At 65.8% G+C, this 55306-nt stretch carries 54 protein-coding genes (2 of these 54 running past the window's edge); 18 read left to right on the plus strand and 36 right to left on the minus strand.

Annotation, left to right across the window (positions count from 1 at the left end):
• The 3 genes from RM190_RS06030 to RM190_RS06040 form a co-directional block, all read left to right on the plus strand.
• A protein-coding gene (locus tag RM190_RS06030) for a sensor histidine kinase (RefSeq protein WP_311758515.1) crosses the window boundary here: on the plus strand, positions 1-620 show its 3' portion. It extends 1084 nt beyond the left edge of the window; only the last 620 of its 1704 coding nucleotides appear in the window; its start codon lies beyond the left edge, outside the window; the stop codon is at positions 618-620.
• Entirely contained in the window at positions 617-1975 is a 1359-nt protein-coding gene (locus RM190_RS06035; protein ID WP_311758516.1) for a sigma-54-dependent transcriptional regulator, read from the plus strand. Before RM190_RS06030 ends, RM190_RS06035 begins: the two co-directional genes overlap by 4 nt.
• 92 nt (positions 1976-2067) lie before the next feature.
• Positions 2068-4377, plus strand: coding sequence for a Tex family protein (locus tag RM190_RS06040; RefSeq protein WP_311758517.1), 2310 nt, complete (start codon positions 2068-2070; stop codon positions 4375-4377).
• Here the strand turns inward: RM190_RS06040 and pdxY are convergent.
• The 15 genes from pdxY to RM190_RS06115 form a co-directional block, all read right to left on the minus strand.
• Positions 4374-5210, minus strand: coding sequence for a pyridoxal kinase (pdxY, locus tag RM190_RS06045; protein WP_311758518.1), 837 nt, complete (start codon positions 5208-5210; stop codon positions 4374-4376). The genes RM190_RS06040 and pdxY overlap by 4 nt on opposite strands.
• Positions 5207-5896: an MOSC domain-containing protein gene (locus tag RM190_RS06050; protein ID WP_311758519.1), complete on the minus strand. Its 690-nt coding sequence runs from the start codon at positions 5894-5896 to the stop codon at positions 5207-5209. The genes pdxY and RM190_RS06050 overlap by 4 nt, the downstream gene beginning before the upstream one ends.
• A gap of 111 nt (positions 5897-6007) precedes the next feature.
• The gene (nrdF, locus tag RM190_RS06055) at positions 6008-6982 is read right to left on the minus strand and encodes a class 1b ribonucleoside-diphosphate reductase subunit beta (protein WP_311758520.1); all 975 of its coding nucleotides are present in this window, start codon (positions 6980-6982) and stop codon (positions 6008-6010) included.
• Between the two features lie 73 nt (positions 6983-7055).
• Positions 7056-9182, minus strand: a complete 2127-nt coding sequence (gene nrdE / locus RM190_RS06060; protein WP_311758521.1) for a class 1b ribonucleoside-diphosphate reductase subunit alpha — start codon at positions 9180-9182, stop codon at positions 7056-7058.
• Positions 9164-9580, minus strand: coding sequence for a class Ib ribonucleoside-diphosphate reductase assembly flavoprotein NrdI (gene nrdI, locus RM190_RS06065; protein ID WP_311758522.1), 417 nt, complete (start codon positions 9578-9580; stop codon positions 9164-9166). Before nrdI ends, nrdE begins: the two co-directional genes overlap by 19 nt.
• Before the next feature lie 9 nt (positions 9581-9589).
• Entirely contained in the window at positions 9590-9811 is a 222-nt protein-coding gene (nrdH, locus tag RM190_RS06070) for a glutaredoxin-like protein NrdH (protein WP_311758523.1), read from the minus strand.
• A gap of 378 nt (positions 9812-10189) precedes the next feature.
• Complete coding sequence (otnC, locus tag RM190_RS06075; protein ID WP_311758524.1) at positions 10190-10828, minus strand: 3-oxo-tetronate 4-phosphate decarboxylase; 639 nt, start codon at positions 10826-10828, stop codon at positions 10190-10192.
• A complete protein-coding gene (gene otnK / locus RM190_RS06080) occupies positions 10821-12086 on the minus strand; it encodes a 3-oxo-tetronate kinase (protein WP_311758525.1) in 1266 nt (421 codons plus the stop codon). Before otnK ends, otnC begins: the two co-directional genes overlap by 8 nt.
• A 54-nt stretch (positions 12087-12140) precedes the next feature.
• Positions 12141-13271: a M20/M25/M40 family metallo-hydrolase gene (locus RM190_RS06085; RefSeq protein ID WP_311758526.1), complete on the minus strand. Its 1131-nt coding sequence runs from the start codon at positions 13269-13271 to the stop codon at positions 12141-12143.
• Positions 13268-14443: a M20 aminoacylase family protein gene (locus tag RM190_RS06090; protein ID WP_311758527.1), complete on the minus strand. Its 1176-nt coding sequence runs from the start codon at positions 14441-14443 to the stop codon at positions 13268-13270. Before RM190_RS06090 ends, RM190_RS06085 begins: the two co-directional genes overlap by 4 nt.
• Positions 14427-16100 (minus strand): ABC transporter ATP-binding protein, encoded by a 1674-nt coding sequence (locus RM190_RS06095; protein WP_311758528.1) that lies wholly within the window; start codon positions 16098-16100, stop codon positions 14427-14429. Before RM190_RS06095 ends, RM190_RS06090 begins: the two co-directional genes overlap by 17 nt.
• 3 nt (positions 16101-16103) lie before the next feature.
• Complete coding sequence (locus RM190_RS06100; RefSeq protein WP_311758529.1) at positions 16104-16979, minus strand: ABC transporter permease; 876 nt, start codon at positions 16977-16979, stop codon at positions 16104-16106.
• Positions 16979-17920 carry an ABC transporter permease gene (locus RM190_RS06105; RefSeq protein WP_311758530.1) on the minus strand — a complete coding sequence of 314 codons (942 nt, stop codon included), beginning with the start codon at positions 17918-17920 and terminating at the stop codon, positions 16979-16981. The genes RM190_RS06100 and RM190_RS06105 overlap by 1 nt, the downstream gene beginning before the upstream one ends.
• A 66-nt stretch (positions 17921-17986) precedes the next feature.
• Complete coding sequence (locus tag RM190_RS06110; RefSeq protein WP_311758531.1) at positions 17987-19552, minus strand: ABC transporter substrate-binding protein; 1566 nt, start codon at positions 19550-19552, stop codon at positions 17987-17989.
• Between the two features lie 67 nt (positions 19553-19619).
• On the minus strand, positions 19620-21149 hold the full coding sequence (locus RM190_RS06115) for a M81 family metallopeptidase (RefSeq protein WP_311758532.1): 1530 nt from the start codon (positions 21147-21149) through the stop codon (positions 19620-19622).
• A 132-nt stretch (positions 21150-21281) separates the two neighbouring features.
• Here RM190_RS06115 and RM190_RS06120 point away from each other — a divergent pair, with 132 nt between their 5' ends.
• Together RM190_RS06120 and RM190_RS06125 are read left to right on the plus strand one after the other, a co-directional pair.
• A complete protein-coding gene (locus RM190_RS06120; RefSeq protein WP_311758533.1) occupies positions 21282-22019 on the plus strand; it encodes an IclR family transcriptional regulator in 738 nt (245 codons plus the stop codon).
• Between the two features lie 93 nt (positions 22020-22112).
• Positions 22113-22541: a VOC family protein gene (locus RM190_RS06125; protein WP_311758534.1), complete on the plus strand. Its 429-nt coding sequence runs from the start codon at positions 22113-22115 to the stop codon at positions 22539-22541.
• Between the two features lie 24 nt (positions 22542-22565).
• On the opposite strand, the gene RM190_RS06130 is transcribed toward RM190_RS06125, so the two are convergent.
• Positions 22566-23078, minus strand: a complete 513-nt coding sequence (locus RM190_RS06130; RefSeq protein ID WP_311758535.1) for a MarR family winged helix-turn-helix transcriptional regulator — start codon at positions 23076-23078, stop codon at positions 22566-22568.
• 98 nt (positions 23079-23176) lie between these two features.
• Positions 23177-23425: an FAD assembly factor SdhE gene (locus RM190_RS06135; protein ID WP_311758755.1), complete on the minus strand. Its 249-nt coding sequence runs from the start codon at positions 23423-23425 to the stop codon at positions 23177-23179.
• A 108-nt stretch (positions 23426-23533) separates the two neighbouring features.
• Between RM190_RS06135 and RM190_RS06140 the strand changes: the two genes are divergently transcribed.
• Complete coding sequence (locus tag RM190_RS06140) at positions 23534-24736, plus strand: pyridoxal phosphate-dependent aminotransferase (RefSeq protein WP_311758536.1); 1203 nt, start codon at positions 23534-23536, stop codon at positions 24734-24736.
• A 4-nt stretch (positions 24737-24740) separates the two neighbouring features.
• Here the strand turns inward: RM190_RS06140 and RM190_RS06145 are convergent, their stop codons facing one another.
• On the minus strand, positions 24741-24998 hold the full coding sequence (locus RM190_RS06145) for a hypothetical protein (RefSeq protein ID WP_311758537.1): 258 nt from the start codon (positions 24996-24998) through the stop codon (positions 24741-24743).
• 102 nt (positions 24999-25100) lie between these two features.
• Here RM190_RS06145 and RM190_RS06150 point away from each other — a divergent pair, with 102 nt between their 5' ends.
• Complete coding sequence (locus tag RM190_RS06150) at positions 25101-25985, plus strand: LysR substrate-binding domain-containing protein (RefSeq protein WP_311758538.1); 885 nt, start codon at positions 25101-25103, stop codon at positions 25983-25985.
• A 37-nt stretch (positions 25986-26022) separates the two neighbouring features.
• On the opposite strand, the gene aspA is transcribed toward RM190_RS06150, so the two are convergent.
• Both aspA and RM190_RS06160 read right to left on the minus strand, forming a co-directional pair.
• Positions 26023-27429 (minus strand): aspartate ammonia-lyase, encoded by a 1407-nt coding sequence (gene aspA / locus RM190_RS06155; protein ID WP_311758539.1) that lies wholly within the window; start codon positions 27427-27429, stop codon positions 26023-26025.
• 169 nt (positions 27430-27598) lie between these two features.
• The gene (locus RM190_RS06160; RefSeq protein ID WP_311758540.1) at positions 27599-28495 is read right to left on the minus strand and encodes a LysR family transcriptional regulator; all 897 of its coding nucleotides are present in this window, start codon (positions 28493-28495) and stop codon (positions 27599-27601) included.
• Positions 28496-28613: 118 nt separating this feature from the next.
• On the opposite strand from RM190_RS06160, the gene RM190_RS06165 reads away from it, so the two are divergent.
• A complete protein-coding gene (locus RM190_RS06165) occupies positions 28614-29843 on the plus strand; it encodes a GTP-binding protein (RefSeq protein WP_311758541.1) in 1230 nt (409 codons plus the stop codon).
• Positions 29840-30136, plus strand: a complete 297-nt coding sequence (locus RM190_RS06170; protein WP_311758542.1) for a DUF6525 family protein — start codon at positions 29840-29842, stop codon at positions 30134-30136. Before RM190_RS06165 ends, RM190_RS06170 begins: the two co-directional genes overlap by 4 nt.
• On the opposite strand, the gene RM190_RS06175 is transcribed toward RM190_RS06170, so the two are convergent.
• The 6 genes from RM190_RS06175 to RM190_RS06200 all read right to left on the minus strand — a co-directional run bounded on the left by RM190_RS06175 (position 30130) and on the right by RM190_RS06200 (position 33312).
• Positions 30130-30918: a DUF1217 domain-containing protein gene (locus RM190_RS06175; protein ID WP_311758543.1), complete on the minus strand. Its 789-nt coding sequence runs from the start codon at positions 30916-30918 to the stop codon at positions 30130-30132. The two genes, RM190_RS06170 and RM190_RS06175, sit on opposite strands and share 7 nt — an antisense overlap.
• Positions 30915-31319, minus strand: a complete 405-nt coding sequence (gene flbT / locus RM190_RS06180) for a flagellar biosynthesis repressor FlbT (protein WP_311758544.1) — start codon at positions 31317-31319, stop codon at positions 30915-30917. Before flbT ends, RM190_RS06175 begins: the two co-directional genes overlap by 4 nt.
• Positions 31316-31669, minus strand: a complete 354-nt coding sequence (locus RM190_RS06185; protein ID WP_311758545.1) for a flagellar biosynthesis regulator FlaF — start codon at positions 31667-31669, stop codon at positions 31316-31318. The genes flbT and RM190_RS06185 overlap by 4 nt, the downstream gene beginning before the upstream one ends.
• Before the next feature lie 81 nt (positions 31670-31750).
• Entirely contained in the window at positions 31751-32590 is an 840-nt protein-coding gene (locus RM190_RS06190; protein WP_311758546.1) for a flagellin N-terminal helical domain-containing protein, read from the minus strand.
• Between the two features lie 165 nt (positions 32591-32755).
• Positions 32756-33067, minus strand: coding sequence for a hypothetical protein (locus tag RM190_RS06195; RefSeq protein WP_311758547.1), 312 nt, complete (start codon positions 33065-33067; stop codon positions 32756-32758).
• On the minus strand, positions 33064-33312 hold the full coding sequence (locus RM190_RS06200; RefSeq protein WP_311758548.1) for a hypothetical protein: 249 nt from the start codon (positions 33310-33312) through the stop codon (positions 33064-33066). The genes RM190_RS06195 and RM190_RS06200 overlap by 4 nt, the downstream gene beginning before the upstream one ends.
• Before the next feature lie 100 nt (positions 33313-33412).
• On the opposite strand from RM190_RS06200, the gene RM190_RS06205 reads away from it, so the two are divergent.
• Entirely contained in the window at positions 33413-34852 is a 1440-nt protein-coding gene (locus tag RM190_RS06205; protein ID WP_311758549.1) for a flagellar hook-length control protein FliK, read from the plus strand.
• A gap of 11 nt (positions 34853-34863) precedes the next feature.
• Entirely contained in the window at positions 34864-35523 is a 660-nt protein-coding gene (locus RM190_RS06210) for a flagellar hook capping FlgD N-terminal domain-containing protein (protein ID WP_311758550.1), read from the plus strand.
• Positions 35524-35537: 14 nt separating this feature from the next.
• Here RM190_RS06210 and RM190_RS06215 read toward each other — a convergent pair whose 3' ends face one another.
• Positions 35538-36512 carry a glutathione S-transferase family protein gene (locus RM190_RS06215; protein ID WP_311758551.1) on the minus strand — a complete coding sequence of 325 codons (975 nt, stop codon included), beginning with the start codon at positions 36510-36512 and terminating at the stop codon, positions 35538-35540.
• 149 nt (positions 36513-36661) lie between these two features.
• Between RM190_RS06215 and RM190_RS06220 the strand changes: the two genes are divergently transcribed.
• Positions 36662-37600, plus strand: a complete 939-nt coding sequence (locus RM190_RS06220) for an XdhC family protein (protein WP_311758552.1) — start codon at positions 36662-36664, stop codon at positions 37598-37600.
• Positions 37601-37621: 21 nt separating this feature from the next.
• Here RM190_RS06220 and RM190_RS06225 read toward each other — a convergent pair whose 3' ends face one another.
• The 3 genes from RM190_RS06225 to RM190_RS06235 form a co-directional block, all read right to left on the minus strand.
• Positions 37622-38500 carry an MBL fold metallo-hydrolase gene (locus tag RM190_RS06225; RefSeq protein ID WP_311758553.1) on the minus strand — a complete coding sequence of 293 codons (879 nt, stop codon included), beginning with the start codon at positions 38498-38500 and terminating at the stop codon, positions 37622-37624.
• 119 nt (positions 38501-38619) lie between these two features.
• Complete coding sequence (locus RM190_RS06230; protein WP_311758554.1) at positions 38620-42054, minus strand: pyruvate carboxylase; 3435 nt, start codon at positions 42052-42054, stop codon at positions 38620-38622.
• An 89-nt stretch (positions 42055-42143) separates the two neighbouring features.
• Positions 42144-42593 carry a nucleoside deaminase gene (locus tag RM190_RS06235; RefSeq protein ID WP_311758555.1) on the minus strand — a complete coding sequence of 150 codons (450 nt, stop codon included), beginning with the start codon at positions 42591-42593 and terminating at the stop codon, positions 42144-42146.
• A gap of 108 nt (positions 42594-42701) precedes the next feature.
• Here RM190_RS06235 and RM190_RS06240 point away from each other — a divergent pair, with 108 nt between their 5' ends.
• Complete coding sequence (locus RM190_RS06240; protein ID WP_311758556.1) at positions 42702-44543, plus strand: pseudouridine synthase; 1842 nt, start codon at positions 42702-42704, stop codon at positions 44541-44543.
• A 61-nt stretch (positions 44544-44604) separates the two neighbouring features.
• Here RM190_RS06240 and hemP read toward each other — a convergent pair whose 3' ends face one another.
• On the minus strand, positions 44605-44781 hold the full coding sequence (gene hemP, locus RM190_RS06245; RefSeq protein ID WP_311758557.1) for a hemin uptake protein HemP: 177 nt from the start codon (positions 44779-44781) through the stop codon (positions 44605-44607).
• A 192-nt stretch (positions 44782-44973) separates the two neighbouring features.
• A complete protein-coding gene (locus RM190_RS06250) occupies positions 44974-45960 on the minus strand; it encodes a zinc ABC transporter substrate-binding protein (RefSeq protein ID WP_311758558.1) in 987 nt (328 codons plus the stop codon).
• A 76-nt stretch (positions 45961-46036) separates the two neighbouring features.
• On the opposite strand from RM190_RS06250, the gene RM190_RS06255 reads away from it, so the two are divergent.
• From RM190_RS06255 to RM190_RS06270, 4 genes are all read left to right on the plus strand, one after another.
• Positions 46037-46537, plus strand: a complete 501-nt coding sequence (locus tag RM190_RS06255) for a Fur family transcriptional regulator (protein ID WP_311758559.1) — start codon at positions 46037-46039, stop codon at positions 46535-46537.
• Positions 46534-47331, plus strand: a complete 798-nt coding sequence (locus RM190_RS06260) for a metal ABC transporter ATP-binding protein (RefSeq protein WP_311758560.1) — start codon at positions 46534-46536, stop codon at positions 47329-47331. The genes RM190_RS06255 and RM190_RS06260 overlap by 4 nt, the downstream gene beginning before the upstream one ends.
• A gap of 3 nt (positions 47332-47334) precedes the next feature.
• Entirely contained in the window at positions 47335-48117 is a 783-nt protein-coding gene (locus tag RM190_RS06265) for an iron chelate uptake ABC transporter family permease subunit (protein WP_311758561.1), read from the plus strand.
• A gap of 213 nt (positions 48118-48330) precedes the next feature.
• A complete protein-coding gene (locus tag RM190_RS06270) occupies positions 48331-48561 on the plus strand; it encodes a hypothetical protein (protein WP_311758562.1) in 231 nt (76 codons plus the stop codon).
• An 862-nt stretch (positions 48562-49423) separates the two neighbouring features.
• On the opposite strand, the gene RM190_RS06275 is transcribed toward RM190_RS06270, so the two are convergent.
• From RM190_RS06275 to RM190_RS06290, 4 genes are all read right to left on the minus strand, one after another.
• The gene (locus RM190_RS06275; protein WP_311758563.1) at positions 49424-50077 is read right to left on the minus strand and encodes a YjbF family lipoprotein; all 654 of its coding nucleotides are present in this window, start codon (positions 50075-50077) and stop codon (positions 49424-49426) included.
• Positions 50074-52281 carry a YjbH domain-containing protein gene (locus RM190_RS06280; RefSeq protein ID WP_311758564.1) on the minus strand — a complete coding sequence of 736 codons (2208 nt, stop codon included), beginning with the start codon at positions 52279-52281 and terminating at the stop codon, positions 50074-50076. The genes RM190_RS06275 and RM190_RS06280 overlap by 4 nt, the downstream gene beginning before the upstream one ends.
• An 84-nt stretch (positions 52282-52365) precedes the next feature.
• On the minus strand, positions 52366-53220 hold the full coding sequence (locus RM190_RS06285; RefSeq protein ID WP_311758565.1) for a hypothetical protein: 855 nt from the start codon (positions 53218-53220) through the stop codon (positions 52366-52368).
• Positions 53221-53354: 134 nt separating this feature from the next.
• Positions 53355-54737 carry an L-serine ammonia-lyase gene (locus RM190_RS06290; protein WP_311758566.1) on the minus strand — a complete coding sequence of 461 codons (1383 nt, stop codon included), beginning with the start codon at positions 54735-54737 and terminating at the stop codon, positions 53355-53357.
• 231 nt (positions 54738-54968) lie between these two features.
• Here RM190_RS06290 and dusB point away from each other — a divergent pair, with 231 nt between their 5' ends.
• Positions 54969-55306, plus strand: partial view of a tRNA dihydrouridine synthase DusB gene (dusB, locus tag RM190_RS06295; RefSeq protein ID WP_311758567.1) — the 5' portion only. 688 nt of this gene lie beyond the right edge of the window; 338 of the gene's 1026 nt are visible here — the first part of the coding sequence; it begins with the start codon at positions 54969-54971; its stop codon lies off the right edge, out of view.

The following is a 55306-nucleotide window of genomic DNA, read 5'->3' on the forward strand; positions in this document are numbered from 1 at the left end:
ACCAGCCGCTGGCCACCATCCGCCTGCTGGCCGAGAACGGGGCGGCGATGCTGCCCGAGGGGCAGGCCCCCGAGGTCGCGGGAAACCTTGCCGGCATCCAGCGCATGGCGCTGCGGATCGGACGCATCACCGAGCAGTTGCGCGGCTTTGCCCGCAAGGCCAGCGGCACCGTCGGTCCCGTCTCGCTGCGCGAGGCGCTGGAGGTCGCGGTGCTGATGACCGGCGCATCACATGCGGGGCGCGGCATCCCGGTGGACATGCCCGCCGTCGATCCCGGCCTGCTGGTCATGGCCGAGACGGTCCGGCTGGAGCAAATTCTGGTCAATCTGCTTCAGAACGCGCAAGAGGCATTGGCTGGCACGCAGGATCCCCGCATCCGGATCGGGGTCGAGGCGGCCGAAACCGTTCGTGTCACCGTCCGCGACAACGGTCCGGGCCTGACGCCCGAAACCGCGGCCCGCCTGTTCACGCCCTTTGCGACCAGCAAGCCGAACGGTCTGGGGCTGGGGCTGGTCATCTCGCAAGAGATCGCGCGGGATTTCGGCGGCGACCTGCGCGCGCTTCCCCCCGAACCGGGGCAGGGAGCGTGCTTCATTCTTGAACTTCAGGGGGCCATATGACCCAGACGATCCGGACGGTCCGGCTGGTCGACGACGACCCGGACCTGCTGATGGCGCTGTCCCAATCACTGAAGCTGGCTGGCTTCGCGGTCGAGCCGTTCGGCTCGGGGGCCGAGGCACTTATCGGGCTGGGACCAGATTACCCCGGCATCGTGCTCAGCGATGTCAGGATGCCGGGCATGGACGGGATGGACCTGTTCGGGCGGCTGAACGCGCTGGACCCCGACCTGCCGGTGATCCTGCTGACCGGCCATGCCGACGTGCCGATGGCGGTCGCCGCGTTGAAGCGCGGGGCCTATGACTTCCTGTCGAAGCCGGTGGGCACGGACCAGCTGGCCGCGGCGCTGAACCGCGCCTGCCAGTCCCGTGCGCTGGTGATCGAGAACCGTGCGCTGCGCCGCCAGCAACAGGAGGCGCTGGCCCAGGATACCCGGCTGATCGGCCACAGCGCGATCATGCAGAACCTGCGTGACAGCATCGAGAGGTTGGCGGCCGCGGGCGGTGACCTGCTGCTGGTCGGTCCCGGCGGCTCGGGCAAGGAAAGCGTCGCGCATGCCCTGCACCGGCAGGGGCCGCGCCGCGCCCGCGCCTTCGTGCATGTCGCCTGCGCCGCGCTGGACGAAACCCGGTTCGAGGCCGAGTTTCTGGGCCTCGAACCCTCGGGTCGGCAGGCGCGCAGCGCCGGGCGGCTGGAAAAGGCGCATCGCGGTACGCTTTACCTGGACGAGATCGACCTGCTGTCGCCCGGTCTTCAGGCGCGCCTGATGGGGCTGATCGAGGCGGGGGAGTTCTGGCCCGCGGGTGCGGCCGCGCCCCGGCCGCTGGACCTGTGCATCATCGCCTCGACCCGCCGCGATCTTCAGCCGCTGGTGCGCGAGGGGTTGTTCCGGGGCGATCTTTACTATCGCCTTGCAGGGGTGGTGCTGACCCTGCCGCCGCTGCGCGACCGGCGCGAGGATATCCCCGAACTCTTCCGCCATTTCCTGCTGGAGGCCTGCACGCGGCTGGACATCGCGCCGCCGGTCATTCCCGCAGCCGTCTCGGCCCGGCTGGCCGCACATGACTGGCCCGGCAACCTGCGCGAATTGCGCCGCTTTGCCGAAGCTCACGCGCTGGGGATGACCGCGATTGACCGGGTGGCCGAGCCTGCGCCGGAGGACGGGAGACGGGGCCTGTCCGAAATGGTGGCCGAATATGAGGCCGACCTGATCCGCGAAGCCCTGCGGCTTGAGCAGGGCAATGCCAGCCGGGCGCTGGCCCGGCTGCGGCTGCCGCGCAAGACCTTTTACGACAAGCTGACGCGCCACGGCATCCGGCCCGCCGATTTCCGCGCCGGTGCCCCGGCCGAGGATTAGGCGGCGGCCTTTCGCCTTTGCCCCATGCGGATGGCTTGGCCCGGGGCGTCCGACGCGGTATGACACCCCCTGATCCAAGGGGAGCCGAGCGAATGGACGCGACCGACCGTATTGCGCGCAGGATTGCCAGTGAAATCAATGCCTCGGCCCAGCAGGTCACGGCAGCGGCGGGGCTGCTTGACGGCGGCGCGACCGTGCCCTTCGTCGCGCGCTATCGCAAGGAGGTGACGGGCGGGCTGGACGACACGCAATTGCGCACCCTGTCCGAGCGCCTGGCCTATTTGCGCGAGCTTGAGGCGCGCCGGAAGGCGATCCTGGAATCGATCGAGGCGCAGGGCAAGATGACGCCCGATCTGGCCCGTGCCGTTTCCGGGGCGGAAACCAAGGCCACGCTTGAGGATATCTATCTGCCCTTCAAGCCCAAGCGCCGCACCAAGGCGATGATCGCGCGCGAAAACGGACTGGAGCCGCTGCTGCGTGCGATCCAGGACAATCGCGGCGCCAACCCCGAGGCGCTGGCGGCCGGCTATCTGACCGAGAACGTGGCCGACCTGAAAGCGGCGCTGGACGGTGCGCGCGACATTCTTGTCGAGGAACTGTCCGAGAATGCCGATCTGCTGGGCCGCCTGCGCCAGTTCATGCAGGCCGATGGCCGGATCAGCGCCCGCGTCGTCGCGGGCAAGGAACAGGACGGCGCGAAGTTCAGCGATTATTTCGATCATGCGGAAAAGTGGTCCGCGATCCCCGGCCACCGCGCGCTTGCGATCCTGCGCGCCGCCAAGGAAGAAGTCCTGACCATCGAGATCGCGCCCGAGGACGAGACCGGCACCGCGCGCGCCGAAGGCATCGTTGCCGCCGCCCTTGGCCGGTTGGGCGACGGGCCGGGCGACCAGTGGCTTCGCAAGGTCGCGGGCTGGACCTGGCGGGTCAGACTGTCGAATACGATGTATGTCGACCTGCTGACGGAATTGCGCACCCGTGCCCATGCCGAGGCCATCCGCGTCTTTGCCCGCAACCTAAAGGACTTGCTGCTGGCCTCGCCCGCGGGGCCGCGTCCCACCATCGGGCTGGATCCGGGCATCCGCACCGGGGTGAAGCTTGCCGCGGTCGATGCGACCGGGAAAGTCGTGGAAACCGCTACGCTTTACCCTTTCCAGCCCAAGAACGACCTGCGCGGGGCCGAGGCCGCGCTGGCCGCGGCCATCGTGCGGCACAAGATCGAACTGATCGCCATCGGCAACGGAACTGCCAGCCGCGAAACCGAACGCATGGTGGTCGACGTGCTGAAGCGCCTTCCCGCGGGGGTGAAGGCCCCGGTCAAGGTCATCGTCAGCGAGGCGGGGGCCTCGGTCTATTCGGCGTCGGAACTGGCGGCGAAGGAGTTTCCCGACCTTGACGTGTCGCTGCGGGGCGCCGTCTCGATCGCGCGCCGCCTGCAGGATCCGCTGGCCGAACTGGTCAAGGTGCCGCCGGAATCGATCGGCGTCGGCCAGTATCAGCACGACGTGGACCAGCGCCAATTGACGAAGACGTTGGAGGCTGTGGTCGAGGACGCGGTGAACGCCGTCGGCGTCGACCTGAACACGGCGTCCGCTCCGCTGCTGGCGCATGTCGCCGGGCTGGGTCCGTCGCTGGCCCAGAACATCGTCGCCCACCGCGATGCCGAAGGGGCCTTTGCCTCGCGCGCGGCGCTGAAGAAGGTGACGGGCCTTGGTCCCCGCGCGTTCGAACAATGCGCGGGCTTCCTGCGCATCCGCGACGGGAAGGAGCCGCTTGACGCCTCGTCGGTCCACCCCGAGGCTTACGGTGTCGCGCGCCGGATCGTCGCCGCCTGCGGACGTGACATTCGCCAGATCATGGGTGACGGGACCGCACTGAAGGGCGTCCGGGCGGAACAGTTCGTCGACGACAGCTTTGGCCTTCCCACCATCCGCGACATCCTGTCCGAGCTGGAAAAGCCCGGCCGCGACCCACGTCCCAGCTTTGTCACGGCAAGCTTTGCCGAGGGGGTCGAGGACATCAAGGACCTGACGCCCGGCATGGTGCTGGAAGGCACCGTGACCAACGTCGCGGCCTTCGGCGCTTTCGTCGATATCGGCGTGCATCAGGACGGGCTTGTCCATATCAGCCAGTTGGCCGACCGTTTCGTGAAGGACCCGAACGAGGTGGTGAAGGTCGGCGACGTGGTGAAGGTTCGCGTGACCGAGGTGGACGTGCCCCGCAAGCGCATCGGCCTGACCATGCGCAAGGATGGCGGTGCCAGCGCCCGCGACGCTCAGGCGGAACGCGGCCCGAAATCGCCGCAACAGCCCGTACGCGGCCCGAAATCGGCCCGGCCCGCCGCGCCCGAAACGCCGGGCGCATTGGGGGCGGCCCTGATGAATGCGCTGCGGAAACCCTAGAGCGTCAGCAGCGCGGCGCGGAAGTCGGGGTCCGAAAGCACCACCTCTTGCGCGCCAAGCGCGGCCGCCCGCGCCAGCGCGCGCGATGTCTGGACTTGTGCGAACTCGACCGCATCGGTCAGCGCGCGCCCGCACGCCAGCGCCGCGATAATCAGCCCCGCGAACAGGTCGCCCGTGCCCGCCATTGCCACCGGCAGGCGCGGCACCGGATGGCGGCTGATCCCCGACGGTCCCAGGATGACGCTTTCCAGCATCCCACCGGCGGTCTCGGTCAGGTGGCAACCGGTGGCGATCAGATGCGCGCCCGGTGCCATGCCCAGCGCCGCTGCTGCGCGGGGCAGATCGGCAAGTGCGGTGATCGACTGCCCGGTCAGATAGGCGATCTCGAACGGGTTGGGCGAGGCGATGTCGGCCAGGGGCAGCAACTCGTCGCGCAGGATGGTGGCGATCGTTTCGGGCACATACAGACCCGGCGCATCATCCCCCATCACCGGATCGCAAAAATAGATCAGATCCGGGTTTTCCTGCTTGGCCCGCTGAACGAAGCCCGCAACCTGCCGTGCCACCTCGACCGACCCGATATAGCCGGTGACGACATGGGACGCGCGCGCTGGAAGACCGCGTTCCCAGACACCTTGCAGAAGATCGGCGAAGAAATCGGCGGGCATCGCCCGGCCGCGCAGGGTGGGATAATCCGGCGTATTCGAAAAGACGACAGTGGGGACCTGCGCAACCTCCAGCCCGGCGGCCTGCATCGGAAAGACGGCGGCCGAATTCCCGACATGGCCCATGACCACCTGACTCTGGATCGAGATGACAAGAGGTGGTCTCATGCGCGACCCTCCAGGCTGCCGTTCAGGCGGGGGGTCCAATCCTCGACCCGCCCGCTTTCCAGACGGTTGCGCGCGTAAAGCCGCCATTTCTCGGCCAGCACCTCCAGCGCCGCGATGTTCTTCAACTCTTCGGCGTTCAAGCGGTCGACATAGAAGGCATGCCAGATGCGGTGCAGGGTCCAGTCGGGCGCCGCTCGGTCGACAAGGACGATTGTGTCGCCCGGCGCAACCGTTCCGGGTTCCAGAACGCGGTAATACCAGCCGGTGCGCCCGGTCTCCTGCACGCGGCGCGCCATGTTGGGGATGGCGAAGCGGTGGGTCAGCTTCCAGCAGGGCTGCCGCCCCTGGCTGACCTGAACCAGCGCGCTGCCCATGCGGAAGATGTCGCCGACCGCGACGGACGCTTCGGTCAGGTTGAGGGTCGAGATGTTCTCGCCGAAGGCCCCCGGCGCGTCCAGCAGCGGCAGCAGGCCCAGATCGGTCTGCCACGCTTCGTAATGGTCGCGCGGGTAATGATGCACCGCCTTTTCCGGCCCGCCATGCACCCGCAGGTCCGCCTGCTCATCGTCTGCGAATCCGGTAGGTCCCAGCAGGCACGGCCCGCTTACCGGGCGCTTGTCGATGGCGCTGGTCCGCTGGCCGCCAAGGGGCGCGACCCGCCCGGTCAGAAGGGTGATGCTGGTCATGACTGGCTCCGGATTCTGGCGGCAAAGACTAGCCGTTCCGCGACGGCCCACAAGCCGCGAAAGAAAGACGCCCGCCGTTCCGGGCGGGCGTCGGGGGATGCAGCCTCAGGCTCAGAAGTCCCAGTCTTCGTCCTCGGTCGCGACGGCCTTGCCGATCACATAGGACGAGCCCGAGCCGCTGAAGAAGTCGTGGTTCTCGCTGTCCGGCGACAGCGCCGCCATGATCGCGGGATTGACCTCGCAGGCGGCCGGCGGGAACAGGGCCTCATAGCCGAGGTTCTGCAGCGCCTTGTTCGCGTTGTAATGCAGGAAGGCCTTTACATCCTCGGTCAGCCCGATTCCGTCATAAAGCTCGGCGGTGTATTTCTGCTCGATGTCGTAAAGATCGAACATCAGCGAAAAGGCGAAATCCTTCAGCTCCTGCTGTTTCTCGGCCGAAAGCTTCTCGGCCGCGCGCTGGAACTTGTAGCCGATGTAATAGCCATGCACCGCTTCGTCACGAATGATCAGGCGGATCAGGTCGGCGGTATTGGTCAGCTTCGCGCGGCTCGACCAGTACATTGGCAGGTAGAAGCCGGAATAGAACAGGAAGCTTTCCAGAAAGACGCTGGCGATCTTGCGCTTCAGCGGGTCCGATCCGGCCTTGTACTCCTCAAGGATCAGCCGCGCCTTGGCTTGCAGATGCGGGTTCTCCTCGGACCAGCGGAATGCCTCGTCGACCTCCTTGGTCAGGCACAGCGTCGAGAAGATCGACGAATAGCTGCGCGCATGGACCGCCTCCATGAACGAGATGTTCGAGAGCACCGCCTCTTCATGCGGGGTCTGCGCATCGGGCATCATCGAGGGTGCGCCCACGGTGTTCTGCACGGTGTCCAGCAGCGTGAGCCCGGTAAAGACGCGGATCGTCAGTTCACGCTCGGCCGGGCGCAGCGTCGCCCAGCTTTGCACGTCATTCGACAGCGGCACCTTCTCGGGCAGCCAGAAGTTCACGGTCAGGCGGTTCCAGACCTCAAGGTCTTTTTCATCCTCAAGACGGTTCCAGTTGATGGCGCGCAGCGGCGTCCGCGTGGCTACATGGTCTTTCATCGAAAGCCCCTTCATCGTTTTCCAAATACCCTACGGGGGTCCGGGGGTGTAAAACCTCCGGCAGCGGCGCGGATCAGAGCGTGCAGGAGACGCAGCCCTGGACCTCGGTTCCTTCCAGCGCGGTCTGGCGCAGCCGGATGTAATAGATCGTCTTGATGCCTTTCTTCCAGGCGTAGATCTGGGCGCGGTTGATGTCGCGCGTCGTGGCCTCGGCCGGGAAGAACAGCGTCAGGCTCAGGCCCTGGTCGACATGCTCGGTCGCCGCCGCATAGGTGTCGATGATCGCATCCGGCCCGATCTCATAGGCGTCGCGGTAGTATTCGATGTTCTCGTTCGACATGAAGGCGGCGGGGTAATAGACGCGACCGATCTTGCCTTCCTTGCGGATCTCGATCTTGGCGACGATCGGGTGGATCGAGCTGGTCGAGTTGTTGATATAGCTGATCGAACCGGTCGGCGGCACCGCCTGAAGGTTGCGGTTGTAAAGCCCGGTCGCCATCACTTCGGCTTTCAGCGCGGCCCAATCCTCGCGGGTCGGCAGGGTCATGCCTTCGAAGACGCGGGCGACATCGGCCATGGTCGGCAGCCAGTCACGTTCGGTATATTTGTCGAAGAAGCTGCCATCGGCGTATTTCGACTTCTCGAAATCCTTGAAGGTCGCGCCTTTCTCGCGCGCCAGCAGGTTCGACGCCCGGATCGCGTGATAGGCGACGGCGGCGAAATAGACCGAGGTGAACTCGACCCCCTCGGGCGAACCGTAATGGATGCGCTCGCGGGCCAGGAAGCCGTGCAGGTTCATCTGGCCAAGACCGACGGCATGGGCCTCGTCATTGCCGCGCCGGATCGAGGGCACCGAGTCGATCGAGGACATTTCCGAAACCGCGGTCAGCGATCGGATCGCGGCCTCGACGGTCGCGCCGAAGTCCGGGCCGTCCATGGTCGCCGCGATGTTCAGCGAGCCGAGGTTGCACGAGATGTCTGTCCCCATGCGGGAATAGCTGAGATCCTCGTTGAACTCGCTGGCCTCGTTCACCTGCAGGATCTCGCTGCACAGGTTCGACATGGTGATGCGGCCGTGGACCGGGTTCGCCTTGTTCACCGTGTCCTCGAACATGATGTAGGGATAGCCCGATTCAAACTGGATCTCGGCCAGCGTCTGGAAGAACGCGCGGGCGTTGATCTTTTTCTTCTTGATGCGCTTGTCATCGACCATCTCGGCGTATTTCTCGGTGACCGAGATCTCCGAGAAGGGCACGCCATAGACTTTTTCCACGTCATGCGGCGAGAACAGGTACATGTCCTCGTTCTTCTTCGCGAGCTCGAAGGTCACGTCGGGAATGACGACGCCCAAGGACAGCGTCTTGATGCGGATCTTTTCGTCCGCATTCTCGCGCTTGGTATCCAGGAAGCGCAGGATGTCGGGATGGTGTGCGTTCAGATAGACCGCGCCCGCGCCCTGTCGCGCGCCAAGCTGGTTGGCGTAGCTGAAGGAATCTTCCAGCAGCTTCATCACTGGGATCACGCCCGAGGACTGGTTCTCGATCCCCTTGATCGGCGCACCCGCCTCGCGCAGGTTCGTCAGCATCAGGGCGACGCCGCCGCCGCGCTTCGACAGTTGCAGGGCCGAGTTGATCGAGCGCCCGATCGATTCCATGTTGTCTTCAAGGCGCAGCAGGAAGCACGAGATCAGCTCGCCCCGCGACTTCTTGCCCGCGTTCAGGAAGGTCGGCGTCGCGGGCTGGAAGCGGCCGGACAGCATCTCCTCCATGAAGCGCATGGCCAGCGCCTCGTCGCCGCGCGCCAGCGCCAGCGAGACCATCACGACGCGGTCCTCGTAACGCTCAAGATAGCGCTGACCGTCGCGGGTCTTCAGCGTATAGCTGGTGTAATACTTGAACGCGCCCAGGAAGGTGGGGAAGCGGAACTTGCGCTTGTAGGCGGCATCCCAGATCGCGCGCTGGAAGTTCTTGGAATACTGGTCCAGCACCTCGGGTTCGTAATAACCCTCTTCGACCAGGTAATCGAGCTTCTCGTCCAGCGAATGGAAGAAGACGGTGTTCTGGTTCACATGCTGCAGGAAATACTGATGCGCCGCCTTGCGGTCGGCGTCAAAGCGGATGCGACCCTCACTGTCGTAAAGGTTCAGCATCGCGTTCAGCGCGTGATAGTCCAGCTCGGCCTTTACGCCATCGTCAAGCATTCTGTCCCCCAGAATTTGTTGAGCCCCGCATCGACGCGGGCAATATCTTCGTCATTTCCCGCAAGCTCGAAACGATAGAGCACGGGCACCTTGCACTTGTCCGCGATCACCCGCCCTGCCAAGGCAAAGGTCGCGCCGAAATTCCGGTTTCCGGCGGCGATGACGCCGCGCAGCAGGGACCGGCGGCCCGCATCGTTCAGGAAGTGGATCACCTGCTTGGGCACTGCGCCCCGGCCTTCACCATCGGCATAGGTCGGGCAGATCAGCACGAAGGGCAGGTCGGGCGCGGGCATCGCGTCCTTGGGCGAGATCGGGATGCGGCCGGCTGGCAGGCCAAGCCGCGTCACGAAGCGCGCCGTGTTCCCCGAAGCCGAGGAGAAATAGACAAGCCCGCCCATCGGTCCGGATCAGGAAAGACGGCCGATCATGTCCGGGCGGAAGCCCGCCCAGTGCTCTTCGCCGGCGATCACGACCGGAGCCTGGCGATAGCCGAGCGAGGTGACCAGCTGCATGGCCGCGTCATCCTCGGTCAGGTCCACGATATCGTAGGCCAGCCCCCGCGCATCGAGCGCGCGCGTCGTCGCGGTGCATTGCACGCAGGCGGGCTTGGAATAGACAGTGATGCTCATTGCCTGTGGTCCTTTTCTCATACTCTTTTGTCTCGGTCCGCGCGCAGCGGCGACAGCCAGTCATCCCGCGTAAAATTCACGCAGGAACCTGCAAATCACCAACCACCTACAGTTGCATTTCGAGCCGGTAAGCCGACCGGAAACTGATCCGGTTCGACTCGTGCCGCAAGCGCGTTCACCCAGTATATAGAGACACGCTTTGCTTCGCTACCCATATGTTGTGGTCCAAACAAAGAACGCCGGGTTTCGCGAGTCGCGTGGCAAAGATGCAATTGTCAACCGTCAGGTTGCGGGGTTGGTCCTGTTTCTGATGGTGGTTGTATTGCCCCAAGGGGCGCGGGGGGCCGCTTCTAGCCCCGCCGATTTCGGGCGTCCACCTTAAAAATCGCGGGGGAAGCGACGCTCCAGATCCGCGACCTGTTCGGGGGTCAGCGGGCGAGTCCGCATTCCCCGCAACGCCAGGAACAGCTTTGCTGTCTCTTCAAGCTCTTCGGTCGCATAGACGGCGTCCTCAAGCGATTTTCCCGCCACCACCGGCCCGTGGTTCGCCAGCAACACGGCGTGATGATCCGAGGCCATTTCCTCGACCGCGCGTGCAAGATCCAGATCTCCGGGCGCGAAATAGGGGATCAGCGGCAGGCGGCCGACTCGCATCACGTAATAGGCGGTCAGGGGCGGCAGCACGTCGCGGTGGTCGATGTCATGCATGCAGCTGACCGCGACGGAATGGGTCGAATGCAGGTGCACGATCGCCCCTGCGCGCGGGCGGCGGCCATACATCGCCATGTGCAGGAAGCTTTCCTTGGTCGGCTTGTCGCCCGACAGCAGATTTCCCGCCAGATCCAGCCGCGAGATCCGCGCCGGGTCGATGGCCCCCATGCTGGAACCGGTCGGCGTCATCAGCCAACCATCTTCAAGTCTGACCGAGATATTGCCCGAGGAACCGAAGGTAAGGCCCCGGTCGAACAGGGATTTCGCAAGCCGCGCGATGTCTTCGCGCTGTTTCGATTCAGTCATCCAGCATCTCCAGCGCCTGGGTGAACATCTCGGGGCCGCCGAAATTACCGGATTTCAGGCACAGCGCCAGTTCGCGGTCCCCGACCGTCGCGCCGCACCACGGCACGCCTGCCGCAACCTCGGGGCCGATCTCAAGCGCGGTGACGCCCAAGGCCGAGATGACCGCGCCCGAGGTTTCGCCCCCCGCCACCAGGAACCGTGCGAATCCGCGTTCCAGCAGACCGCGCGCGATGGTGGACAGCGTGCGCTCCATCATCTCGCCCGCTTCCATCGTGCCATGTCGGCGCTGGTTTTCCGCCACCTCGGCGGGGTCGGAAGAGCCATAGATCAACATCGGCCCGGTCTGCGCGACCGCCCATTCCAGCGCCTCGGCGGCGATATCCTCGCCCGCCGCGATGCGGTCCAGGTTCAGCTTCAGCGTCGGCCAAAGCGGTGTCACATAGGCGATCTGCGCGCGCGTCGCGGTAGAGCAACTGCCCGCCAGCACGACCGCGCGACCTTGCGAGCGGGGCAGGCGCGGGGGCAGCGCCGCGCCCAGATCGCCGCTGTCGCGCAGGTTGGCGGGCAGGCCCATCGCGACGGCCGAACCGCCGGTGACCAGCGCCATGCCGTCCAGCGCGCGTCCAAGGGCGATCATGTCCTCATCCTCGACCGCGTCCGGCACGGCATAGCGGAAACCTTCGCCGCGCAGGTGGTCAAATGCGGCGCGGATCGCCGGCGCGCCCTGCCGCACTGTTTGCAGCGGCACCAGCCCGGTCCGGCCCTGGGCCTGCGCGTCCATCAGTCGGATCAGGCTGGAATCGCGCATCGGCGTCAGTGGATGGTCCTTCATCGGGCTTTCCGCCAGGGGCAGGTCGCCCACGAACAGGTTGCCCTTGTAGATGGTGCGCCCATTCCGCGGGAAGGCCGGCGAGACGACGGTGAAATCCTGCCCCATCGCCGCCAGCAGCGCGTCCGTCACCGGGCCGATATTGCCCGCCGCCGTCGAATCGAAGGTCGAGCAGTATTTGAACACCACCTGCCGCACGCCCTGCGCGTTCAGCCAGTCCAGCGCGGCCAGCGATTGCGCAATCGCCTGATCCGCCGGAATCGTGCGCGATTTCAGTGCGATGACGACGGCATCGGCATCCCTGGGCGTCTGGCCCGCTTCCGGGATGCCGATCACTTGGACGACGCGCAGCCCGGCCTTGACCCAGGTGCTGCACAGGTCCGTCGCCCCGGTGAAATCGTCGGCGATGGCGCCAAGGATGATGCCCATCAGTAGTTCCCCCCATTCAGTCGGCCGGCATAAAAGCCGGGCCGGCGGGCGGGGTCAACGGATGTTCATCAGAAGTCCCGCCGCCAGCTTCGCGCGCTCGGCCAGGCTTGCGACCTCGATATGCTCGCCCAGCGTATGCAGGCCCTTGCCGCGCACGCCAATGGAATCCAGCGTGGGCACGCCCATCGCGCCGGTGAAGTTCCCGTCCGATCCGCCGCCGGCAGAGCCGCAGTTCAGCTTGAAGCCGATATCGGCGGCGATGGTGCGGGCGATCTCGTAAAGCGCCATGGTGCCGGGCTGGGGTTCCCAGACGGGGCGTGTCACCCCGCGCGTGACCTTGAAGGCGACGCCGTTCTCTTCGCCTTCCAGCGCCATCATCGCGGCGACGCCGTGGTCAAGATCCTGCTGCCGCTTGGCCATGCTGAGCGCCTCGGCCCGGCATTCCGAGCTGACGCAGTTCACCCATTGCCCGGCATGGATCACGCCGACCGAGAAGGTGCAATCCTCGGTCGTCATCGCCTCGACCTCCAGGATCTTGCGCGCCATAGCGGCGATGGCCGAACGACCCTCGCGAAGCGCCCAGCCGGCATGGCTGGGACGACCCTCGGTCAGCAGGTTGAAGCGGGCGATGGCATAGCGTCCGATCACCGCGCCGCCATCGGGCGAGGCGGGTTCGGGCAGCAGCACGGCGCGCTGGCCGCGGGCGGCATCCTCGATCAAGCCGCGGGTCGCGGGGGTGCCGACCTCTTCGTCCGGGGTGAACAGGAAGGTGACGGGCAGGGGCGTCGTCCAGCCCGCACGGGTGATCTGGCGCATGGCTTCGAAGAAGACATAGTTGCCGCCCTTCATGTCCATGATGCCGGGGCCGAAACAAAGCCCGTCCTCGCGCCGGAAGGGCAGCTTTTCCAGCGTGCCGATGGGATGGACCGTGTCCATGTGCCCGGACACGAGGATGCCGGGCTTGCCCTGGTCGGGATGGGGAAAGCTGACGCGGATCGAATCGCCAAAGCCCATGCGGCCGGGGATCGTCTCGACCGTGGCACCGATGGCGGACAGATCGCGCGCCGCCAGCGCCATCATCCGGCTGACGGCCGCGCCGTCCCAGGTCGGGCTTTCGCATTCGATCCAGGGACGCAGGCCGGTCAGCATCTCCTCGGCATCGAAGGGCAGGTTCAGCGGATTCATGCGGCATTCTCCAGCGGCAGGCGGCGTTCGACGATACGGGCATAGATCGAGGCGCCGACCGGCAGGATCGCGGGGTCCAGCACGAAGCCCGGATTGTGCAGCGGCACGGTCCCCGCATGTCCCAGATTGCCATAGGCACCGGGCACGACCTGCAGCATGTCGGCGAAATCCTCGGAGCCGGTCGCGGGCTCGGCATCGTCGGTGACGTTGCCAGCCCCGAGAACATCGACCGCGGCGGCCATCCATTCGTCCGACAGCAGGGCGTCGTTCAGCAGGACGTCGAAGATCTCGCGGAACTGCAGCTCGATCCTGACGCCATGGGCCAGCGCGAAACCCGTGCAGATCTCGCGCATGCGGCTTTGCATCAGGTCGCGGATCTCGGGCTTGAAGAAGCGGATGGTGCCGGCCAGCGCAGCAGTTTCGGGCACGACGTTATAGGCGCTGCCGGCATGGATCTGCGTCACCGACAAAACGCCGCTTTGCAGGGGCGGCATGTTCCGGCCAAGGATCGTCTGGAACTGGCCGACCAGCGTCGAGGCGACGACCAGCGCATCGCGCGACTGATGGGGCATCGCGGCATGGCTGCCCTTGCCGGTGACGGTCACGTCAAAGAAGGACGCCCCCGCCATGGCCGGACCCTTGGTGATCGTGGCGCGGCGCGGGCGGCCGTTCGGTTGGTTGTGCATCCCATAGACCTCGTCCACGGGGAATCGCTGGAACAATCCTTCGGCGATCATGCCGCGCGCACCGCCCAGACCTTCCTCGGCCGGCTGGAAGATGAACACCGCGCTGCCGTCGAAATTGCGGCTGGCGGCCAGATATTTCGCCGCGCCGAGCAGCATTGTCGTGTGGCCGTCATGGCCGCAGGCATGCATCCGCCCCGCATTCTGCGAGGCATAGTCGAGGGCGGCGACCTCGTTGATCGGCAGCGCGTCCATGTCGGCGCGCAGGCCGATCCGGCGGTTGCCGTCGCCACGCCCCTTCAGAATGCCGACCACGCCAGTCTTTGCGACGCCCTCATGCACCTCGTCGAAACCCCATTCGCGCAGTCTTGCGGCGACAACGCCCGAGGTGCGGACCTCCTCGAAACCCAGCTCGGGATGGGCGTGCAGATCGCGGAAGATGGCTTCAAGCGCGGGCGCGTCGGCCTCGATCTCAGGCAGGGTTGGCATCACGGACCTCATTCATGGCTTTGAAATTCTGGAAATCCCAATCGCGGCCGGGGGCGGCCTCGATCAGGGCGCGGGTATAGGCATGGGCGGGCGCGCCAAGCACCTCGGCCGCCGGACCCTGTTCGACCACCGCGCCGCGCTGCATGACGATCACCTCGTCGCAGATCTGGGCGGCCACGCGCAAGTCATGGGTGATGAAGACGATCGCGATGCCCAGATCCCGCTGAAGCTGGTCCAGCAGGTCCAGCACCTGCGCCTGGACCGAGACATCCAGCGCCGACACCGCCTCGTCCGCAACCAGCACGTCGGGGCGCATCATCACCGCCCGCGCGATGGCGATGCGCTGGCGCTGCCCGCCCGAGAACTGGTGGGGATATCGGGTCAGCGCATCCTTGGGCAGCCCGACCACTCCCATCAGCCGCGCCGCTTCGGCCAGGGCCTCGGCGCGCGGGGTGCCATAGTTCAGCGGCCCCTCGATCAGACTTTGTGCGATGGTCCAGCGCGGGTTCAGCGAGCGCATGGGATCCTGAAACACGACCTGAAGCTTCTTGCGATGCGGCCACAGACGGCCGCGCGACAGGCTGGCGATGTCCTGCCCGTCAAGCTCGATCCGGCCGGAACTGGGATCGATCAGCCGCATGATGCAGCGCGCGACGGTGGACTTGCCCGAGCCGGATTCGCCAACGATGCCCAGCGTCCGGCCACGCGCCAGCGCAAAGCTGACATCCTTAGCGGCATGGGCCTGGGGCAGCTTCTTCAGGAACCCACGGCTGCCATAGATCTTGTTCAGCCGGTCGACCTTCAGCACGATCTCCTGTTCCGACGGGCGCGAGGGGCGCGGCGTCAGGCCGGGGACCGAGGCCAGCAGCTTGCGCGTATATTCGGCGCGCGGGTTGCGCAGCACGGCTTCGACCGGGCCGTTCTCGACGATCTCGCCATGCTTCATGACATAGACCGTATCTGCGATTTCGGCGACGACGCCCATGTCATGGGTGATGAACAGGACGGCTGTGCCGTGGCTGGACTGAAGCTCGTCGATCAGCGACAGGATCTGCTTTTGCGTGGTCACGTCCAGCGCGGTCGTGGGTTCGTCCGCGATCAGCAGGACCGGCTCAAGAACCAGTGCCATAGCGATCATGATGCGCTGGCGCTGGCCGCCGGAAAGCTGATGCGGATAGCTTTGGAAGATGCGCGGGACGTCGGGCAGGTGAACCTGCTCCATGATCGCGATGGCGCGGGCGCGGCGTTCGGCGGCGGAAAGGCCGGTATGCAGCTCCATCACCTCCATGATCTGGTCGCCGACGCGCAGCACCGGGTTCAGCGCGGTCATCGGCTCTTGAAAAATCATGGCGATGCGGGCGGCGCGCAGTTCGCGCATCTGCGCCTGGGTCAGCGGCAGCAGGTTCTGGCCCTGCAGGTTGATCCGGCCCTGCGCGACCTTCAGCGATTGGGGCAGAAGCCCCATGATCGCCAGCGAGGTGACGGATTTGCCGGAACCCGATTCCCCGACCAGGCAGACCGTCTCTCCCTGCCGGATGGTGACGTCGATGCCCTTCAGCACCTGAGGGCGGCCCGGGGTCTCGGGCAGGTCGACGACCAGGTTCTCGGCCGAAAGCGCGACCTGCGCGGTGTCGAAATTGCGTGACTTGAACAGCATGGCTTACCCCGCGCGTTTCTTCAGCCGCGGGTCCAGCATGTCCCGCGCGGCGTCGCCCAGAAGGTTGATCGACAGGATGCACAGCGACAGCATCAGGCCGGGATACAGGATCAGTTCGGGCTTGATGCGGAAGAACATCCGCCCCTCGGCCATGATGTTGCCCCAGGTCGGGGTCTCGGTGCTGACGCCGGCGCCCAGGAAGGACAGGATCGCCTCGGTCAGGATGGCCGAGGCCAGGACATAGGTGCCCTGCACGATCAGCGGCGCCAGCGTGTTCGGAACCAGATGGCGGATCAGGATCTTGGGCATGGACGAGCCAAGGGCAATGGCGGCCTCGACATAGGGTTCCTCGCGCGCGGACAGGACCACCGCGCGGACCAGCCGCACGACGCGCGGGATCTCGGGGATGGTGATCGCGGCGATGACCGACCCGACCGAGGGGCCGTTCAGCGCGACAAGCGCAATGGCCAGCAGGATCGACGGGATCGCCATCAGCCCGTCCATCATCCGCATGATGATGGCATCCGCTGTGCGGAAGAAGCCCGCGACCATGCCGATGACCAGCCCGACCACCACCGAGACGACGGCCGTGGCGATCCCGATCAGCAGCGACAGCCGCGCGCCGATCAGGACCCGGGACAGGATGTCGCGGCCGAAATTGTCGGTGCCAAGGGGATGCCCCTCGATCGGACCTTTCAGGCGCATCAGCGGGTCCATCTTCAGTGGGTCATGGGGCGCAAGCCAGGGCGCGAAAAGCGTGACCAGGACGATAAGCAGCAGGACCACCAGCGCGATCCGCGGACCCAGCCCGAATTGCGGCAGGCGGATCATCCGCAGGATCGGCTGCATGGCCGAAACGGGGCGGGGCGTCTGGGACATCAGTAGCGGATCCTCGGGTCGAAGAAGCTGTAGCTGAGATCGATGACCAGGTTGACGAGGACGTAAAGAAAGCTCGTCAGCAGGATCATCGCCTGAATGACCGGATAGTCGCGCGCCAGGATGGCATCGACGGTCAGGCGGCCGATGCCGGGGATGTTGAAGACCGTCTCGGTCACGACGACACCCCCGATCAGCAGCGCGAATCCGGTGCCGATCACCGTCAGGATCGGAACGGCGGCATTGCGCAGGGCGTGTCGGAACAGGACCGTCCGCTCGGGCGCGCCCTTGGCGCGGGCGGTGCGGATGTAATCCTCGCCCAGCACCTCAAGCATGTTGGCGCGGGTCATGCGCGCGATCAGCGCGACATAGATCGTGGTCAGGGTCAGCGCGGGCAGGATGGCGTTCTTCAGGAAGGGCAGCGGCCCGGCCGAGATCGGCGTGAAGCCCTGAACCGGGAACCAGCCCAGCTTCAGCGAAAAGACCAGGATCAGCAGATAGCCGATGACAAAGACCGGGACCGAAAAGCCAAGGACCGAGAAGGTCATCACCGCGTAATCGGCGGCGCTGCGGTGGCGCCAGGCGGCCAGAACGCCCATCGGCACCGCCAGCGCGACGGACAGCAGGATGGTCAGCAGCGCGATGGACAGCGTCGGCCCCATCCGTGCCGCGATCATTCCCGAAACCGGCGTGTGCGAAATCAGCGAGGTGCCCAGATCGCCGCGTGCAAGCTGGCCAAGCCAGGTCACGAACTGGATGTGGATCGGCTGGTTCAGGCCCATCGCCTCGCGGATGGCCTGAAGCTGGGCGGGGGTCGCCATGTCGCCGGCGATGATCGCGGCCGGGTCGCCTGGCGTAAGGCGCAGCAGCAGAAAGACGAAGACCGCGACAAGCAGCATGACCGGGATCACGGCAAGGATGCGGCGCAGCAGGTATCCTATCATCGGAATGTCCCTGTTCGGACCAGATGGAAAGGGGGCGGGCATGCCGCCCCCCAAGGGAACCGGGCCTTACTCGGCCTTCTTCAGGTTCCAGAAGACCGGCACGGGCGAAGGCAGCATCTCGGTGATCGTCGTCCGCCGCGCCTGGGGCAGGGTGTATTGCCCCAGCGGCACCTCCAGCACGGTCTGGATCGCGTGGGCCTGGATCTTTTCACCCACGGCCTTCTGCGCTTCCGGGTCGGCGGCGGCGATGTAATCGGCCTTCAGCTGCTCGATCGTGTCATCGGTGGGCCAGCCGAACCAGGCGCTGTCGCCGCGCCCGATCAGCATCGGGTTCGAGATCGGGTTCGAGATCTCGGGCACCATCCAGTTGGTGATGAACATGTTCCAGCCGCCCTCGGCCGGGGCCGACTGGCTGGCGCGGCGCGTCACCAGCGTCTGCCAGTCCATCGGCTGCATGTCGACGGTAAAGCCCGCGTCGCGCAGCATCTGCGAGATGACGACCGGCTGCGTCGCCAACGCCACCATGTCGGTGGGCGCCATCAGCACGACAGGCGTGCCGTCATAGCCCGACTCCTTCAGCAGCGCCTTGGCCTCGTCCATGCTGGCGCCCTTGGTCAGCGTCTCGGCCCCGGTTTCCGAGCCAAGGGGGGTGCCGCAGCCCAGCAGCGCGCCGCAGATCTGGTAATAGGTCGGATTGCCGATCATCGCGGCCAGCACCGATTCCTGCGAGATCGCCTTCAGCGCCGCCTGCCGGATCTTTTCGTTGTCGAAGGGAGGGTGCAGGAAGTTCATCCGCGCCATGGTCTGCATACCCGTTGGCTCGCGCACCTCGACGGCGATGTTGGGATCGCCTTCAAGCAGCGGGATCAGGTCGACCTGCATCTGCTCGATATAGTCGATCTCGCCCCCCGACAGCGCGTTCACGGCCGTCTGGATGTCGGGCATGTTCACCCATTTCACCTTGTCGACATTCACGACCTTGCCGCCGGCCATCCAGCTGGCCGGCTCGCTGCGCGGAACGTAATCGGTGTTCTTGGCATAGGTGACGCTGATCCCCGGCTGGAATTCGGCATCGACGAACTTGAACGGCCCCGAGCCGGTATAGTCGGTGATCGCCTGGTCGGGCGGGGTCGCCGCCACGCGGGCCGGCATGATGAAGGGCGGCAGTGCGGATTGCTTGGACAGCACGTCCAGCATCGGCACGAAGGGTTCCTTCAGAACCCAAGTGACGGTCTTGTCATCCGTCGCCTCAAGCTTTTCGGTCCGGTCCATGATGATCTGGCCGCCCGCGTCCTTCTTGGCCCAGCGTTCCAGCGAGGCGACCGCGTCCGCCGCCGTCACCGGCGCGCCGTCATGGAACTTCAGCCCATCGCGCAGGGTGAAGACATAGGTCTTCTGGTCGTCCGAGACCTTCCAGTCCGCCATCTGCGGCTGCGGCTTGAACTCGGCATCCTGCGCGATCAGCACGTCATAGATCATGTAGGCATGATCGCGGGTGATATGCGCGGTCGTGATGACAGGGTCCAGCACGCGCAGGCCCGAATGCATCACGGCGGTCACCGTGGTTTCCGCCCAGGCCGCGCCCGCCATCATGGTCGAGGCCAGCAGGGCCGCCGTCAGTCTGTTGAACATGGTCTTCCTCTCTGTCGGGTTACGGGGAATGCGCTCCGGTCGTGGCGCCGGATTCGCGGGTTTCTTCTCAGGGTGCGAAGGGCTTTCCCTGCGGTTCCAGCCGGATGCCGGGGCGCAGGTGGCGCCACGGCAGGCTGGCCGGGCTGATCGGCATCGGACCGGGCGCGACGCAGGTCAGGATCGTCTCGGCGATGTGCTGGAAATCGGCGCGGAAATGGACCGAGCTCTTGTTGACAAGGATCGCCTGTTCCTCGGGCTGGATGCCAAGGAAGCGATACATTTCGCGATCCGCCATCTGCGCCTTTTCCGAGGTGACGGCGATACGGATTCCCCCCAGCCGCAGGCAGGCCGAGGGGCCAAGGTCCAGATGCGCGCCGCCGTAATAGCCGCCGGTGGCGTGCAGGCGGCCGTCCGAGACGGTCTCGACGGTGAACTGCGCCTCGAACGGGGCGTCGCCGGGAATGCCGGACTTGCCGCCAAGCGCCAGATGCAGCACCGCGCCGGGCCCGGCCTGATGCGCGGCCCGCGCCGCCGCCGGGTCGGTGATCAGGCCGATCGCCGCGCGGTCGGGGTTGCAGGCGGCCAGCGCGCGCAGCATCCCGGTCGTGTCGCTGTCGCCGCCCGCGCCGGGATTGTCCTGGGTGTCGGCGATGACGATGGGGCGGGTCGCGGCCCCGGCCAGCCGCATCGCCTCGCGCACGCCGTCTTCGGGGGCGAAGGCGCGGCCGGCAAATTCCGGCTCGGCCGCGATGACCGCTGCCGCGATCAGGTCGGCAGCGGCCCCGGCCGCGTCCGGCGTCGCGCCATAGGCCACGACCGAGGGGCCGCAATCCGCGAAGTCAGCCGCCGGAAAGCCCATGAACAGAGATGCGCTGTGCAGGTCGGGGCGATCCTGCGCCGCCAGCGCGTAAAGCCTTGCGCCCGGTTCGCCCAATGTCGACTGCCAGGCGATCGGGATCAGGAAATCAAGCTGCCGGAACGCCTTGTGGTTCGATGCTCCCGCCATCAGCCGGTCCAGCTCGACCGCGGCGCGGCGGCCGGTTTCGGCCATGTCGACATGGGGATAGGTGCGAAAGCCGACCAGGGCATCCGCCGCCTCGACCATCCTGCGAGTGATGTTGCCGTGCAGGTCCAGCGCCGCGACGACGGGCACATCGGGTCCGACCGCGTCGCGCACCCGTGCCAGAAGCTCTCCTTCACCATCCGGGGCGCCTTCGGCGACCATCGCGCCATGCAGGTCCAGAAAGACCCCGTCCAGCGGACCCGCCCTTTCCAGCCCGGCGATGATCTCATCCGTGATCGCGAGATAGCACTCGGCCGTGACCGGGGCCGAGGGCACCGCACCCGCCCAGAGAATCGGCAGAAGCTGCCAGCCCGCCGTCTGGGCATGGGTGAGCGCGCCCGCGACCGGCAGGTTCACGTCCCGCGCCCGCTTCAGGATTTCGGTTCCGCGCGACAAAGGCAGATAGCCACCGCCCTTGCGAAACGCCTCCATATCGGCGGGGCTGGGGGCAAAGGAATTGCTTTCATGCACGAAGCCCGCCAGCGCGACGCGGCGCGGCCGATGGGAAGATCCGGGGGAAGGGGCGGCAATCATCTGTATTGTATTCCGATACACTTGCATTGCATAATGACTTTACGAGTCCGTTTTTAATTCTGTCAACCGAGAGGTTTGTTCTTGTCGCGCGGTTCGGAAACTGACCCAGAAACGGCACAGGACCCGCTTTTCGTGCAGTCGCTGGGTCGCGGGTTTCAGGTGCTGGCAAGCTTTTCCGGTGCCGAACGCGCGCTCAGCCTGTCGGAAATCGCGGCCCGCGCCGGCATCACCCGCAGCGCGGCGCAGCGCATCGTCCACACGCTGCGCCAGACCGGCCACCTGCGCCTGACCGAGGATGGGCGCGGTTTCCTGCCCGATCTTGGCGTGCTGGACCTGACCTATGACTATCTTCGGCTGAACCCGCTGATCCGCGCTGCCAGCCCCGTGCTGCTGGAACTGCGCCGCAACGTGCGCGAACGTGTCGACCTGTCGCTGTTCGACGGGCAGCGGATGGTCTATGCCGCCCGGATGCAAAGCAAGCGCGAGATGTTCTTCGCGACGCTGCTGGGTCATGCCGTGCCGACCTATTGCACCTCGGGCGGGTGGGCGGTGATGGCGATGCTGCCCGATCCGCAGGTCGATGCGCTGCTGGCGGCGGCCGATCTGCGCGCAGTCACGCCCCGCACCCTGACCGACCCCGACGCCATTCGCGCCCAGATCGCGCTGGTGCGCGAGACCGGTCATGCGCTGGCGCTTGAGCAGATCGTGATGGGTGAAATCGCATTGGGCGTGGCGATCGCCGGATCCGACGGTCGACCGGTCGCCGCGATCCATGTCGCGGGTTCGCTGGCGGAATGGGAACCCGAGGAGTTCCGCCGCCGCGTCGCCCCCCTTGCGGCCGAGGCCGCACTGGCCATCACAGGCGGCTAGACCTTCCCGCGCCGGGATGTGAAACCCTCAGGCTTCGCTTGCCGTTCGCCGTTCCGACTGCCATCAATGACCCGCCAAAAGGGGAGATTTGACATGCAAATCCGCTATCTGCACACGATGGTCCGCGTCCTTGACCTTGACCGGACGATGGAGTTCTTCCGCCTGCTCGGGCTTGAGGAGACGCGCCGGATCGAGAATGACAAGGGCCGCTTCACGCTGGTTTTCATGGCCGCGCCCGGCCAGCCGGAATGCCCGGTCGAACTGACCTGGAACTGGGACGGGGACGAAGGGCTTCCCTCGGACAGCCGCCATTTCGGCCATCTCGCCTATCGCGTCGGCAATATCTATGAGCTGTGCCAGAAGCTGATGGATGCGGGCGTGACGATCAACCGGCCCCCGCGCGACGGTCACATGGCCTTTGTGCGCAGCCCCGACAACGTCTCGATCGAGCTGCTGCAAGAGGGTGAGCACCTGCCGCCGCAGGAACCCTGGGCCAGCATGGGCAATACCGGCCACTGGTAAGGCGCGGGCAGGGGCCGGTCCGCTTCAGTAGATGTAGCGGATCTGCTCCAGCCAGTAACGCTCGATCCGGCGCCATTGCAGGTTCACAAGCTCGATCGCCGGATCGTCCAGCACACCGGATTCGCCAAGCCCCTCGGCATGGCGCGAGAAAAGCTCGGCCACGCGGTCCCGGACCTGCTGCCCGTCGGCGGTCAGGCGCACCTTGACCGAGCGGCGGTCCATCTCGCAGCGTTCGTGGCTGAGATAGCCAAGCTCGACCAGCTTCTTCAGGTTGTAGCTGACATTCGAGCCCTGATACATGCCGCGCGAACGCAACTCGCCCGCCGTCACCTCGGACGTGTCGAGGTTATAGATCAGCAGCGCCTGCACCGGCGTCAGGTCGGAACGGCCAAGCCGCTCGAACTCATCCTTGACCAGATCCAGCAGCAGCCTGTGCAGGCGCTCAAGGATCTGAAGGCTTTCCAGATAGGTCTCGATCCGCGCAGGAAGCGCGGGCCGCAGCGTGGCGACGGGACGGAGAGGGCTGGTCTGAGGCATTCGGCTCATTCCGTTCTGGGTCTGTTTCAGGGACCATGAACAGGATTTCCGAATCTCAGGTTAATTCGCGCGAACTATCGCGGTCTTGTCTAAAATTTTCAGGATTTCGGGCGTAAGCGCTCGGTCGCGAATACGGCGATGCGGTCCAGGATCGGAACCAGCGGCGTGGGGCCGGGATTGCGTCCCGCCATCCGGGCGGTGACCCAGGGGTAAAGATCCTGGTCATTCTCGTTCAGCAGCGCCTCGTAATCGTCCAGCTCGGCCGGGGTCAGGTTCCCCATCTCGCTGTCCGCGAAGGGACCAAGGATCAGGTCCATCTCTTTCATGCCGCGCCGCCAGCTGCGCATCCGCAGCCGCTTCAGCCTTGCTTCGTCCTGGTCCAACTTCGCCCCCGGCTTGTCTGTCCGCGTCTGCGCGCCTAAGACTTCAGGCGCCCCAGCCGCAGGATGCATTCGATGAGCCTTTTGTCCCAGACGCTCGCCCGCGTCAAACCCTCGCCCACCATCGCCATTACCGGCCGTGCCCGTGAACTGGCCGCCGAAGGACGCGACATCATCAGCCTGTCGGCGGGTGAGCCCGATTTCGACACGCCCGAACATATCCGCGAAGCGGGCAAGGCCGCGATCGACGCGGGCCATACCCGCTATACCGCCGTCGATGGCATTCCCGAGCTGAAGCGCGCCATCTGCGACAAGTTCCGGCGCGAGAACGGGCTGGACTATACCCCCGCCCAGATCACTGTCGGCACCGGCGGCAAGCAGATCCTGTACAACGCGCTGATGGCGACGCTGAACCCCGGCGACGAGGTGGTGATCCCCGCGCCCTATTGGGTCAGCTATCCCGACATGGTGCTGTTGGCCGGCGGCACGCCCGTCGTGGTCGAGGCCGAGATGCAGAACGGATACCGCATCAGCCCCGAGCAGCTTGAGGCCGCGATCACGCCGAAAACGAAATGGCTGATCCTGAACTCGCCCTCGAACCCGACCGGGGCGGGCTATGACGAGGACGCGATGCGCGGCCTGACCGACGTGCTGATGCGTCATCCCCATGTCTGGGTGCTGACCGACGACATCTATGAGCATCTGGTTTTTGACGATTTCCGCTTCGTCACCCCCGCTCAGGTCGAACCGGGCCTGAAAGACCGCACGCTGACCATGAACGGGGTCAGCAAGTCCTATGCCATGACCGGCTGGCGCATCGGCTATGGCGCAGGTCCGGTCGAGCTGATCAAGGCGATGGGCAAGTTGCAGTCGCAATCGACCTCGAACCCGACTTCGATCAGCCAGTTCGCGGCGCTTGCCGCGCTGGAAGGACCGCAGGATTACGTGGAAACCAGCCGCGCCGTGTTCCAGCGCCGCCGTGATCTGGTGGTCGAGGGGCTGAACAAATGTCCCGGAATCGTCTGCCCGATGCCGCAGGGTGCGTTCTACGTCTATCCCTCGATCCGCGACCTGATCGGCAAGACTTCGGCCGGGGGCACGGTGATCACGGATGACGAAGCTTTCGCCACCGCGCTGCTGGATGAGACGGGGGTTGCGGTGGTGTTCGGCGCGGCCTTCGGCCTTAGCCCGCATTTCCGCATTTCCTATGCAACCTCGGACGAGGTGCTGACGGATGCGTGCGACCGCATCCGCCGGTTCTGCGAAGGGCTCGTCTGAGCCCTTACCATAGGTATTTGCGCAAGGCCTCACCCTCGACCGGCTGGCTGCGGTCGGGGGTATCCACGCTGACGCCGACATCGCGCAACAGGTGCGGCGGCAGATCGGCCAGCGCCTTGCGGGTCACTGGGTCATCCAGCGCCGCGTAGCGGTCGGTGACGACGTTCCGCAGGCACGGATCACCTGCTTTCCTGAAGCCCAGAAGCGTCAGCAGCCGGTCGGCAAGCCCGCGGGGCTGCCGGGTGAAATCACTCGCGAACATTGCTTACTCCTCCACAAGCATGTGGTTGATGGATAAGCACTATGCTACTGTCCGGCGGCTCCTGACCAACAAAGCCTCTGCAAGCATCCATAAGGCCGGCTTATGTCGATTCCGCCCCTTGCCGCACTGCGCGCCTTCGAGGCTGTCGCCCGCCACCTGAGTTTTACCCGAGCGGCCGAAGAACTGGGCATGACCCAGGCCGCCGTCAGCTATCAAATCCGGCTGCTGGAAGAGCGGTTGGGCGTGCCCCTGTTCCTGCGCAAGACGCGCGAAATCTCGTTGACCGAGACCGGGACGCTGTTCGCCCGCCCGACGATCGACGCCTTCGACATGCTGCGCGAAACCTTTGCCGATCCGGCGGCGGATGCGGTCTCGACGCTCTCGATCTCGACCGTGCCGACTTTTGCCGGGGCGTGGCTGTCGCAGCGGCTGGGCAAGTTCCAGATGAGCAATCCGAACCTGGCCGTGCGGCTGGAGACCAGCGACAACATCGTCGATTTCGGGCGCGAGGATATCAGCGTCGCCATACGGTCGGGGCAGGGCGATTGGCCGGGGTTGACCTCGCATTTCCTGATGAATGTCGAGTACACCCCGATGCTGACCCCCGAGATGGCGAAAAAGCACGATCTGCGCGAACCGGCGGACCTGCTGCGCATGCCTCTGCTGGATGCGAGCGACGAAAACTGGGGCGTCTGGATGGCCGAGGCGGGGCTTGAATATCCCGAATGTCCGCCGCGCGCCGGGCTGACGCTGTCCACCGACCTGCACGAGGCACGGGCGGCGCTGGCGGGCTATGGTGTCGCACTGCTGACGCCGCGCTTCTTCCGGTTCGAACTGGCGACGGGAAGCCTGATCCAGCCTTTTCCGCAGGTCTCGCAGAACGGGCGGGGCTATTGGCTGGTCTATCCGCAGGGTCGGCGCAACCGGCCGGCGATCCGCAAGTTCCGCGCCTTCTTGCTGGACGAAATATCTTGCGACCCCGGCTGAGGCCGGGGTCGCGTCACCCCTGGGGGCAGGGGATTGCTCAGGCCACGAAGGGAACGGGCCGGGTCAGTGTTTCGGGGCGCAGGATCGCGTCCAGCCGCTCTTTCGGCAGCAGGCCCTTTTCCAGCACCAGTTCATAGACGCCGCGCCCGGTCAGGTGGGCTTCGGTCGCGACCTCGGTTGCTGCAGCGTAGCCGATATAGGGATTCAGCGCGGTCACGATCCCGATAGAGCGCCGTACGGTTTCCTTGAGCACGTCGCGATTCGCGGTGATGCCGCGCACGCAGTTGTCCTCCAGCGTCGCCAGCCCCGCGACCAGGTGATCGACCGAGCGGAACATAGAATAGGCGATGACGGGTTCAAAGGCGTTCAGCTGAAGCTGTCCACCCTCGGCCGCCATGGTTATGGTCATGTCATTGCCGATCACCTCGAAGCAGATCTGGTTCATCACCTCGGGGATCACGGGGTTCACCTTGCCCGGCATGATCGAAGAACCGGCCTGCTTGGCGGGCAGGTTGATCTCGTTGAAGCCGGCGCGCGGCCCCGAGGACAACAGCCGCAGGTCGTTGCAGATCTTCGAGATCTTGACCGCGACGCGCTTCAGCACGCCCGAGACCTGCACGAATGCCCCGGTATCCGATGTCGCCTCGACAAGGTCAGCGGCGGTGACGACGGGGATCACGGTGATCTCGGCCAGACGGGCGCGCACGCGTTCGGCATATTCGGGATGGGCGGTGATGCCGGTGCCGATGGCCGTGGCGCCAAGGTTGATTTCGCAGATCAGCTGCGCGGCCTCGGCCAGGCGCTGCTCATCCTCGCCGATGGTGATGGCGAAGGCGTTGAATTCCTGTCCCAGCGTCATCGGGACGGCTTCCTGCAACTGGGTGCGGCCCATCTTCAGGATATCGCCGAACTCGGCCCCCTTGGCCTCGAAAGCGCCGCGAAGCGAGGCCAGTTGCTTGATGAGCTTTTGCAGCCCCTTCCAAGAAGCCAGCCGCAGCGCCGTCGGATAGACGTCGTTGGTCGACTGGCTCATGTTCACATGTTCGTTCGGGTGCAGGAATTTGTATTCGCCCTTGGCGTGACCCATGATTTCCAGCGCGCGGTTCGCAATGACCTCGTTCGCATTCATGTTGGTCGAGGTGCCCGCGCCGCCCTGGATCTGGTCGACGATGAACTGGTCATGCAGCTTGCCCGAGCGGATCTCCTGGCAGGCGGCGACGATGGCGTCGCGGCGTTCGGGCGACAGCAGGCCCAGATCGGCATTGGCCATGGCCGCCGCCTGCTTGATCGCGGCCAGCGCGCTGACCAGTTCGGGGATTTCCCCGACCTTGCGCCCCGAGATCGGGAAATTCTCGACAGCGCGCAGGCTGTGGACACCCCAATAGGCATCGGCGGGAACTTCACGGTCGCCAAGCAGATCGTGGTCGATACGGGTCTTCGTCATTGTTCACCTCGGCTGCGCATCCACCGTCCCCGCGCGACAGTGGCGGGGCCGTTCCGGAAAGGCAGGTTTTCGGAATGGTATCTTATCAGGTTTCCAAGGTTTTTTCGCCCTTGGTCACTTGCGATCTAGGCCCGTGCGAAGGTGATATCCAATGCCAAGTCGCGCTGGGTTATTCCGAATCCGCATAGTTTTCGCCAAGCTCTCCGGCCACCTGCCAGACCCGCCCGGTGATCCCCCGCCCGCGCGAGGGGTTGCGGTAAAGTCGGATCTCCATCGGCAGTTCCGGGGCGACGACTTCCAGCCGCCCGGCCTCGATCTCGGCCCCGACCAGCAGGCGCGGCAGCCATACGATGCCGTGACCGGCGATGGCCATGCCCTTCATCGCCTCGGCCATGGACGCTTCGTCGATATGGGCGACATAGACGCGGGGCGCGCCCTGCTGTTCCTGCGCGATCCGGGTCATCGCGTTCAGGAACGAGCCGCGCGAATATTGCAGAAGCGGCATCCCCTCGGTCAGCCATTCCGCGGGCCAGCCGGGGCGGGCGACCGCGGCAAGGCTGTCATGCCCGATCACCAGATGGGGATAGCGCGCCGGGTCCAGCGGAATGTTCACCTGGGGATGGGCATAGGTCAGGAAGAAGTCATAGCCCCCCTCGGACAGGGCCTCGATACAGCGGTCGAAATTCTCGGGTTTGACGCGGCTGGTCATCTGCCCCGCCGCCGCCTTCAGCCGCATCAGCCAGCCGGGCAGGAAGGTCACGCTGAGGCTGTGCAGCGACAGGAACGAGATTTCGCCGCCGCGCGCGCGCGAATGGTCCCGGAACTCGACCCGGCGCGCATTCAGCATCCGAACCGCTTCCTCGGCCGTTTCGCGAAACAGCACGCCTTCGGGCGTCAGCGTCACCGGATAGCCATCGCGCGAAACAAGGTCGGCGCCCATCCATTCCTCAAGTGAGCGGATGCGGCGGCTGAAGGCGCTTTGGGTCACGCCGCGCAATTCTGCCGAACGCGAGAAGCTGCGCGTCTCGGCCAGGGTCAGGAAATCCTCGAGCCATTTGAAGTCCATCGGCCCTCCTTTGTCCCGGTTTAACCGAGCGTTGAGGCCGCCGCCACCGAAAGCCGGTTGCAGCAAGGGGCGCATGGCGATAATGGTGATGTAATAACATTGCAAAGATGAGGAAGCCATGACTACCCGCGACCATCGCCTGCCCGTCACCGTCCTGTCCGGCTTTCTTGGTGCGGGCAAGACGACCTTGCTGAATCATGTGCTGAACAATCGCGAAGGTCGTCGTGTCGCGGTGATCGTCAACGACATGTCCGAGGTGAACATAGATGCCGATCTGCTGCGCGCGGGCAGCGACCTGTCCCGGACGCAGGAAAAGCTGGTCGAGATGACCAACGGTTGCATCTGCTGCACCTTGCGCGACGATCTTCTGGTCGAAGTCCGCCGGCTGGCCGAAGAAGGCCGCTTCGACCACCTTCTGATTGAATCGACCGGCATCGCCGAACCCCTGCCTGTGGCCGCGACCTTCGAATTTCGCGATGAGGACGGGGACAGCCTGGCCGATGTGGCGCGGCTGGATTGCATGGTGACGGTCGTCGATGCGGTGAACCTGCCCGCAGATTTTGCCGGCCGCGACGGATTGATCCAGCGTGGCGAGTCGCTGGGCGCTGACGATCCCCGCAGCGTCGTCGACCTGCTGACCGACCAGATCGAATTCGCGAATGTGATCGTCCTGAACAAGGTGGGCGATGCCGGGGCAGGGCGCTTGCAGCAGGCACGGCGGATCATCCGTGCGCTGAACCCCGATGCAAGACTGGTCGAGACCGATCACGGCCGGGTGGAGGCGGACCAGATCTTCGACACCGGGCTGTTCGATTTCGACCGCGCGCATGAACATCCGCTTTGGGCGAAAGAGCTTTACGGCTTTGACGAGCACCTGCCCGAGACCGAGGAATACGGCATCTCGTCCTTTGTCTATCGCGCGCGGCGTCCCTTTGATCCGCGCCGCATCCATGCGGTGCTTGGGGGTGGGCTGGCAGGGGTGGTCCGGGCGAAGGGGCATTTCTGGATTGCCACCCGCCCCGATTGGGTGGCCGAGTTCAGCCTTGCGGGCGCGATGTCCAGCGTGGCGCCGCTGGGTCGCTGGTGGGCGTCCGTTCCACGCCAGCGCTGGCCCGACCACCCCGAGGCACGGGCCGAGATCCGCCGGCACTGGGTCGAGCCCTTTGGCGACCGTCGGCAGGAACTGGTCTTCATCGGCTCGGGCATGGATGCCGAGGCGATCGGCCGCGCGCTGGACGACGCGCTGCTGATGGTGCCCGGCTTCTCGCCCGAAGATTGGGCGGATCTGTCCGATCCCTTCCCGCGCTGGGATAAGGGCGCGGCCGTAGCGCTGGCCAGTCCCGCATGAGCCGGGGCAACCTGTCCACTTCGCTGCGCGCCCGGACCGTCTTGCACCCGATGCAGCGCTATGATGCCCTGCCTGCCGACCTGCGCCTTTGGCTGGCGGGGGCGGCGCTGTCCTGGAGCACGCGTTCTGCCCTGCGGCACTGGCGCCGTGCGATGGCGCAGGTCGGGAACTGTCCCCTTGCCGCGCGATCCCGGCTTGACGCGATCGAGGCACGGCACCTGGCTCGCGACGCGATACGGGTCTGGGGCGCGTCCCATCCAGCCTGCGGAGGCGCTCAGGCCCCCGGTCAATAGCCCCGCAGGATCGTCAACGCCGCCGAATAGGGCGTGGCCGACGCGCCGCTGTTGATGCTTGATCGCAGCAGATAGGTCTTGAGCAGGTTTTCCAGCTTTTCGGGCTCGGCGAATTGAGCGACCGAGGAACTGCCGGTCATCTTCTCCAGCCGGGTCTTCATCTCGTCCACCTGCCGGTCCACGGGCAGCCGCCCGAAGGTGGACCCCAGACCGAAGGCCCCCTCGAAGATCTTGCGCAGGGGCTGCGAGCCGAGGATCTGATACCACTTCGTATTGTCGCTGGAACCGGACTCGGCCAGCGCCGGAAGTTCCCGCCGCGCGTTCAGCGCCAGTTCGATTTCCTGATACCTGTCGCCGATGTTCCGCTCGAAGGTTTTCGAGACGTAAAGATCCAGGATCGCGCCGACATCGGCGGCGCTTTCGGTCGCACCCCCGGCCTGTCCCATGCCCAGGGCCTTGTTCAGGTTCAGATAGCGCTTGTCCGACAGGCGGTTGACGATGCTGTTGCTGTCGTTCGGGTCGGCCTCAAGCACCTTCTTGATGAACAGCCGGTTCTTCATGTCGGCTTCAAGGCCAAACGCGCGCAGGGCGACGTTCAGCAGGCGGTAATCCGAGACCATCTGGTCGGCGGTCTTCACCTGCGGCAGCTTCTCGGCGAAATAGGTGCGCGAGCGCAGGATTTCGGGGTCGCGGGCCAGCGTGGCGCGCTGGGTCTCGGCCGTGCGCTCAAGCAGCTTCCAGCCGGTATAGCCGCCCTGTCCGACCTGGACCTGATAGGTCATGGCTGGACCTGCGCGAGCAGCCGCGCTTCGCGCGGAAGCAGGGTGCGAAGCTGCTTCATGGCAAGATAATAGTTCCCGTCGATCAGCGCCTTGGTCGCGGTGTCAAGGATGCCGCGGCTGTCGCTGTCAGGCAGGGCGCGAGACAATTGTTCGACACCGTGCAAGGCCTGCATCCGGCCCTGCGTTTCGTCCGCATCGCCGCTGATGACGAGCTGGCAGATATAGCAGACGCGCGACACGGGCGTCTGGGCCTCGTCCGGGTGGATTGCGTCGCGCAGGCGCAGGATATTGGCATTGGGCGACCTGACCGACAGCCGGGCGCGCTTGTCGCCGTTCTCGATCACCGCGCCGTTGATCAGCACCCTTTCGCGGGGGGCAAGTTTCAGGATCAGCCCGCTCATGCCGCGCCCTCGCCGCGCAGGCCCTTCATCACGGCCAGATTGACGTCGATCAGGGCGTCGGTCGTGGCCTTTCCGCTCAGTACCGACTGGCCGTGCCTGAGCGAAAAGATGGCAAGCGAGATCAGCCCGGCCTTGACCTGATCCTCGATCCCGTTCGCGGGGTCTGCCAGATCGGTGGCCAGCAGCGTCCACAATTCGTTGTTGCGCGAGACGGCGACGACCGTCGCGTCCGAGCGACATTCGCGCGGCGCCAGATGCAACATTCGCGTCACGCGCGAAAAGGCGTCGTATTCCATGTCCTTGGCACCCCTTAATGCGGGGCTGCCATAGGCGCGTTCGGCAAAAGGCATGATCGCGTTCAAAATCGTGCTTCCCCTTGGGGTTGAACCGAAGGCGGCGGGGGCTGCTTGCGAAGCCCCCGCCGGTTTCTATCAGCCGCGGAACAGCGACAGGATCGAGGACGGCGCCTGGTTGGCGATCGACAGCGCCTGGATGCCAAGCTGCTGCTGGGTCTGCAGCGCCTGCAGGCGGGCAGAGCTTTCCTCCATGTCGGCATCGACAAGCGAGCTGACCGCCATCTTCAGCGAGTCGGTCAGCTTCGACACGAAATTCACCTGGTCGGTGATCCGCTGCCCGGACGAGCCGAGTTCGGCCGCGCCGGCGATCGCCACGCCCAGCAGCGATTCGATGTCGTCAAGTGCGGTCGCGGCCGAAGCCTGGTCCGAGATTGTCGTCACCGTGCCGCCCACGATGCTTGCCTCGAAGTCGACGCTTTCCACGTCGATCTTCGATGCGCTGACCGTCGCGCCGCTGCGGTCCATCGAGCCGATGACCGAATAGGTCGTCGCCCCGTTGACCCCGTTGGTGCTGAGCAGGTTGACGCCGTTGGCCTGCGTTCCCGCCACGATCGAGGCGATCTGGTCCCGCTTCGCGGACATCTGCGTCTCGATCGTGTCGAAGTCGGCGTCGCTGCGGTTGGCGCCAATTGCCAGCTGCTTCATTTCCTGAAGCAGGCTTTGCACCTGTTCGGCGCCCACCCGTGCCGTCGCCACGGTCTGTCCGGCGACGTTCAGGTTGGTCTGGATGGTCTTGAAGGATTCCTGATCGGTCTCCATCGTTTTCGAAATGGCCCAGACCGCCGCATTGTCCTGCGCCGAGCCGACCGATTTCCCGGTCGAGATCTCGGTCTGGGTCTTTGCGAGGTTCGAGTTAATGCCCTTCAGCGTTTGCAGGGCGACAAGGGCAGAGCTGTTGGTCAGAATGCTGGACATTGATTTCACTCCTTGAAAGGGGCAGTTTTATCCCCCATTGACACAAGGCCATTCTGACCTGCGGCTTTCACCGATGCGTTCTGCACATTGGCGACCATATGCGCCGGTGGTGAATAAATCCTGAATCCGGAAAGCCGATCAACGCGATTGATCGCGACAATTGATTCAAAATCTTCCGACTTCGGAAGGCGCAGTCGCGCCGACCTGACGCGACCCCGCACGGTCGTAGGTTTCCAGCCGCCGCGACGCGCCAAGGATCTGCCGGATCCGTTGCCGCGCCAGCGCCAGCCCATCCCGCATGGCTGCGGAAAGCGAGCGGATCTGCCCCAACTCGTCGGATATCTGCCGTTTTTCCAATGGGCTACGGGCATGGCGCAGGTCAGTTTCCCGGAATTTCGCCAGGATTTCCTCGGCCAGGTCAAACCGCCCCGCCTGCAGGGCCAGTCGCGCATCGCGCAATTTCGCGATGTCGATCATGCCCCTTCTCCTGTCTTGCGAAGCAGCCCCAGATCGATTCGCGCGGCGATCGCGGTGGCGTGGACATCGGTCATCATGCTTGAGAACTGATCCTCGCCGATGCCGCCGCCAAATTCTCCGGAAAGGGGCTGCGGCCCGGCATATTTCAGCATTTCGGCAAGGAATGCCTTTTCAATGCCATCTTCGACGGCTGTGGTTTTCATGGTCTTAATGTTCGGGGATGCAGAAACGGAAGTGATGTTCATGGACGCCTCATTTCAGATGCGAAAACCGTTTTATTTGCCTGCGGTAAATATTTGGTAATCAGGAACGGCTAGACCGGCGGCAAATCAGATTGGTTTGAAAATGATTATTGGCGCGATCGAAAATCTGCTGGCAACGGCACTTTCCGGACTGAAGGCCCAGCCACCCGCTGAGGTGGACGACACGGCCGAGGTCCACAGCTTTGAAATGGAACTTGATCTTGGCGCGGAACCCGTCCCCGCCAGCCCGCTGCCTGAGGAAGTGGCGTCGGAACCCGACGAGGACGCCGAGGCGATCCGGATTGATGGTTCAGAGCCTGACACGCAGGTCGCGGTTGCGATGCCGGTCCCAAGCCCGGTCGTCGCGCTGTCAGGTCTGGTTCCGATTGCGACAGCCAGCCCGACGCCCGATCCTGAGGCTCTGCCGGCCGATCGCGCGCCTTCGTTGCAGGGCGAAGTTACGTCGGACGGCGGCGTTCCGATCTCAGGTCTGCCACTCCATCGCGGAACCCCGGATCTGGCTTCGCCGCCCGTGCAGAGTGGGGACGGCAGTCTGTCCGGGACAGATGCCGCACAGCTTCAAGTTGCCGCTGTCCCGTCACCGCCCACGCCGATGGCCGGATCCGAAGCGGGGTCCTTTACGCGGCCATTGCAAGGCTTGCCGCCGATGTCGGGCGCGCAGACCACACCCGTGCCGCAAGCGGCCTCTGCGCCGACGGCGGCGATCCAGTCCGCCCCGTCGCGGCAGGATCTGTCCCGTTCCCCGGAGTTTGCGACGCGTCCTGAAGTCGCGGCGGCCCACATGACGCCCGGCGCACTTCCCCTTCGACCCGCTCCCGCCACGTCTGAACGGCGCGGGGGTGACGTCGCGCTGGCCCCCGCCGCGTCCCGACCGGCCACTGCCGAAGCCGCTCCATCTGCCCCCGAGGTTGCCGCCGCTGCGACGCAGCCGCGTGCCTATCCCAGACCAGTCCCGGCATCCCCGGCCGTGGCTGCCAGTGCCCCGGCGCAGGTCACCGACCCCTCTGCCGCCATGCCCGCGACCGACCCCGGCCTTGCGGCGGGGATTACGGTGCATCTGCCCCGCGATCGTCGCGCCGAGGGGGCGGTTCAGCCCGCCGGCCTGACGCTTGCGCATCCGTTGGCCGAACCGCGCCGGATCATTCGCCAGGTTGCGGAACGCGCCGCGGATGCCAAGCAGAATCAGATCGAGATCACGCTTTCCCCCGAGGAACTGGGCAAGGTCCGGTTGGTCATCACGCCGGGCGACAATCCGGTCGTCACCGTCCATGCCGAGAATCGCGATGTGCTGGACCTGATGCGTCGGAACGGAGAGCTGCTGGCGCGCGAACTGCGCGATACAGGATTGGGCGGCGCCTCGATCTCGTTCGGAGATGGCGGGGCGGACAATCCGCAATGGCAGCGCCCCGAACGGTCGCCCTTTGCGCAGGCCCGCCTTTCCGTCGAGGAGGGCGAAAGCGCCGCCGAAAAGTCCGTGGCGCCACGCGCCGTCGCGGGGCGGCAAATCGACATTCGTATCTGAAAGGGACCATCATGGTTACAGGCATCGGCACCACCTATGGCAGCTCGACCACGGCCAATTCGACCGCCAGCACCGCCTCGGCCACGTCGGTCGGGGGCGACTACCAGACCTTCCTGCGCATGTTGACGACGCAGGTGCAAAGCCAGGACCCGCTGAACCCGATGGACAGCAGCGATTTCGCCGTCCAGCTGGCCACCTTTTCGGGGGTCGAGCAGCAGGTCAGGACCAACTCGCTGCTTGAGCAGATGGTCTCGGGGTCGAACGGCCAGCTTGGCCAGCTTGCCGACTGGATCGGGCGCGAAGTCAGGACAACCGGCCCCGTCTGGTTCCAGGGCGAGCCGCTGACCTTGCAGATCGACCCCGCAGCCGGTGCGGATGCAGCACAGCTGGTGACGCTGGACGCCTCGGGGAATGAGGTCGGGCGCGAGGCGATCGGGACCGGCGCGGGCGAGGTCGACTGGCTGGCGCAGGATCAATCGGGTGCCGTCCTGCCCGATGGGCTTTACCAGTTCCGGCTGGATTCGCTGTCGGGCGGCGAGGTGATCGGCTCGACCCAGGTGCCCGCATACAGCCGCGTGACCGGAGCCGAGCTTTCGGACGCGGGTCCCCTGCTGATCCTCACAGGCAACAGCGCGGTTTCCCCATCCGAGGTCACCGCGCTTAGGGAATAGAACGCAATCGGGGGTCAGCCCCGGCCATGCGGTTCGTCCCAATCGATGATCGGGTTGATCGGAATGATTCGGTTCGGATTTATCGTGTCGTGGCTATAGTGATAGTGACGCACGATATGGTTGAAATCGACCGTTGGGGCGACGCCGGGCCACTGATACAGTTCGCGCGTCCAACCCCAAAGGTTCGGGTATTCGCGCAGCCATTTCCGGTTGCACTTGAAATGGGTGTGATAAACCGGGTCGAAGCGCAGCATGGTGGTGAGAAGCCGCCAATCCGCCTCGGTCGCGCACGTTCCGCACAGGTAACGGTTCTGGCCCAGATGCGCCTCAAGCCAGTCGAGCGTGTCGAACAGCGGGTGGACCGCCTCGTCATAGGCCTGTTGCGACGTGGCGAAGCCGGCCTTGTATACGCCGTTGTTCACCCGGTCGTAGACGCGGTCGTTCATTGCGTCGATCTGCGCCAGCAGCGCGGCTGGGCAGTAATCGTCGCGGTTGCCGGTCAGTCCGTCGAAGGCGCTGTTGAACATGCGGATGATCTCGGCGCTTTCGTTCGAGACGATGGTGCCCCGCTGCTTGTCCCACAGGACCGGCACCGTGACCCGTCCCGAAGCAAGTGGGTCGGCCCGCAGATAGATCTGTCGCAGGAAATCCAGTCCGAACAGCCCGTCACCCGTGGCACCGGGAAAATCGGTCGAGAAGGTCCAGCCCTCGGACAGCATGTCGGGATGGACGACCGAGACCGAAATATGGTCCTGCAGCCCCTTCAGCGCGCGAAAGATCAGCGTCCGGTGCGCCCAGGGACAGGCGTAGGAGACGTAAAGGTGATACCGCCCGCTTTCGGCAGGAAAGCCGCCTTCGCCCGAGGGGCCGGGGCCACCGTCTGGGGTGATCCAGTTCCGCCACGACGTCGTCGTCCGCTGGAAACGTCCGCCCGTGGTTTTGGTGTCATACCATTCGTCATGCCAGATGCCGTCGACCAGTCGTCCCATCCTTGCCCCCTTGGCTTGCGTCCGGGGCAGAATGTGGCGACTATCGCGTTGGGTGCAATCGGAAGATGCACCGGGCGCGCGGCCCTTGTCCCGGACGATGGGCGCGCCGGAACGGGCAGGACCATGCCGACGAAAAGGGAAAGCATCGGATGAGGGACGAAGGCGCCGCGCCCCAGGGCCCCGTGTTGGCAGAGGTGCGGCTGCGCGCCTCCGACCTGCCGCTGGGCGTTGGCGAGCCGGTGGCGCTTGCCTTTATCGCCGGTGTGGACGGGCCGTCCTATCGTCCTGTCGGGGCGGCAATGGCTATCGGTCCGGACGCAGAGATGTGGGGTTCGCTGTCCTCGGGGTGCATTGACGCGGATGTCGCACGTCACGCGCGCGAGGTTGCGGCCAGTGGCCAACCCCGCGACCTGCGCTATGGCGCGGGGTCGCCGTTTCGGGACCTGGAGCTGCCCTGCGGCGGCGGTCTGGATATCCGGGTGATGGCGGTCCCCGATGCCGCAAGCCTTGCTCCGATCCGCTCGGCGCTTGCGGGGCGCAGGCCGATCAACCTATGGCTGGGCAGGACCCTGTCCACGACCCCGGCAGATGATGCCGTGCTGCGGCTTCGGGTCGATCCCGACCCGCGTTTCGCGGTCTTCGGCAAGGGCCCCGAGGCGCTGGCCTTTGCGCGTATGGCGGCGGGCGCGGGCTATGAGACGCATCTTGCCTCGCCCGATGCCGAGACACTGGCGATTGCGGGCCCGCAGATCCGTGGCGTGCATCTTGTCGGGCCGTCGCCACTGGCGCGGGTGCCGGTCGATGCCTTCACCGCAGGGGTTCTGTTCTTTCACGATCACGACCATGAACCCACAATCCTAGCGCATCTGCTGCAGGGGCCGGCCTTCTATGTCGGGGCGCAGGGCAGTCGCCGTGCTGCGGCTGAGCGCTTACGTCTACTGCGCGCCGCGGGTCTGGCCGAAGACCGGCTGGAGCGGCTGCGCGGACCGATCGGGCTGATCCCCTCGACCCGCGATGCCCGAACGCTGGCGGCCTCGGTCCTGGCCGAGGTGCTGGCCGTGGCCATGCAGGACGTGTCTGCTGGCTGATACAGGCATCCGCCCGGCGCGCTAGGCCCAGGGCGATTGCAGCAGGTCCAGCGGGATCTTCAGGTAACGGCGGCCATTCGCCTCGGGCTCGGGCAGGCGGCCGGCATTGGTGTTCACCTGCAGGGCGTGCAGGATCAGCTTGGGCATTGGCAGGCTGCGGTCCCTGGCCTCGCGCGCGGCGACAAATTCGCCCTCGGTCAGGTATTTCGACATGTGGATGTTCGTGGCCCTCTGCTCGGCCACGGTCGATTCCCAGGCCGGTTCGCGCCCCCCTTGGCAATAGTCATGGCCGGTAAAGATCCGCGTGGTGTCGGGCAGGGCTAGGATGGCCTGGATCGAATGCCACAGGACATGCGCGCTGCCACCGGGGAAATCGGCGCGTGCCGTGCCGCTGTCGGGCATGAACAGCGTATCATGGACGAATGCCGCGTCGCCGATCACATAGGTGACCGAGGCGAGCGTGTGCCCCGGCGACAGCATCACGCGACAGGGAATGTTGCCCAGCCAAAACTCTTCGCCATCGGCGAACAGGTGATCCCACTGGCTGCCATCGGCACGGAAATCGGGCCAGTTGTAGAAATCTTTCCACAGTTTCTGGACCTCGACCACCTTCTCGCCGATCCCGACAGGCGCACCCGTCCGGCTTTTGAGGTAATCGGCGGCCGAGAAGTGGTCGGCATGGGGATGGGTGTCCAGGATCCACTGGACGTGATAGCCGCGCGTCCGCACGAATTCCAGGATCCGGTCGGCCTCGACCGTGGCGGTGGCGCCCGATTTTTCGTCGAAATCCAGCACCGGGTCGATGATCGCGCATTGCCCCGTCTCGGGGCAGGCCACGACATATTGGATCGATCCGCTGCGCGCTTCGTAGAAACCTGTTACGTCTGGGGCCTTGGACATGGAATTCGGGTCTCCGAATTTACAAAATACCGGAACGTCTTCCACTTCATATGCAAAGCGCGGCGGTCAGGCAACTCGACGCACGCGAAAGGGAAAAAGGGGCCCGAAGGCCCCTTTACCTACCCGAACTCGACGAGGAGGTCTTTTGCGTCGATTTGTTGTCCTGGTGTGGCGTGGAGTGTCCTGATTGTGCCTTCGCGGTCGGCGTGGATTGCGGTTTCCATCTTCATGGCCTCGATGGTCAGCAGCAGGTCTCCGGGATGGACTTTTTGGCCCGCAGTGACCGCGACCGAGGCGATGACGCCGGGCATGGGGGCGCCGACATGGCTTTCGTTGGCGGGGTCGGCCTTGGGCCGGGCCGAGGCCTGGGATTTCACCAGCCGGTTCGGCACCCGGATCACGCGGGGCTGGCCGTTCAGCTCGAAGAAGGCCTTCACGTCGCCCTTTTCGTCGGTCTCTCCCAGGGTCAGCAGGCGGATTTCCAGCGTCTTGCCGGGGTCGATCTCGGCCTCGATCTCGTCGCCGGGTTCCATGCCGTAGAAGAAGGTGCGGGTCGGCAGGGTGCGGACCGGGCCATAGGCCTCGTGCCGGGCCATGTAGTCGGTGAAGACCTTGGGATACATCAGGTAGCCGTTCAGGTCCTCGTCATCGACCGGCTTGCCGTCCAGCTCGGCCGAAAGCTGCGCGCGCACGGCCTCGATGTCGACCGGGGCCATGCTGGCGCCGGGGCGGGTGGTCAGCGGCGTCTCGCCCTTCAGCACCTTCCTTTGCAGCGCCTCGGGCCAGCCGCCGGGGGGCTGGCCCAGATTGCCGCGCATCATGTCGACAACGCTGTCGGGGAAGGACACCTCGGTCGCCGGGTCCTCGACCTGGGCGCGGGTCAGGTTCTGGGCCACCATCATCAGCGCCATGTCGCCCACCACCTTGGAACTGGGCGTGACCTTGACGATGTCGCCGAACATGCGGTTCACCTCGGCATAGGTCCGGGCGACCTCGTGCCAGCGGTCCTCAAGCCCAAGGCTGCGCGCCTGGGCCTTGAGGTTGGTGAACTGGCCGCCCGGCATCTCGTGCAGCCAGACCTCCGAGGCCGGGGCCTGCAACCCGCTTTCAAAGGCCGCGTATTGCGCGCGGACCGCTTCCCAGTAGTTCGAGATCTCGCGGATCGCTCCGATATCAAGCCCGGTATCGCGATCGGTATGGCGCAGCGCCTCGACGATCGAGCCCAGCGTCGGCTGGCTGGTATTCCCCGACAGCGCGTCCATCGCGCAATCGACCGCATCGACCCCCGCCGCTGCCGCGGCCAGGATGGTGGCGCCGCCGATGCCGCCGGTGTCATGGGTGTGGAAATGGATCGGCAACCCGACCTCTTCCTTCAGCGCCTTGACGAGCAGGCTGGCCGCAGCGGGCTTCAACAGCCCCGCCATGTCCTTCAGCCCCAGCACATGCGCGCCCGCGTCGCGCAGATCGCGGCCCATCGCGACATAGTATTTCAGGTCGTACTTGGCGCGGTCGGGGTCAAGGATGTCGCCGGTATAGCAGATCGTGCCCTCGCAGATCTTGCCCGATGCGACCACCGCATCCATGGCGACGCGCATGTTCGGGGTCCAGTTCAGGCTGTCGAAGACGCGGAACACATCGACGCCGGTTTCCGCCGCCTGGCGCACGAATTCCTGCACCACGTTGTCGGGATAGTTGGTATAGCCGACCCCGTTGCTGGCGCGCAGCAGCATCTGCGTCATCAGGTTCGGCATCGCCGTGCGGATGTCGCGCAGCCGCTGCCAGGGGCATTCCTGCAGGAAGCGGTAAGCCACGTCGAAGGTCGCCCCGCCCCAGCACTCGACCGAGAAGAGGCCGGGCAGGTTCGCGGCATAGCTGGGCGCGACCCGGATCATGTCGATGGACCGCATCCGCGTCGCCAGCAGCGACTGATGCCCGTCCCGCATCGAGGTGTCGGTGATCAGCAGTTGCTTCTGGCCCAGCATCCAGTCGGCGACGGCCTGCGCGCCGCTTTCCTCCAGCAATTGCCGGGTTCCGGGCACCGGCTCGGCGCGGGGTTTCGGGGGAACCGGGGTGCGCGCCTCGGCCGGCGGGCGGGGACGGCCCGCGGTCTCGGGGTGGCCGTTGACCGAGATGTCGGCGATATAGGTCAGGATCCGCGTCGCCCGGTCGCGGCGCTTGGCGAAGTGGAACAGGTTCTCGGTCGTGTCGATGAACTTGGTGGTGTAGCTGTCGTCCAGGAAGGTCGGGTGCTTGAGCAGGTTGATGACGAACTCGATATTCGTCGCCACCCCGCGCACGCGGAATTCGCGCAAGGCCCGGTCCATCCGCGCGATGGCCTTTTCCGGGGTTTGGGCATGGGCCGTGACCTTGACCAGCAGGCTGTCGTAATATCGGGTGATGACGCCCCCCGAATAGGCGGTGCCGCCGTCAAGGCGGATGCCGTTGCCGGTCGCGCTGCGATAGGCGGTGATGCGGCCGTAATCGGGGATGAAGTTGTTCAGCGGGTCCTCGGTCGTGACCCGGCATTGCAGCGCGTGGCCGTTCAGATGCACGTCCGCCTGGCTGGGCACGCCGGTCGCCTGCGCCAGCGTCGCGCCCTCGGCGATCAGGATCTGGGATTGCACGATGTCGATGCCGGTGACCTCCTCGGTCACGGTATGCTCGACCTGGACGCGCGGGTTCACCTCGATGAAGTAGAAGGACTGGCTGTCCATATCCATCAGGAACTCGACCGTGCCGGCATTCTGATAGCCGACGGCGCGGCCGATCTTCAGCGCCAGTTCGCAGACCTCGGCGCGCTGTTCCTCGGAGAGATAGGGGGCGGGGGCGCGCTCGACCACCTTCTGGTTGCGGCGCTGGACCGTGCAGTCGCGTTCGTAAAGGTGGTAAAGCCCGCCATGGCTGTCGCCCAGCAATTGCACCTCGACATGGCGGGCGCGCAGGATCATCTTTTCCAGATAGCCCTCGCCATTGCCGAAGGCGGCCTCGGCCTCGCGCCGGCCCTCGCGCACCTTCTCGGGCAATTCCTCGGGGTTCTGGATCGGGCGCATGCCGCGCCCGCCGCCGCCCCATGACGCCTTCAGCATCAGGGGATAGCCGATCGCGGCGGCTTCCGTCTTGATCGCCTCCATGTCATCGCCCAGCACCTCGGTCGCGGGAATGACCGGCACGCCCGCGGCAATCGCCACGCGCCGCGCGCTGGCCTTGTCGCCAAGCGCCCGCATCGTGTCCGCGGTCGGACCGATGAAGGCGATCCCGGCCGCCGCGCAGGCATCGACGAAATCGGGGTTCTCGGACAGAAGCCCATAGCCGGGATGGATCGCATCCGCCCCCGAAAGCTTCGCCACCCGGATGATCTCGGGAATGCTCAGATAGGCCGCCACCGGGCCAAGACCCGCCCCGATCCGATACGCCTCGTCCGCCTTGAAACGGTGAAGGCCAAGCTTGTCCTCCTCCGCATAGACCGCAACCGTCCGCTTCCCAAGCTCGTTCGCAGCCCGCATCACGCGGATCGCAATCTCGCCTCGGTTCGCAACTAGGATCTTGCTGAACATCTCTTCTCCCCCGGTATCCCGGGAAGACATGCTAGCCATGCTGCATTGCAGCGCAAGTGTCCTGTGCGGTTGTCAGCCGAAGGTACCGGTCAGCGCCGTTCGCGGAAGAACGCCAACAGCAGGTCGCGCGCCTCGGCTGCGGCCAGCCCGTCGAAGATCTGGGGGCGGTGGTGGCATTGCGGATGGTCGAAGACCCGCGCCCCATGCCTGACGCCGCCCATGCGGGGATCATCGGCCCCGTAATAAAGAACCTCGATCCGTGCGGCCGAGATTGCGGCGGCGCACATCGGGCAGGGTTCCAGCGTCACCCAAAGCCGCGCGCCGGGCAGCCGTTCCGAGCCGATGGCGCGGCAGGCGTCGCGGATCGCCAGGATCTCGGCATGGGCGGTCGGATCGGCCAATTCGCGCGTCCGGTTCCCAGCGCGGGACAGCACGCGGCCCGCGGCATCGGTCAGAACCGCGCCCACCGGCACCTCGCCGCGGGCGGCGGCGGCGCGGGCCTCGTCCAGGGCCGCGGGCATATGCGATGAAAACTCCATGCGGGTTTCTGGCGCGAGACGCGATGGCGCGCAAGAACCGCTTTCCATGTTATGCGTTATGTCGTATTCGCCCGCTTTTGCTACCGCAGAGATGCGCAGGAGATCGCTATGACCGATATACCCGACACCCCCGAATCCGAATCCCAGAAATCCGAGGGCGACCGCATCGCCAAGGTGATGGCGCGTTCCGGCGTTGCCAGCCGCCGCGAAGCCGAGCGGATGATCATCGAAGGCCGCGTCAGCGTCAACGGCAAGAAGATCGACAGCCCCGCGCTGGACGTGCTGCCGAGCGACCGCATCACCGTCGACGGCAAGAAGCTTGAAGAGCCGCAGGAAACCCGGCTGTGGATGTATTACAAGCCTCTGGGCCTGGTGACGACCGAGTCGGACGAAAAGGGCCGCCAGACGGTGTTCGACGCGCTGCCGCGCGATCTGCCGCGGGTGATGACCGTCGGCCGCCTCGATCTCAACTCCGAAGGGCTGCTGCTGCTGACCAATGACGGTGAGCTGAAGCGTCGGCTGGAACTGCCGACCACCGGCTGGCTGCGCCGCTATCGCGTGCGAGTGAACGGCACGCCGAACGACCTGACCTTTGCGCCCCTGCGCCGCGGCGTCACCATCGATGGCGAGGACTTCGCCCCGATGGAGATCAAGCTTGACAGCCAGCAGGGGGCGAATGCCTGGCTGACGGTCGGCATCCGCGAGGGCAAGAACCGCGAGATTCGCCGTGCCATGAACCATGTCGGGCTGATCGTGAACCGCCTGATCCGCGTGGGATATGGTCCCTTCAAGCTGACCGGCATGGAAGAGAACGAAGTCCGCGAGATCAAGCGCAAGGTGCTGCGCGACCAGCTGGGCGGCCTGCTGACCGGCGAAGAAACCGATGCGAAGCCCCGCAGTTTCCGCGATCGCGGCGCCGCAGGGGAGGAGCGCGAGGGCCGCTCGGGCGCGCCGTTTGCCCGTCGTGAAGACGGTGACCGCAAGCCCTATGCCCGCCGCGAGGGAGATGACCGCAAGCCGTTCGCGCGTCGCGAGGATGGAGATCGCAAGCCCTACGCCAAGCGTGAAGACGGCGACCGCAAGCCCTATGCCCGCCGCGATGGGGATGACCGCAAGCCGTTCGCGCGTCGCGAGGATGGAGATCGCAAACCCTACGCCAAGCGTGAAGACGGCGACCGCAAGCCCTACGCCCGCCGCGATGGGGATGACCGCAAGCCGTTCGCCCGCCGCGAGGATGGTGATCGCAAGCCCTACGCCAAGCGTGAAGACGGCGACCGCAAGCCCTATGCCCGCCGCGATGGGGACGACCGCAAGCCGTTCGCCCGCCGCGAGGACGGTGATCGCAAACCCTACGCCAAGCGTGAAGACGGTGATCGCAAACCCTACGCCAAGCGTGAAGACGGCGACCGCAAGCCCTTCGCACGTCGCGAGGGAGATGACCGCAAGCCGTTCGCCCGCCGCGAGGACGGTGATCGCAAACCCTACGCCAAGCGTGAAGACGGTGATCGCAAACCCTACGCCAAGCGTGAAGACGGCGACCGCAAGCCCTTCGCACGTCGCGAGGGAGATGACCGCAAGCCGTTCGCCCGCCGCGAGGACGGTGATCGCAAACCCTACGCCAAGCGTGAAGACGGCGACCGTAAGCCCTATGCCCGCCGCGAGGGAGATGACCGCAAAACGTTCGCCCGCCGCGAGGATGGAGATCGCAAACCCTACGCCAAGCGTGAAGACGGCGACCGTAAGCCCTATGCCCGCCGCGAGGGAGATGACCGCAAACCGTTCGCCCGTCGCGAGGATGGTGAGCGCAAGAGCTTCGGCAAGCCGGGTGAGCGCGGCGGCAAGCCGTTTGGCGGCAAGCCCGGCGGCAAACCCTTTGGCAAGCCGGGCAGCAAGCCCGGTCCGCGGGGCGGATCGGATCGCGGTCCCGCGCGTGGGCCGCGCAAGGGCTGATCGCCTGAATACCAAAAAGGGCGCGGAGAAATCCGCGCCCTTTTCAATCCGGGGAGGCCGGTTACTTCGTCAGGATCAGCTTGCCGGCGCGGGTGATGCGCAGGTTATAGACCTGATCGCCCAGAATGATCAGGGCCTGGTTGCCACCATTGGTCAGGGTTTCGGCTTCGTATTGGGGCAGGCGCTGCAGTGCGGTCACACCGGGGCGCGTGAATTCGGCGGGGCGGGTCGCGGTCATGTCCAGTTCCTCGTTCTGCGGTCGCGGGTGTCTAACGCTTGTGAGGTGAACCTGACAAAAAACATATGGTATGTCAAAGGAAAAGAGTCGGATTTAATCGCACCGGCGTTCTTTCCTGCTCCATATGTCTGAAAATCCGCGTCTTTCCGGCTTGGTGGGCCGGGCGGGTCGCCCCGCCTGGCCAGTATTGTGTCACTTCTGGCCCAGGCAATCGGCAATGGCGCCGCCCATGTCGCGCAGGAACTGGGGATAGGACAGGGGGCCTTCGGACGGCTTGCCTTCGGGGGCGAGCGCCGCGCCCTGGCGGATGTCTGTGCCTTCGGTCGCGGCCGCCAGCAGGCGCGCGTCGTGGTTCGCCTCGGGGAAGGCGCAGGCGGCGTTCTGGCCCGCGATCTCGTCCCGGATCTGTTTCAGCCGCGCTGCCGACGGGGCCGAGGCGTCGCCAAGGCTGACGGCGATGGCGGGCTGAAGTCCATAATGCTCGGTGAAATAGCCATAGGCGTCGTGGAAGACGACAAAGCGGCTGTCTTTGAACGGGGCAAGGCGTGCCATGTTGTCGGCGTCCGCAGCCTTGATCTCGGCCACGCCCTTGGCGGCATTGTCGCGATAGGTGGCTGCATTGTCCGGGTCGCGTTCGGCCAGCGCGTCGGCGATGGCATTCAGCCAGGCCGCCCCGTTCGCGGGATCAAGCCAGGCATGGGGATCCTTGCCGGAATGATCGTGGCCATCATGACCGCTGTCGCCGCCCTGATGGTCGTGGTCGTGGTCGTGGTCGTGGTCGTGGTCATGATCGTGGTCGTGATCGTGATCCCCGTCTGCCGCGCCGAAGTCGCGGGTATGGGTGCCCGGCAGCGCCAGCAGGGCCAGGCTGTCCTGGGGCTTCAGCCCCTGCGCCGCGTGGCTTAGCCAGGGGGACAAGGCCGGGCCGACCCAGACCAGCATGTCCGCGCCGTTCAGCGCCCGCGCCTGGCTGGGGCGCATCTGATAGTCATGGGGATCGCCGCCCGCCTCCATCAGCACCACGGGGGCGCCCAGATCGCCCATGACCTGCCCGATCATCGCCCCGACGATCGGTATGTCGGCGACGACGACCGGCGGCTTGGCATGGGCGGGAAGCGCGCCAAGCCCCAGCAGGGTCAGGGCGGCAAGCGAAAGGCAAGGCTTTTGGATGATGTGCATGATGGGCTCTCTTGCGGAAACGGCGTGTTTATTTATGTTATACCGTAACTCGTCAAGAAAAATGTGATGTTGTAACATGTCTGCTCATGCTCCGGGTCCGGCCGACCCTTTCGACAGCCACGATCATGCCCATTGCGCCGCCACCGTCCTGCGCCGCGCCGAGGAACAGGCCCTGGAAGAGGGCGTGCGCCTGACCCCGGTGCGCCGCCGCGTGCTGGAGATCCTGCTGGAATCGCACAAGGCCATGGGCGCCTATGAGGTGCTGGACCGGCTTGCCGCCGAAGGCTTCGGCAAGCAGCCCCCGGTCGCCTATCGCGCGCTCGATTTTCTGGTCGAGCAGGGATTCGCGCATCGCGTGCGCCGACTGAACGCCTATGCCGCCTGCCTGTCGGACAAGCGCGACCATTCCCCCGCCTTCCTGATCTGCCGCGGTTGCGAGCAGGTGGCCGAGGCCGAAAGCCCCGAGCTGCGCGCCGCTATCCTTGCCCTTGGCGAAGCGCATGGCTTCACCGTCGAGCGCGGCACCGTCGAGATGCTGGGCCTGTGCAGCCGCTGCGCCGGAAAGCAGCCGGAATGAGCGCCGCGCTGATCGAGGCCCGTGGCCTGACCGTCAGCCATCCCGGCGGTGACCTTCCCGTGCTGAACCATATCGACATGCATATAAACCCGGCCGAGATCGTCACGGTTGTCGGGCCCAACGGCTCGGGCAAGTCGACGCTGGTCCGTGCGCTTCTGGGCCAGATCGCGCTGGACGCAGGTCGCATCCAGCGGCTGGCCGGGCTGCGCATCGGCTATGTGCCCCAGCGTGTCCATATCGAACGGGCGATGCCGATGACCGTGCGTCGCTTCCTGTCCCTGCCCAAGCGTGTCAGTGATGCCGATGCCGCCGCCGCGCTGGAGCGCACCGGGGTCGAGGGTCTGCAGGCGCGGCAGATCGTTTCGCTGTCCGGCGGCCAGTTCCAGCGCGTCCTGCTGGCCCGCGCGCTGCTGAACGATCCCCAGCTTCTGGTGCTGGACGAGCCGACGCAGGGCCTGGACCAGCCCGGCATCGTCGCCTTCTACAAGCTGATCGAGGAGGTCCGCGCCCAGACCGGGGTTGCGATCCTGATGGTCAGCCATGACCTGCTGGTGGTCATGCGCGCCTCGGACCGGGTGATCTGCCTGAACGGGCATGTCTGCTGCGAGGGGACACCTCAGGCGGTCAGTGCGGCCCCTGCCTATCGCGCGCTGTTCGGCGCCGAGTCGCAGGGCACGCTGGCGCTTTATCGCCACCATCATGACCATGATCACGACCATGTCGCCCATGATGCGCATTCGGGGCATGACCATGCCCACGATCACCACCACCATCACCACCACCAGCAAGGCTAAGCCATGTTCGACGATTTTCTGATGCGCGCCCTGCTGGCGGGGCTGGGTCTGGTGCTGGCGACTGGCACGCTGGGCTGTTTCGTCGTCTGGCGGCGCATGGCCTATTTCGGCGATTCGACCGCCCATGCCTCGATCCTGGGCGTCGCGCTGAGCTTTGGCTTCGCGCTGCCCTTTTATACGGGCACGCTGGCTGTCGCGATCGGGATGGCGCTGCTGGTCGCCTGGCTGACCGGACGGGGGCAGGGGATGGATACGGTGCTGGGCGTGATCGCCCATTCGGCGCTGGCCCTTGGCCTGCTGGCGGCAAGCTTCATCCCCCAGTTGCGTCTGAACCTGGAAACCTATCTGTTCGGCGACATCCTTGCGGTGACGCGGACAGATCTTATGTGGATCTGGTCGGGGGCGGTGCTGGTCCTGTCGGTTTTGCTCTGGCGCTGGCAGCGGCTGGTCACGGCCTCGGTCAATGAAGAGCTGGCGATGGCCGCCGGCATCAACCCCGAGCATGAGCGCCTGATCCTGTCCCTGGCCCTTGCGGTGACCGTCGCGATCGCGATTCGGATCGTCGGGGCGCTGCTGATTTCGGCCATGCTGATCGTGCCGGCCGCTGCTGCCCGAGGATTCGCCAAAACGCCCGAGGGAATGGCCGGTTCCGCCACTTTCATCGGGATTCTGGCGGTTCTGGGCGGCCTTTGGGCCAGTCTTGTAATGGACACCCCGGCCGGACCCTCGATCGTCGCAATTTCGGCCCTGTTTTATGCTTTGTCCCTAGTATTTTACCGGAAATAATGCTGTCATATTCGGGTTCCGGCGTTGGCGGGAACCGGCCAGCCAGCAAGCGGCTAGCCGCCTAGACCCAAGGGTGTTGGCTAATATGCAACAGTCGGAATTGCCATGGAAACACGTCCTTCAAGACCGCTTCCCAAGCCATTGGCAATATGCGACTGTCTCACCGATGTTGCCCGAGATGGCAGCCTTCAAAGTACTGAACGGAGCATGATCATGACCAAAGTTGCTACCTTTGCCCTGGCCCTCGGCCTGACGGCATCGTCCGCTCTCGCCGGCGGCTACGTCGCCCCCGTCGTGGATGTCGAGCCGGTCGTCGTCGACGAGAAACCCGCGTCGACCAACGCTGGCCTCGTCGTTCCGGCTCTGCTGCTGCTGGGCGTTATCGCCGCTGTCGCTTCGGATGACGATGACGACGACGACGACGACACCACCACCGCCGAGTAATTTCCGCAAGGAAACTTGGTATCAAGGGCTGACCCCAGTGGTCAGCCCTTTTTCATTTGTTTCAGCGCTGCTTGTGCGCATGATCTGAGAAAACCAGCCATCCCTGCGCTGGGAACTGAGGGTCGTGGACACGCGCTGCCTTGGGCGCCGACTGTCCTGGGTGCGGGGGGATTCGCGCCCGTTCCGACCCTGTCGGCGGTCTTGTCCGGATTTCCAGCGGCGCTGAAGGGCGGGGGCGAGCGCATGCCTTGCCATGCTGCTAAGGGGGGAAGCGGCCCCTCCGGTTCGCCAACCCGTTTAGATTTGCAGCGCTTTTGCCAATCGACACCGATCACGTTGCAAACCGCCGGGTCGCAAGCGGACGCTGCCCAGCCGGGGGCGAGTCTGTCGGTCATCGGCCGGGTTGTCCCGAGTCGTCCAGTCGCTGACGGCTCACCGATGAGGCGGACTCGCCCGCCGCTCTGGTCGGTAAGCCACTGACTGCTCCGCGCCCATCAAGCGAACGCAAAGAGCCCCGGGCATGCGGGCAGGGTTCGCGTCTCGCTGCCTCATCTACCCGGCGTACAAGTCTCGGCCCGCATCCTCTCTGGGAACTGTAGGCAGCAGCCAGCCGATCTGATGTGTGCTGTCACAAGATGCAAGGTCCGGCGTGGGCTATGAGGGGCCTGTTTCGCGCCAACCGATGCGCAGAGGCGCGGAGAGAGGCGCTGACGCTGCGCAGAGCACTACCGGTGCCCGGGCCCGCCGCTCTGGACTGTTTGACCGCCCCACGGCGATCTCAGGCCGCCGCATGAACCAGGCGCCATGAAAAAGGGCCCGGCGCAAGCGCGGGCCCCCGTCGTTTTTCTGGATCTGCCAACCCTCAGGGCCGCAGTTCCTGGATCGTGGCGTAGCCAAGGTCCGGCCCGATCCATTGGCGCGAGACGGTGACGCGGCCATTCTGGACCAGATAGTTGTTCTGGAACTTCAGCGGGCCCTTTTCGCAGCTTTCGATCATCACGCCCGGTTTCGGGCCGCGACCGATGGTGCAATCCAGCGTCAGTGGGCTTTCCAGCCCGTCGCCGGTCCAATAGCGCATGACGCGCTTTGCGGGGCCGCTTTGGCCCGCGCGGATCAGCGCCGCCGATTGCGCCATCTCGGCCACGGACAGGTCGTGGCCAAGGCCGCGGGTCCCGGCCAGCATGCCGTTGCGCAGGATCAGGGCCTGCTCGTTCTGCGTCATATAGGTGCGCTGGCCGGCATTTTCGCCGGTCATGGCCAGAACCTGGGTCGTGTTCGCACGCTCCAGCGTGACCATGATCAGCGGCCCCTTGTTCACGCGCAGCGCGGTCGCGGCCATCTGGTTCGGATCGACCTTCTCGGCGACCTCGGCCCGGTCGCGCTTGGCCACGGTCTGCCGCGCCGCCTGGGCCAGCAGGCCGGGGATCGAGCCTTCTTCGCTGTCGACATTGCCACAGGCGCCAAGCATGGCGAGCACGGTCGCGCCCAGCAGGAAACGCATCTTGGTCCCGATCATCGCCAGAATTTCCCCCAACCTTGGTAAAGTTGCCCGGACTGGCTGTCGCGGACCTTGTCGTAGAGCCGGCCTTGCACGCGCAGCTTGTTGCCGCCGTCGCGCGAAAGCGAGCGGATGTCCCCACCGACGCGGCGCATCGAGGGTTCGCCCGTTCCCCAGGCCAGCGGGATCGAGATGCTGACGCCCTTGTCGAACGATCCTTCGCCGAAGTCCTCGGCGCTGATGTCGGTCTTGCTGGCCCAGGCGCCGACGCGCCAGCCATTGGCGAATTGGCGCTCGACCGTCAGGGTCGCGCCCTTGTCGCCAGCAAGATACTGGCCGACGTCAAGCTGGGCGCTGATGCCATTGTCCCAAGCGTAATAGGCCGAGACAAATCCGGTCGTGACCTCATAGTCGCGGAAGCCGAAGACATCGCGGAAATCGCGCTTCTTCACCCGGCTGATTTCGGCGCCAAGAGCAAGGTTGGAATTGGTCGGCCACCACAGCGTCTCGGCCGAGACGCCGCCAAAGGCGCGTTCAAGCAGGCCGCCGGTGAAGCGGGTATAGACCGTCGGCGTGGCCTTGGCATACCAGCTTAGCGTCAGACGCGGGATCGTCGGGCTTTTGTTGGCCGAATACATCCGGCCGTCCGAACGCACGCGCGGCACGCCGCCCGGTCCGATATCGGTATCCAGATCCTCGTATTCCTCGGGCGACATGCCGTTCGGACCTTCCTGCTCGGTCGTACCGAACAGGCGTTGGCGGATGCTGCCGGCCAGGACCAGGCCCGGCGTCGGTTCGTATTCCATGGCGAGCTCGCCGCCGACCTCGTATTTGAACGGCTCGTCGGGGTCGAAGATCGAGGTGGACAGGTAAGGCTTAAGCGCCCAGCGGAAACGCGGGAACATGCCTTCGGAATAGGTCAGGTCGCCCGGCCGCGGCACGGCATCCGTCAGCACGGCGACACTGGCGATCTGGCTGGCCTCGGTGTTCTCCAGCCGCTCGACATCCGAGCGGCGCAGCGTGACCGAGGTGGTCGGCAACCCGTCTTCCGAGAAGGTGATGACCATCGTCTCGACCGAGGGCGGCAGCGCCCGCGTCATCAGCCGCGCCGTGCGGCCAAGCGCCTCGGCACCTTGCATATAGCGGCGGTTGCGGATGCGGACCTCGGCGCGGTTGGCGCTCAGCGACATGGATTCCAGCGTCTGGCCCTCTTTGTCCAACGCCTTCTGCAAGGCTGCCTGAATCGCGGGCTGCGCGGTCGGATCCGCCGACCAGGCGCCGGACCAGCCTTCGGGATCGGCCGAGGGCGAGGGACGCGGCCGAACAGGCGCCGGTGCCTTTTCGATGCCCGAGGGGAAGGGGGCCTGGTTCGGGCCCATGGCCACGCTGAATTGCAGCCCGACCGTCTGGGCGCCCAGCAGATAGCCGCTCACCTGGTAGTTCTGGCCGAAGTTGTAGCTGACGCCCAGGTTGATGTTGTTCTTCAGGGCGTCATGATCGCTGAGCCAGACCGAGCGCTGGCACGTGTCGGCGTCGCCGGTTTCGCAGGCATAGTCATCGCCAGAGTATTCGGCGGTCAGTGCCAGCTTGTCGGTTGCCTGCCAGGTGGCGTTGATAAAGGGCGCCATCTCGCCCTTGAACCACTGGTCGACATTGGGCTTGCCGCCCTCTTCCTCGTCCGGTCCGGGCCGGTCGCCGAAGGGGCTGCCGATGCCGCCCGACTGCGCGAGACGGCCCCAGCCAAGGCCGGCGCTGACGCGCAGGCGCGGGTTGATCGTCTTGGTCGCGACGATGTATTCCGCGCTGTAGAAGCCGGTGCCCATGAAGTCCTGCAGACCGATCGCCATCGCCGGCAGCCAGCCATCGGGATCCTCGTCCAGGAACTGGTAGCGCAGGTCGAAGCTGCGGTCCCAGACATAGCCGCGGCTTTCCTCAAGGCTGTCGAAGCGGCCATAGCTCAGCGAGACGCTGAGCCGGGGCAGCGCCTGGAAGACCAGGGTGTTTCGGCGGGCAAGCTCGGAATAGCTGAGCGTGGCGCCCAGCGTCGCGTCCGGCAGCATCTCGGCGCTGGGAGTGTCGATACCCCCCGGCAGGCCGCGGCCGTTCAGCTTGTTGCCGATCAGCGGATCGGCCCAGGCGTCCGGGGCGCCAAGGCCGATGAGCAACGCCGCCGGCAAGGTCGAGGCCAGCAATCGGCGGGTCAGGAACGAATGGGCGCGCATCGGCGTGTCCTCTTGGATGGCATTCCGCAGGAGGGCTGCGGACGACAGGACCGGCGCAGGGGGTGCGCCGGCCCGACGATGGGCTTACTCGCTTGCGGCGGGCGGCGTCGGCGGCAGGACCAGTTCCGGGGCCGGGACCGCGCTGCTGCCGGTGGTCGCCGCAGGGGCGCTGTCGGTCGCGGGCGCGGGCGTCTCGGCCGGGGCCGGGGTCGCGGGTTCCGCTGCCGGCGCGGGCGTCGCGGCCGCCGGTTCCGTCGTCGTCGGAGCGGTCGTCGTCGCAGGCTCGGTCACGGCCGGGGTCGTGGTTGCCGGAGTCGAGGTGCTGTCGGTGGCCGGGGTGGTCGCCGTCGTCGCTGCTGCTGCCGCTGCCGGCTCAGCCGGCTTCGCCGCGGGGGCCGCCGGTTTCGCCGTCGACTTCGGCTTCGGCGCCGAGGAAGATGCCGTCACCTGCGCCTTGGGCATGGTGTCGGTCGGCTGGGCGCAGCCCGTCAGGTTCTGGCTGCCAAGGCGCAGCTTGGCGGTGAAGGGCGTGTTCATGTCGCCCGCCTTGCATTCGCCCGCCTGCACGTTCAGCGAGAAGACCTGGCCGTTCATGGTGCCGACGAATTCGACGCCGCGGGCATAGGTCATGCGGCGCACCGAAACGGCGGTGGATTTCTGGCCGGGCCGTTCCAGGACGGCGCGCTTGTCCGATGCGGTTGCGGTCCAGCCCGCCCCGGCGGCGCGGAACATGGCGGTGTTCATCGTGCTTGCCTCGCCCGTCGCGACGGCGACGCCTTCGGCCCCGGTTTCAATAGGCTGGTCGATCGGAGACACGGCCGGCGGGCCGAAATGGCCGGCGGGTGCTTCGGGTTCGGACGATTTCTGAAAGGGCAGCTCGCCGCAAGCGGTCACGGCCACCGACATCGCCAGTACGGCAAAAGCCGAACGGAATTTCATCTGCTCTGTCCCGGTTCCTTGGAATTTTGATTAGAACAATCGCTACAGGAACCCCCTGATTTGGGCAAGAGTCACGAGCCCGTGCAGGTGCGGGGTGTGACTTCCTGCGCAAAGTTCCGCGCGGGCGCGCGGGCTCAGCAGTTCGGGACGTTGACCGCCAGCCCCCCCAGCGAGGTCTCCTTGTATTTCTCGCTCATGTCCTGTCCGGTCTGGCGCATCGTCTCGATCGCGGCATCCAGAGGCACGAAATGCTGGCCGTCGCCGCGCAGCGACAGGCTGGCGGCCGAGACCGCCTTGATCGCGCCCAGCCCGTTCCTTTCGATGCAGGGCACCTGCACCAGCCCGCGCACCGGGTCGCAGGTCATGCCCAGGTGATGTTCCAGCGCGATTTCGGCCGCGTTCTCGACCTGGCGGGGGGTGCCGCCCAGCACCGCGCAAAGCCCCGCCGCAGCCATGGCGCTGGCGGAACCCACCTCGGCCTGACAGCCGCATTCCGCCCCCGAGATCGAGGCATTGTGCTTGACCAGCCCGCCGACCGCCGCTGCCGTCAGCAGGAAGTCGTCAAGCTGGCGTTCAGACGCGCCGGGGACATGGTCCAGCCAATAGCGGATGACCGCGGGCACGACCCCCGCCGCGCCGTTGGTGGGGGCGGTCACGACCTGGCCCCCGGCGGCGTTTTCCTCGTTCACGGCCATCGCATAGGCCGACATCCAGTCGTTGATGACATGGGGTGCGGTCAGGTTCATCCCGCGCTCGGCCAGCAGGGCCTCATGGATGCCCGAGGCGCGGCGGCGGATCGACAGGCCGCCGGGCAGGGTGCCCCCGGTCGCAAGTCCGCGATCCATGCAATCGCGCATGACCTGCCAGATGCGCGCGATTCCGGTCGAAATCTGGGCATCGCTGCGATGGGCGCGTTCGTTCTCGCGTTTCATCTGGGCGATGGACTTGCCCGATTTTTCGGCCATGTCCAGCATCTCGGCGGCGGTCGCGAAGGGAAAGGGCACGCGGGGCGCGTCGTCGCTGCGGGTTTCGTCGCCGCGGGCGGCAAGCTCGGCCTCGGTCAGGACGAAGCCGCCCCCGATCGAGTAATAGACCTCGCGGAAGATCACGTCGCCCTGGGCGTCGGTCGCCATCAGCACCATGCCGTTCGCATGGCCGGGCAACGCGTGGTCGAAATCGAAGATCAGGTCGCGTTCCGGGTCGAAGGCCAACTCACCCAACCCCTCGGGGGAAAGATGCCGGCTGGCGCGATTCTCGGCCAGGGCGGCCTCGGCCCGTTCGGCATCCAGCGTTTCCGGCAGGAAACCGGCAAGGCCAAGGATGGTGGCGCGGTCGGTGGCATGACCCTTGCCGGTAAAGGCCAGGCTGCCATGCAGGCTGGCGCGCAGCCCGTGCGCGCGGAAGGGCTGGGCACGCAGCGCCTGCAGGAAGCGCCCGCCGGCGACCATCGGCCCCATCGTATGTGACGAGGACGGCCCGACCCCGATCTTGAAGATGTCGAAGACCGACAGAAACATCGCGCAATTCCCTTTTCGTCCACTTCTTCAGTTAATCCCTGTCGCCGCGGCCTTCCAGTGCCGCTGCGACGTCGGTCCTGAACTCCTGCGACATTTGACGACACGAAGTCTGCGCGGTATTTACTCACAAAGCCGCTATTTTGGGCAAATATTGCCGGGGGTGCGGAGCCTGCCGATCGGGCACTCGCCCTTTTCTTTCGCATTCCTGCCGCGCGTCATACGAGTTGCCCCATGAGCCTGCCCGAACCGATCCTTCTTGGCGATACGCCGCTTGGACCACCCGTCTTTCTGGCGCCGATGGCGGGCATCACCGATTTGCCGTTTCGCCGCGCGGTTGCACGGCACGGCGGGGCGGGACTGATGGTCAGCGAGATGGTCGCCTCGACCGAAATGGTGACACCCCGCCCCTCGACCCGGATGGCAGTTCGCGCCAAGGCAATGACCGAAGGCGTGCTGCCGGTCAGCGTCCAGATCGCCGGGCGCGAGGCGGGGGCGATGGCCGAAACCGCGCGCATCGTCGCCGGGATGGGCGCGCGGATCATCGACATCAACATGGGCTGCCCGGCCAA

Source organism: Paracoccus broussonetiae (assembly GCF_031854425.1).
Lineage (GTDB): Bacteria > Pseudomonadota > Alphaproteobacteria > Rhodobacterales > Rhodobacteraceae > Paracoccus > Paracoccus broussonetiae.

What these genes read in the sequence shown, in the direction of transcription:
- RM190_RS06230 (WP_311758554.1), bottom strand. Translation starts at nt 42,054, where the DNA reads ATGTTCAGCAAGATCCTAGTTGCGAACCGAGGCGAGATTGCGATCCGC.
- RM190_RS06195 (WP_311758547.1), bottom strand. Translation starts at nt 33,067, where the DNA reads ATGATCGACATCGCGAAATTGCGCGATGCGCGACTGGCCCTGCAGGCG.
- RM190_RS06130 (WP_311758535.1), bottom strand. Translation starts at nt 23,078, where the DNA reads ATGCCTCAGACCAGCCCTCTCCGTCCCGTCGCCACGCTGCGGCCCGCG.
- RM190_RS06215 (WP_311758551.1), bottom strand. Translation starts at nt 36,512, where the DNA reads ATGGGACGACTGGTCGACGGCATCTGGCATGACGAATGGTATGACACC.
- RM190_RS06165 (WP_311758541.1), top strand. Translation starts at nt 28,614, where the DNA reads ATGACTACCCGCGACCATCGCCTGCCCGTCACCGTCCTGTCCGGCTTT.
- RM190_RS06150 (WP_311758538.1), top strand. Translation starts at nt 25,101, where the DNA reads ATGTCGATTCCGCCCCTTGCCGCACTGCGCGCCTTCGAGGCTGTCGCC.
- RM190_RS06255 (WP_311758559.1), top strand. Translation starts at nt 46,037, where the DNA reads ATGTCTGCTCATGCTCCGGGTCCGGCCGACCCTTTCGACAGCCACGAT.
- otnK (WP_311758525.1), bottom strand. Translation starts at nt 12,086, where the DNA reads ATGGGCATCATCCTTGGCGCCATCGCCGACGATTTCACCGGGGCGACG.
- RM190_RS06125 (WP_311758534.1), top strand. Translation starts at nt 22,113, where the DNA reads ATGCAAATCCGCTATCTGCACACGATGGTCCGCGTCCTTGACCTTGAC.
- RM190_RS06110 (WP_311758531.1), bottom strand. Translation starts at nt 19,552, where the DNA reads ATGTTCAACAGACTGACGGCGGCCCTGCTGGCCTCGACCATGATGGCG.
- RM190_RS06140 (WP_311758536.1), top strand. Translation starts at nt 23,534, where the DNA reads ATGAGCCTTTTGTCCCAGACGCTCGCCCGCGTCAAACCCTCGCCCACC.
- RM190_RS06220 (WP_311758552.1), top strand. Translation starts at nt 36,662, where the DNA reads ATGAGGGACGAAGGCGCCGCGCCCCAGGGCCCCGTGTTGGCAGAGGTG.
- RM190_RS06035 (WP_311758516.1), top strand. Translation starts at nt 617, where the DNA reads ATGACCCAGACGATCCGGACGGTCCGGCTGGTCGACGACGACCCGGAC.
- RM190_RS06090 (WP_311758527.1), bottom strand. Translation starts at nt 14,443, where the DNA reads ATGCCAACCCTGCCTGAGATCGAGGCCGACGCGCCCGCGCTTGAAGCC.
- nrdH (WP_311758523.1), bottom strand. Translation starts at nt 9,811, where the DNA reads ATGAGCATCACTGTCTATTCCAAGCCCGCCTGCGTGCAATGCACCGCG.
- nrdE (WP_311758521.1), bottom strand. Translation starts at nt 9,182, where the DNA reads ATGCTTGACGATGGCGTAAAGGCCGAGCTGGACTATCACGCGCTGAAC.
- RM190_RS06235 (WP_311758555.1), bottom strand. Translation starts at nt 42,593, where the DNA reads ATGGAGTTTTCATCGCATATGCCCGCGGCCCTGGACGAGGCCCGCGCC.
- RM190_RS06270 (WP_311758562.1), top strand. Translation starts at nt 48,331, where the DNA reads ATGACCAAAGTTGCTACCTTTGCCCTGGCCCTCGGCCTGACGGCATCG.
- RM190_RS06225 (WP_311758553.1), bottom strand. Translation starts at nt 38,500, where the DNA reads ATGTCCAAGGCCCCAGACGTAACAGGTTTCTACGAAGCGCGCAGCGGA.
- RM190_RS06115 (WP_311758532.1), bottom strand. Translation starts at nt 21,149, where the DNA reads ATGATTGCCGCCCCTTCCCCCGGATCTTCCCATCGGCCGCGCCGCGTC.
- pdxY (WP_311758518.1), bottom strand. Translation starts at nt 5,210, where the DNA reads ATGAGACCACCTCTTGTCATCTCGATCCAGAGTCAGGTGGTCATGGGC.
- hemP (WP_311758557.1), bottom strand. Translation starts at nt 44,781, where the DNA reads ATGACCGCGACCCGCCCCGCCGAATTCACGCGCCCCGGTGTGACCGCA.
- RM190_RS06285 (WP_311758565.1), bottom strand. Translation starts at nt 53,220, where the DNA reads ATGAAATTCCGTTCGGCTTTTGCCGTACTGGCGATGTCGGTGGCCGTG.
- RM190_RS06280 (WP_311758564.1), bottom strand. Translation starts at nt 52,281, where the DNA reads ATGCGCGCCCATTCGTTCCTGACCCGCCGATTGCTGGCCTCGACCTTG.
- nrdF (WP_311758520.1), bottom strand. Translation starts at nt 6,982, where the DNA reads ATGAAAGACCATGTAGCCACGCGGACGCCGCTGCGCGCCATCAACTGG.
- RM190_RS06085 (WP_311758526.1), bottom strand. Translation starts at nt 13,271, where the DNA reads ATGAATCCGCTGAACCTGCCCTTCGATGCCGAGGAGATGCTGACCGGC.
- RM190_RS06095 (WP_311758528.1), bottom strand. Translation starts at nt 16,100, where the DNA reads ATGCTGTTCAAGTCACGCAATTTCGACACCGCGCAGGTCGCGCTTTCG.
- RM190_RS06200 (WP_311758548.1), bottom strand. Translation starts at nt 33,312, where the DNA reads ATGAACATCACTTCCGTTTCTGCATCCCCGAACATTAAGACCATGAAA.
- RM190_RS06205 (WP_311758549.1), top strand. Translation starts at nt 33,413, where the DNA reads ATGATTATTGGCGCGATCGAAAATCTGCTGGCAACGGCACTTTCCGGA.
- RM190_RS06275 (WP_311758563.1), bottom strand. Translation starts at nt 50,077, where the DNA reads ATGATCGGGACCAAGATGCGTTTCCTGCTGGGCGCGACCGTGCTCGCC.
- RM190_RS06175 (WP_311758543.1), bottom strand. Translation starts at nt 30,918, where the DNA reads ATGACCTATCAGGTCCAGGTCGGACAGGGCGGCTATACCGGCTGGAAG.
- RM190_RS06250 (WP_311758558.1), bottom strand. Translation starts at nt 45,960, where the DNA reads ATGCACATCATCCAAAAGCCTTGCCTTTCGCTTGCCGCCCTGACCCTG.
- RM190_RS06100 (WP_311758529.1), bottom strand. Translation starts at nt 16,979, where the DNA reads ATGTCCCAGACGCCCCGCCCCGTTTCGGCCATGCAGCCGATCCTGCGG.
- RM190_RS06260 (WP_311758560.1), top strand. Translation starts at nt 46,534, where the DNA reads ATGAGCGCCGCGCTGATCGAGGCCCGTGGCCTGACCGTCAGCCATCCC.
- flbT (WP_311758544.1), bottom strand. Translation starts at nt 31,319, where the DNA reads ATGAGCGGGCTGATCCTGAAACTTGCCCCCCGCGAAAGGGTGCTGATC.
- RM190_RS06050 (WP_311758519.1), bottom strand. Translation starts at nt 5,896, where the DNA reads ATGACCAGCATCACCCTTCTGACCGGGCGGGTCGCGCCCCTTGGCGGC.
- RM190_RS06265 (WP_311758561.1), top strand. Translation starts at nt 47,335, where the DNA reads ATGTTCGACGATTTTCTGATGCGCGCCCTGCTGGCGGGGCTGGGTCTG.
- RM190_RS06290 (WP_311758566.1), bottom strand. Translation starts at nt 54,737, where the DNA reads ATGTTTCTGTCGGTCTTCGACATCTTCAAGATCGGGGTCGGGCCGTCC.
- RM190_RS06145 (WP_311758537.1), bottom strand. Translation starts at nt 24,998, where the DNA reads ATGTTCGCGAGTGATTTCACCCGGCAGCCCCGCGGGCTTGCCGACCGG.
- aspA (WP_311758539.1), bottom strand. Translation starts at nt 27,429, where the DNA reads ATGACGAAGACCCGTATCGACCACGATCTGCTTGGCGACCGTGAAGTT.
- RM190_RS06210 (WP_311758550.1), top strand. Translation starts at nt 34,864, where the DNA reads ATGGTTACAGGCATCGGCACCACCTATGGCAGCTCGACCACGGCCAAT.
- RM190_RS06040 (WP_311758517.1), top strand. Translation starts at nt 2,068, where the DNA reads ATGGACGCGACCGACCGTATTGCGCGCAGGATTGCCAGTGAAATCAAT.
- RM190_RS06135 (WP_311758755.1), bottom strand. Translation starts at nt 23,425, where the DNA reads ATGCGCAGCTGGCGGCGCGGCATGAAAGAGATGGACCTGATCCTTGGT.
- RM190_RS06190 (WP_311758546.1), bottom strand. Translation starts at nt 32,590, where the DNA reads ATGTCCAGCATTCTGACCAACAGCTCTGCCCTTGTCGCCCTGCAAACG.
- RM190_RS06170 (WP_311758542.1), top strand. Translation starts at nt 29,840, where the DNA reads ATGAGCCGGGGCAACCTGTCCACTTCGCTGCGCGCCCGGACCGTCTTG.
- otnC (WP_311758524.1), bottom strand. Translation starts at nt 10,828, where the DNA reads ATGACTGAATCGAAACAGCGCGAAGACATCGCGCGGCTTGCGAAATCC.
- RM190_RS06185 (WP_311758545.1), bottom strand. Translation starts at nt 31,669, where the DNA reads ATGCCTTTTGCCGAACGCGCCTATGGCAGCCCCGCATTAAGGGGTGCC.
- RM190_RS06105 (WP_311758530.1), bottom strand. Translation starts at nt 17,920, where the DNA reads ATGATAGGATACCTGCTGCGCCGCATCCTTGCCGTGATCCCGGTCATG.
- RM190_RS06240 (WP_311758556.1), top strand. Translation starts at nt 42,702, where the DNA reads ATGACCGATATACCCGACACCCCCGAATCCGAATCCCAGAAATCCGAG.
- nrdI (WP_311758522.1), bottom strand. Translation starts at nt 9,580, where the DNA reads ATGGGCGGGCTTGTCTATTTCTCCTCGGCTTCGGGGAACACGGCGCGC.
- RM190_RS06160 (WP_311758540.1), bottom strand. Translation starts at nt 28,495, where the DNA reads ATGGACTTCAAATGGCTCGAGGATTTCCTGACCCTGGCCGAGACGCGC.